The 57004-nt window shown below is 70.8% G+C and carries 46 protein-coding genes, 1 tRNA gene and 1 pseudogene; 21 read left to right on the forward strand and 27 right to left on the reverse strand.

Going from position 1 to position 57004, the window contains the following annotated elements; all coding sequences use genetic code 11:
• Window positions 1-244: 244 nt before the first annotated feature.
• Window positions 245-1354 (reverse strand): M23 family metallopeptidase, encoded by a 1110-nt coding sequence (locus tag GQQ95_RS05855; protein WP_170296982.1) that lies wholly within the window; start codon window positions 1352-1354, stop codon window positions 245-247.
• A 640-nt stretch (window positions 1355-1994) separates the two neighbouring features.
• Window positions 1995-2816: an inositol monophosphatase family protein gene (locus GQQ95_RS05860; RefSeq protein ID WP_157426737.1), complete on the reverse strand. Its 822-nt coding sequence runs from the start codon at window positions 2814-2816 to the stop codon at window positions 1995-1997.
• Between the two features lie 71 nt (window positions 2817-2887).
• Here GQQ95_RS05860 and GQQ95_RS05865 point away from each other — a divergent pair, with 71 nt between their 5' ends.
• On the forward strand, window positions 2888-3253 hold the full coding sequence (locus GQQ95_RS05865; protein WP_212275314.1) for a DUF7882 family protein: 366 nt from the start codon (window positions 2888-2890) through the stop codon (window positions 3251-3253).
• Here the strand turns inward: GQQ95_RS05865 and GQQ95_RS05870 are convergent.
• Window positions 3241-3567, reverse strand: a complete 327-nt coding sequence (locus tag GQQ95_RS05870; protein ID WP_157426738.1) for a DUF7882 family protein — start codon at window positions 3565-3567, stop codon at window positions 3241-3243. The two genes, GQQ95_RS05865 and GQQ95_RS05870, sit on opposite strands and share 13 nt — an antisense overlap.
• A 130-nt stretch (window positions 3568-3697) precedes the next feature.
• Here GQQ95_RS05870 and GQQ95_RS05875 point away from each other — a divergent pair, with 130 nt between their 5' ends.
• Complete coding sequence (locus GQQ95_RS05875; protein ID WP_170296983.1) at window positions 3698-4477, forward strand: EAL domain-containing protein; 780 nt, start codon at window positions 3698-3700, stop codon at window positions 4475-4477.
• A 115-nt stretch (window positions 4478-4592) separates the two neighbouring features.
• On the opposite strand, the gene GQQ95_RS05880 is transcribed toward GQQ95_RS05875, so the two are convergent.
• Window positions 4593-4859 (reverse strand): hypothetical protein, encoded by a 267-nt coding sequence (locus GQQ95_RS05880; protein ID WP_157426740.1) that lies wholly within the window; start codon window positions 4857-4859, stop codon window positions 4593-4595.
• 32 nt (window positions 4860-4891) lie between these two features.
• Between GQQ95_RS05880 and GQQ95_RS05885 the strand changes: the two genes are divergently transcribed.
• Entirely contained in the window at window positions 4892-5188 is a 297-nt protein-coding gene (locus GQQ95_RS05885; RefSeq protein ID WP_157426741.1) for a DUF7882 family protein, read from the forward strand.
• A gap of 52 nt (window positions 5189-5240) precedes the next feature.
• Here GQQ95_RS05885 and GQQ95_RS05890 read toward each other — a convergent pair whose 3' ends face one another.
• Window positions 5241-7184: a sensor domain-containing diguanylate cyclase gene (locus tag GQQ95_RS05890; RefSeq protein ID WP_157426742.1), complete on the reverse strand. Its 1944-nt coding sequence runs from the start codon at window positions 7182-7184 to the stop codon at window positions 5241-5243.
• 396 nt (window positions 7185-7580) lie between these two features.
• On the opposite strand from GQQ95_RS05890, the pseudogene GQQ95_RS19850 reads away from it, so the two are divergent.
• The 8 genes and pseudogenes from GQQ95_RS19850 to GQQ95_RS05925 form a co-directional block, all read left to right on the forward strand.
• Window positions 7581-7760 (forward strand): annotated as a pseudogene (locus GQQ95_RS19850) (hypothetical protein); the annotation flags it as partial.
• A gap of 15 nt (window positions 7761-7775) precedes the next feature.
• Window positions 7776-8783 carry a tyrosine-type recombinase/integrase gene (locus GQQ95_RS05895; protein ID WP_170296984.1) on the forward strand — a complete coding sequence of 336 codons (1008 nt, stop codon included), beginning with the start codon at window positions 7776-7778 and terminating at the stop codon, window positions 8781-8783.
• Between the two features lie 398 nt (window positions 8784-9181).
• Window positions 9182-9352 carry a helix-turn-helix domain-containing protein gene (locus GQQ95_RS19590; RefSeq protein ID WP_157426969.1) on the forward strand — a complete coding sequence of 57 codons (171 nt, stop codon included), beginning with the start codon at window positions 9182-9184 and terminating at the stop codon, window positions 9350-9352.
• A gap of 73 nt (window positions 9353-9425) precedes the next feature.
• Complete coding sequence (locus tag GQQ95_RS05905) at window positions 9426-10265, forward strand: hypothetical protein (RefSeq protein ID WP_157426744.1); 840 nt, start codon at window positions 9426-9428, stop codon at window positions 10263-10265.
• A gap of 33 nt (window positions 10266-10298) precedes the next feature.
• On the forward strand, window positions 10299-10940 hold the full coding sequence (locus tag GQQ95_RS05910) for a hypothetical protein (protein WP_157426745.1): 642 nt from the start codon (window positions 10299-10301) through the stop codon (window positions 10938-10940).
• Window positions 10941-11125: 185 nt separating this feature from the next.
• Entirely contained in the window at window positions 11126-11467 is a 342-nt protein-coding gene (locus GQQ95_RS19805; RefSeq protein ID WP_157426746.1) for a helix-turn-helix domain-containing protein, read from the forward strand.
• Between the two features lie 545 nt (window positions 11468-12012).
• Window positions 12013-12561, forward strand: a complete 549-nt coding sequence (locus GQQ95_RS05920) for a hypothetical protein (RefSeq protein ID WP_157426747.1) — start codon at window positions 12013-12015, stop codon at window positions 12559-12561.
• Between the two features lie 275 nt (window positions 12562-12836).
• Window positions 12837-13742 carry a DNA-processing protein DprA gene (locus GQQ95_RS05925; protein ID WP_157426748.1) on the forward strand — a complete coding sequence of 302 codons (906 nt, stop codon included), beginning with the start codon at window positions 12837-12839 and terminating at the stop codon, window positions 13740-13742.
• 1032 nt (window positions 13743-14774) lie between these two features.
• On the opposite strand, the gene GQQ95_RS05930 is transcribed toward GQQ95_RS05925, so the two are convergent.
• The 3 genes from GQQ95_RS05930 to GQQ95_RS19300 form a co-directional block, all read right to left on the reverse strand.
• A tRNA-Tyr gene (locus tag GQQ95_RS05930) sits at window positions 14775-14859 on the reverse strand.
• A 136-nt stretch (window positions 14860-14995) separates the two neighbouring features.
• Complete coding sequence (locus tag GQQ95_RS05935; protein WP_157426749.1) at window positions 14996-15712, reverse strand: PH domain-containing protein; 717 nt, start codon at window positions 15710-15712, stop codon at window positions 14996-14998.
• Window positions 15713-15716: 4 nt separating this feature from the next.
• Entirely contained in the window at window positions 15717-15881 is a 165-nt protein-coding gene (locus tag GQQ95_RS19300) for a hypothetical protein (RefSeq protein WP_170296985.1), read from the reverse strand.
• Between the two features lie 164 nt (window positions 15882-16045).
• On the opposite strand from GQQ95_RS19300, the gene GQQ95_RS05940 reads away from it, so the two are divergent.
• Together GQQ95_RS05940 and GQQ95_RS05945 are read left to right on the forward strand one after the other, a co-directional pair.
• Window positions 16046-17065, forward strand: a complete 1020-nt coding sequence (locus GQQ95_RS05940) for a LacI family DNA-binding transcriptional regulator (protein ID WP_157426750.1) — start codon at window positions 16046-16048, stop codon at window positions 17063-17065.
• A gap of 96 nt (window positions 17066-17161) precedes the next feature.
• The gene (locus tag GQQ95_RS05945; RefSeq protein WP_157426751.1) at window positions 17162-17650 is read left to right on the forward strand and encodes a YajQ family cyclic di-GMP-binding protein; all 489 of its coding nucleotides are present in this window, start codon (window positions 17162-17164) and stop codon (window positions 17648-17650) included.
• A gap of 222 nt (window positions 17651-17872) precedes the next feature.
• On the opposite strand, the gene GQQ95_RS05950 is transcribed toward GQQ95_RS05945, so the two are convergent.
• From GQQ95_RS05950 to GQQ95_RS05980, 7 genes are all read right to left on the reverse strand, one after another.
• Complete coding sequence (locus GQQ95_RS05950; RefSeq protein WP_157426752.1) at window positions 17873-18865, reverse strand: type IV toxin-antitoxin system AbiEi family antitoxin domain-containing protein; 993 nt, start codon at window positions 18863-18865, stop codon at window positions 17873-17875.
• Between the two features lie 182 nt (window positions 18866-19047).
• On the reverse strand, window positions 19048-20055 hold the full coding sequence (locus tag GQQ95_RS05955) for an alpha/beta hydrolase (RefSeq protein ID WP_157426753.1): 1008 nt from the start codon (window positions 20053-20055) through the stop codon (window positions 19048-19050).
• Window positions 20056-20182: 127 nt separating this feature from the next.
• Window positions 20183-20839, reverse strand: coding sequence for a prepilin peptidase (locus tag GQQ95_RS05960; protein ID WP_157426754.1), 657 nt, complete (start codon window positions 20837-20839; stop codon window positions 20183-20185).
• A 92-nt stretch (window positions 20840-20931) separates the two neighbouring features.
• Window positions 20932-22770 carry a thiamine pyrophosphate-requiring protein gene (locus GQQ95_RS05965; protein WP_157426755.1) on the reverse strand — a complete coding sequence of 613 codons (1839 nt, stop codon included), beginning with the start codon at window positions 22768-22770 and terminating at the stop codon, window positions 20932-20934.
• Window positions 22771-22893: 123 nt separating this feature from the next.
• A complete protein-coding gene (locus GQQ95_RS05970; RefSeq protein WP_157426756.1) occupies window positions 22894-24273 on the reverse strand; it encodes an FAD-dependent oxidoreductase in 1380 nt (459 codons plus the stop codon).
• A gap of 53 nt (window positions 24274-24326) precedes the next feature.
• On the reverse strand, window positions 24327-25442 hold the full coding sequence (locus GQQ95_RS05975) for a polyprenyl synthetase family protein (RefSeq protein WP_246205204.1): 1116 nt from the start codon (window positions 25440-25442) through the stop codon (window positions 24327-24329).
• A 100-nt stretch (window positions 25443-25542) separates the two neighbouring features.
• Window positions 25543-26250, reverse strand: a complete 708-nt coding sequence (locus GQQ95_RS05980) for a demethylmenaquinone methyltransferase (RefSeq protein ID WP_157426758.1) — start codon at window positions 26248-26250, stop codon at window positions 25543-25545.
• Between the two features lie 164 nt (window positions 26251-26414).
• On the opposite strand from GQQ95_RS05980, the gene GQQ95_RS05985 reads away from it, so the two are divergent.
• Both GQQ95_RS05985 and GQQ95_RS05990 read left to right on the forward strand, forming a co-directional pair.
• Complete coding sequence (locus GQQ95_RS05985; protein WP_425482557.1) at window positions 26415-26735, forward strand: DUF427 domain-containing protein; 321 nt, start codon at window positions 26415-26417, stop codon at window positions 26733-26735.
• Entirely contained in the window at window positions 26732-28024 is a 1293-nt protein-coding gene (locus GQQ95_RS05990; RefSeq protein WP_246205205.1) for an isochorismate synthase, read from the forward strand. The genes GQQ95_RS05985 and GQQ95_RS05990 overlap by 4 nt, the downstream gene beginning before the upstream one ends.
• Before the next feature lie 21 nt (window positions 28025-28045).
• Here GQQ95_RS05990 and GQQ95_RS05995 read toward each other — a convergent pair whose 3' ends face one another.
• The 3 genes from GQQ95_RS05995 to GQQ95_RS06005 form a co-directional block, all read right to left on the reverse strand.
• Complete coding sequence (locus GQQ95_RS05995) at window positions 28046-28903, reverse strand: PPK2 family polyphosphate kinase (protein WP_157426759.1); 858 nt, start codon at window positions 28901-28903, stop codon at window positions 28046-28048.
• 111 nt (window positions 28904-29014) lie between these two features.
• Window positions 29015-30790, reverse strand: a complete 1776-nt coding sequence (menD, locus tag GQQ95_RS06000) for a 2-succinyl-5-enolpyruvyl-6-hydroxy-3-cyclohexene-1-carboxylic-acid synthase (RefSeq protein ID WP_157426760.1) — start codon at window positions 30788-30790, stop codon at window positions 29015-29017.
• Window positions 30783-31205, reverse strand: a complete 423-nt coding sequence (locus tag GQQ95_RS06005) for a PLD nuclease N-terminal domain-containing protein (RefSeq protein WP_157426761.1) — start codon at window positions 31203-31205, stop codon at window positions 30783-30785. The genes menD and GQQ95_RS06005 overlap by 8 nt, the downstream gene beginning before the upstream one ends.
• 72 nt (window positions 31206-31277) lie before the next feature.
• On the opposite strand from GQQ95_RS06005, the gene GQQ95_RS06010 reads away from it, so the two are divergent.
• Window positions 31278-31604: a DUF4229 domain-containing protein gene (locus tag GQQ95_RS06010; protein ID WP_170296986.1), complete on the forward strand. Its 327-nt coding sequence runs from the start codon at window positions 31278-31280 to the stop codon at window positions 31602-31604.
• Window positions 31605-31683: 79 nt separating this feature from the next.
• Here GQQ95_RS06010 and GQQ95_RS06015 read toward each other — a convergent pair whose 3' ends face one another.
• From GQQ95_RS06015 to GQQ95_RS06025, 3 genes are read right to left on the reverse strand one after another with little or no spacing between them, the layout of a single operon-like run.
• Window positions 31684-32670: a 1,4-dihydroxy-2-naphthoate polyprenyltransferase gene (locus tag GQQ95_RS06015; protein WP_157426971.1), complete on the reverse strand. Its 987-nt coding sequence runs from the start codon at window positions 32668-32670 to the stop codon at window positions 31684-31686.
• Between the two features lie 47 nt (window positions 32671-32717).
• The gene (locus GQQ95_RS06020) at window positions 32718-33929 is read right to left on the reverse strand and encodes an AMP-binding protein (protein WP_157426763.1); all 1212 of its coding nucleotides are present in this window, start codon (window positions 33927-33929) and stop codon (window positions 32718-32720) included.
• A gap of 43 nt (window positions 33930-33972) precedes the next feature.
• Window positions 33973-34899: a 1,4-dihydroxy-2-naphthoyl-CoA synthase gene (locus GQQ95_RS06025; RefSeq protein ID WP_157426764.1), complete on the reverse strand. Its 927-nt coding sequence runs from the start codon at window positions 34897-34899 to the stop codon at window positions 33973-33975.
• An 82-nt stretch (window positions 34900-34981) separates the two neighbouring features.
• Between GQQ95_RS06025 and GQQ95_RS06030 the strand changes: the two genes are divergently transcribed.
• Both GQQ95_RS06030 and GQQ95_RS06035 read left to right on the forward strand, forming a co-directional pair.
• Window positions 34982-35530, forward strand: a complete 549-nt coding sequence (locus GQQ95_RS06030) for a hypothetical protein (RefSeq protein WP_157426765.1) — start codon at window positions 34982-34984, stop codon at window positions 35528-35530.
• 16 nt (window positions 35531-35546) lie between these two features.
• The gene (locus GQQ95_RS06035) at window positions 35547-38534 is read left to right on the forward strand and encodes an ATP-binding cassette domain-containing protein (protein ID WP_157426766.1); all 2988 of its coding nucleotides are present in this window, start codon (window positions 35547-35549) and stop codon (window positions 38532-38534) included.
• On the opposite strand, the gene metH is transcribed toward GQQ95_RS06035, so the two are convergent.
• Complete coding sequence (gene metH, locus GQQ95_RS06040) at window positions 38504-42175, reverse strand: methionine synthase (RefSeq protein WP_246205206.1); 3672 nt, start codon at window positions 42173-42175, stop codon at window positions 38504-38506. The genes GQQ95_RS06035 and metH overlap by 31 nt on opposite strands.
• 51 nt (window positions 42176-42226) lie before the next feature.
• Between metH and GQQ95_RS06045 the strand changes: the two genes are divergently transcribed.
• Both GQQ95_RS06045 and GQQ95_RS06050 read left to right on the forward strand, forming a co-directional pair.
• Window positions 42227-43246: an o-succinylbenzoate synthase gene (locus GQQ95_RS06045; RefSeq protein WP_157426972.1), complete on the forward strand. Its 1020-nt coding sequence runs from the start codon at window positions 42227-42229 to the stop codon at window positions 43244-43246.
• Between the two features lie 127 nt (window positions 43247-43373).
• Window positions 43374-44030, forward strand: coding sequence for a hypothetical protein (locus GQQ95_RS06050; protein WP_157426768.1), 657 nt, complete (start codon window positions 43374-43376; stop codon window positions 44028-44030).
• An 18-nt stretch (window positions 44031-44048) separates the two neighbouring features.
• Here the strand turns inward: GQQ95_RS06050 and GQQ95_RS06055 are convergent, their stop codons facing one another.
• Both GQQ95_RS06055 and pulA read right to left on the reverse strand, forming a co-directional pair.
• Entirely contained in the window at window positions 44049-44324 is a 276-nt protein-coding gene (locus GQQ95_RS06055) for a hypothetical protein (RefSeq protein WP_157426769.1), read from the reverse strand.
• 134 nt (window positions 44325-44458) lie between these two features.
• Window positions 44459-50524, reverse strand: a complete 6066-nt coding sequence (pulA, locus tag GQQ95_RS06060) for a pullulanase-type alpha-1,6-glucosidase (RefSeq protein WP_157426770.1) — start codon at window positions 50522-50524, stop codon at window positions 44459-44461.
• 242 nt (window positions 50525-50766) lie between these two features.
• On the opposite strand from pulA, the gene GQQ95_RS06065 reads away from it, so the two are divergent.
• Window positions 50767-52890, forward strand: coding sequence for a carbohydrate binding domain-containing protein (locus GQQ95_RS06065; protein WP_157426771.1), 2124 nt, complete (start codon window positions 50767-50769; stop codon window positions 52888-52890).
• 90 nt (window positions 52891-52980) lie between these two features.
• Here GQQ95_RS06065 and GQQ95_RS06070 read toward each other — a convergent pair whose 3' ends face one another.
• The 3 genes from GQQ95_RS06070 to ccsB form a co-directional block, all read right to left on the reverse strand.
• Window positions 52981-53217, reverse strand: coding sequence for a hypothetical protein (locus GQQ95_RS06070; RefSeq protein WP_157426772.1), 237 nt, complete (start codon window positions 53215-53217; stop codon window positions 52981-52983).
• A gap of 124 nt (window positions 53218-53341) precedes the next feature.
• Window positions 53342-55912, reverse strand: a complete 2571-nt coding sequence (locus GQQ95_RS06075; RefSeq protein WP_157426773.1) for an ATP-binding protein — start codon at window positions 55910-55912, stop codon at window positions 53342-53344.
• Window positions 55913-55986: 74 nt separating this feature from the next.
• Window positions 55987-56985, reverse strand: coding sequence for a c-type cytochrome biogenesis protein CcsB (gene ccsB, locus GQQ95_RS06080; RefSeq protein WP_157426973.1), 999 nt, complete (start codon window positions 56983-56985; stop codon window positions 55987-55989).
• Between the last annotated feature and the right edge of the window lie 19 nt (window positions 56986-57004).

Below are 57004 nucleotides of genomic sequence, written 5' to 3' on the forward strand. Positions count from 1 at the left end.
CGCCCCGCACGCGCGCCCCGCACACGCTCGCCCGCGCCGCGCACCCCGCGCCCACGCGCCCGCGCGCCCCGCACGCGCTCCGCCATCGCGCGCACGGGCGGGCTCCTGCCGTTCCCACGACGGTTTCCCGGTTCGAGGACGCCCGTCAGCTTCCTCCACACCGCAAACCGTCGCCGGAACGATCACGCTTCGGCAGCCGGCGGATGCGGCAGGCGGGACGAGAGGAGCCCGTCGCGCGGCGCGACTAGTTCGTGTTGGCGTAGAGCCAGTCGAGCGGGTCGACCCACTCGCCGTCGATGCCGCCGATGCGGATCTCGAAGTGCAGGTGCGGGCCCGTGGACATGCCCGTGTTGCCGGTCAGGCCGATGACGTCGCCGACCTTGATGACGTCGCCCACCTCCATGCGGCGCGAGTCGTACTGCATGTGCGCGTAGACGCTCGTGACGGTCTCGCCGTCGATCTGGTGGTCGATCATCGTGACGACGCCGAGCGAGCCGCCCTCGTCGGTCGACTCCGAGACGACGCCGTCGGCGATGGCCTGGATCTGCGCACCGAATCCGGGGTTGAAGTCCTGGCCGTGATGGTCCTCGGAGCAGCCGGCGCAGTCCCGGTACCCGAACCGGTCGCCGATGTGGACGCCGACCGCGAAGGGCCATTGGATGGTGCCGCTCGGATTGTTCGTGAAGGTCGCCTCCGCGCGGATGCCGGCGGCCTCGGCGTACTCCTCGATGGTCTGCGACGCATACCCCTCGCGACCCACCGAGGGCGCCGTGACGTCGCCGATGGCCAGCGACTGCCCGTCGATGGAGTCGCCGCCGCCCTGCGAGAAGGCAAGCGCCTGGACGTCGTCTTCGCTGAGCAGCGACAGCGCGGGAATCGTCGTCGTGACGGCGAGCATCGCGGCGAAGCTCATGGCGACGATGCTGGCGAGTCCGCGGGCCCGACGCCGAGCGCGCGGCGCCGCACCGGGACGCGGGTTGCCGGAACCGGCCGCGGGGGTCTGGCCGGCTGTCGCGCGGCTCCGGGTCGACGAGGCGGGCGTCGCTCGACGCGACGAGCGAGCGGATGCCGCGGGCTGGTCTCGCACGTCGCCGCGCTGCTCCCGCCGGCTGCGCAGCCCTGCGGTGGGTTCGTGCGCCGTGACCGAGTGACCCGCGCGGGCATCGGCCTCCTGCACGCCGAAGATGTCGAGTCCCTCTGCGCCGCCGAGGTTCAACTGCACCGGCGCGGCCGGGATCGAGAGCGGGCTTCCGGCGACCGGGACGACCGTGGGCTCGAACGACGAAGCGGCACGGCGTGCGCGGCGGCCGGGCACCTCGCCCGAGGGCTGTGGTGCTGCGGGCGACTCCGGCATCGGTGCCGGAATCGGAGGCAGGGCCGGCGTCGCGGCGGGGGAGGGCATCGAACGCATGACCGGCGAGGCGGCAGGTGCCGAGGGCTGCGACGGCGTGCGAGGCGCCGCGCCGGGCGCTGCCCTGGCCGAGGCGGAACCGAAGAGGTCGTCGAAACTCGGGCGAACCGGGCTCGAATCCGCCGCCGCCGTACCGCCGGCAACGCTCGTGCGAGGCGTCTCACCGGACTCCCGCTCGCGAAGCTCCCGACGGGTCAGGGGTCGCCCGGACCGCAGGGGATCCTGGGTGCCTGGCGTGGAATCGTCGGGCACGAGGGGGGACTCGAGCACGTAGTGAACCTTCGACGTACGGACGGGGGAGGGAGATGGCATCCCGACTTCACCGCCGGGATTACGGATTGGTAAAGCGTATATCGAACGCGCCATTCGTGCCACGTGTCCAGCGGGTGGATCCGTCGTCCGTGGGCGTCTCGGCGACGCGATCCGCACGTTTCCAGCGCCTGCCCGTGCCGAGCTCGCCCGACCTGAGAGACTTCTCCGAATCGGATGTCCCGAGCAGGCGCGGCCCGCACCGCCGAGCGCCTGCCGAGGGATGGCGCCTCCGGGCCGGTAACGCTCCTCCAGGCGCCCCGAGTGAGGCGCCTCAGGCGTCGACGCCGGACGCCCTGAGCAGGGCCGCGAATGCGTCGTAGAGGTCTGGGGCGGTGGCCACCAGGAGCTCGACGTCCTCGCGCCCGCCGCGGACACCACCGACCCGGGCACCGGCCTCGCGGGCGATGAGCCCGCCGGCGGCGTGGTCCCATGCGTTGAGCCCTCGCTCGTAGAGGGCGTCCACCCGGCCTCCGGCGAGGGAGGCGAGGTCGAGCGCGGCCGAGCCCATGCGCCGGATGTCGCGCACCTCGGGGAGCACGCCGAGCAGTACCTCGGCCTGCTCGCGCCGCACCTCGGACGCGTACCCGAAGCCCGTCGCGACGAGCGCCTGCCCGAGCGGGACGCCCGTGTTGACGGCGAGGGGCCGGCCCGACGACCGCGCTCCGCCGCCGAGGCTCGCCTCGAACAGCTCACCGGTGACGGGGTTCACGACCACCCCGGCGAGCGTCGAGCCCTCGATGCGCCGGGGCCCCGCCTGCTCGGCCACCGCGATGCTGACCGACCACGACGGGATCCCGTAGAGGAAGTTCACCGTGCCGTCGATCGGATCGACGACCCAGTCGAGCCCGGTCGTCCCGACCCGCGCCGCACCCTCCTCCCCCACGATGCCGTCGTCGGGGCGCGCCTCGAGGATCAGCGACCTGATGAACGCCTCGGTGTCACGATCGACCGCGGTCACGATGTCCGTCGGCGTCGACTTCGTCGCGGCGACGCTCACCCCGGCGCGACGCGCCTCGAGGGCGAACTCCGAGGCGCGCACGGCGATATCCCGTGCGATGGCGAGCAGCTGAGCGGATGCCGCGTTCGAGGTCATGCCCCCAACGCTAGCCCTGCCCGGTCCGCGACGATATGCACGCCCCCGTCCGGAACTGGCATGCTGATCCCGTGGGCATTCTGACCTGGAACTTCACGCGGACCATCGAGCTGGAAGACCGCGCGCTCGCGCACGTCCGAAGCGTCGTGTTCACGAAGCTGCGGCGCGGCGAGTCGTTCGCGTACTCGTGGGAGAACACCGTCGAACGCGGCAGCGGCCGCAACTCGGTCTGGTTCGGTCCCGACATCCCCGTGACGTTCGAGTTCTTCGGGGAGCGCGACATCCCGCTGAACCCCCGCTGGGTTCGCGCGCTCATGACGGCGGCGAACTCGCCAGGCGGCCTCGTGCTCGTCCCTGAGCCGGATCAGGAGCCATCCGATGCGCCGAGGGCGCCGGACGGACCCCAGGCTGCCGCACGCGGCCGTCAGGCCCCTTGAGCGGGTTGGCCGAGAGGATCGGCGGGTTCGGGCACCAGGATGAGGCCCGAAGCGGAGTTGGCCGCCTTGGTCAGCGCCTGCACCCACGCGCCGTTGAGGCGCGGCGGCCGCCCGCCGAAGTACTCGAAGGCGAGCGGAATGGACGGCGAGATCCAGACCGAGGTGCGCCCGAATCCGCTCGAGGAGGATTCGGTCCAGGTGAACGCGAAGTACTCGCCGCGGCGGAGCTTCGCCCAGATCACCGACTGCAGGTGTGCCAGGACGCGATCGTCGAACGAGACGACCAGCTTGGAATCGTAGGTGAGGGTGCCCATCATGGGCAGGATATCGGTCTCGGCCCCGTCGCGCAGCGACCCCACGAAACCGTCGATGGCGGAGTATAACCCCTCGGGGCCGATCGAGCGGTCTCTTGCCAGAGCAGGTATGGCGGGAGAGGCTGGTCGCGTGGCAACGAGTGAATGGACGCCCTCAGCCGCGGAGCTTTCCGCGGAACTTCGTCGAGCGCTCGCTGAGGAGGAACTGATCGCGTTCTTCCAGCCTCAGGTCGACCTGCGCTCGGGCCGCGTCGTCGCGGTCGAGGCACTCTGTCGTTGGAATCATCCGCAGTACGGGGTCCTGATGCCCGACCGGTTCATCCAGGAGGCTGAGCGGTCGGGGTACATCGCGCGGCTCGACCGGCTGATGCTCGAGGAGGCCGCGAGGCGGGCAGTCGAGTGGCACGGTCGGGGCATCGAGGTCTCCTTCGCGGTGAACGTCTCGCCCACGGAACTGCACCCGGAGTTCGCCGACTCGACCCTGGAGCACCTCCAGGAGCTCCACCTTCCGCCTCGTGCGGTGACGGTCGAGATCACCGAGTCACCCGCACTGCAGGAGTCGTGCGAGGAGTACCGCACCCTCCAGACTCTGCTCGAGGGCGGGGTGGGCGTCGCGGTCGACGACTTCGGCGCAGGGCACACGACGCTCGAGAGCCTCAGGCGGCTGCCCTTGAGCGAGATCAAGATCGACCGTTCGCTGATGCTCGACCAGCGCCCGGAGGCCGACTCTCTCGTCGCCGAGTGCATCGGCATCGCGCATGAGCGCGCCGCGATCGTGGTCGCCGAAGGCGTCGAGACCGACGAGCACCTCGCCCGCGCCGTGCGCTGGGGATGCGATCGCGCCCAGGGCTTCTACTTCGCACCCGCCCTGTCGGCGGAGGAGATCGAACCGCTGCTCGTCGTCGCCTGACGGCGAGGCGTCACCCACGACGTCGCCTGACGTGCGGCGTCACCGACGGCTGGGCGCGTGCCGCCCCGTCGGTCTCCCAGGCCTCGAGAAACAGCCCGGACGGGCCCGTGCGGCCCTAGAGGCCGAATTCGTCGTCGACGCCCGACCCGGAACGGTCGTCGGCACGGTCGGCCGTCTCGCCGCCCACGTCGATCTGCGACCAGGTCACGGGCATGCCGGGCGAGAAGAGGATGTCGATGCCGGGTCCCCCGCGCAGCGGTGGGATGTTCACGTACCCACCACCCGCCTTGATCGCCTCGAGGATGTTTCCCTTGAGGTCGGTCACGGGGTCGGGCAGGAAGTAGTCGCGTCCGTCAACGGTCAGGCGGTGCACAATGCTCACAGGATCAGGCTACTCCCAGTAGGATCACGTCGATGGGAAACCTGCACTACGGCTCGCCTCCGGCGTCCTTCGACATGCCCGACCGCACGCTCGCGCACGTGGAATTCGTCGTGCTCGCGAAACTCCGCCGCAAGGAGAGCTTCGCGCTCTCGATCGAGAGCCCGACCGGCGGGCGTCAGCAGATCTGGATCAACGGCGCCGCCACGCTGCGATTCGAGTTCGACACGAACGTGACCGACATCAATCGGGCATGGCTCGAAGTGCTCATCGACTCGGCGAACAGCGCCGGCGGCATGCGCCTGACCCCCGAGCCCGAGCGCGCCGGCTGACGCCGGGCGCCGCCCGGCGTCACGGCAGCCGACCGGGGTCGGCCGCCGCTCCTCAGAGCGAGACGCGGTTGCGCCCCGCCCGCTTCGCCCGGTACATCGCGGCGTCCGCGGCTTCGAGCAGGCCCGTCCGAGGCGTCCCGGGCTCGGCCACGACCACACCGCACGACGCCGTGACCGTGAGGGACACCCGTCCCCTGACGATGGGCGCCGCGATCGCCTCGACCATCCGGTCTGCGATGGCCTGCACGTCCTCGCCGATGACGCCGTCGAGGAGCACGACGAACTCGTCGCCGCCGAGGCGCACGACCTCGTCCTGCTCACGAGAGTTCGCAGCGAGCCGCTCGGCGACCTCGAGGATGACCGCATCGCCGACATCGTGGCCGTAGCGGTCGTTGATGGACTTGAACTCGTCGAGGTCGACGAAGAGCACGGCCTTGCCGTCTGCGCCCACGGGCCCTCGCGTCTCCAGGCGCTCGACGAGGTATCGCCGGTTGTAGAGGCCGGTCAGGGCGTCGCGCATCGCGAGCTCAGCGAGTTGCGCCTCGGCGCGCCGCTGCAGGGCGACCTGGAGTTCGCTCCCGAGGTCGGCCGCCTCGTCGACGACCGTGCCCCAGGGCTCCGAGCGGCCGACGATGGTGCGCTGCCACGCCGAGAAGGACGTGCGCGGCGACAACTCGTCGGGACGGTCGACACCGCCGGGGTCGCCGAGCCACGAGATCTCGCGAAGGACCTCGCCGCGGAAGAACACGAGCACGTCCCCGTCGCCGTCGAGCGACACGACGAGCATTCCCGCGACATCGGGCAGCAGGCTCGCGACATCCGGCCGGTCGTTGGCGAGCGCCTCGGAGACGAAGGACCCGCCCTCGAGCAGTTCGAGGGCCCTGGTGACGTCGGCGATGGGCGGGACGTCACCGCCCACCCGGACGATCCCGCCGATGCGCACGAAGACGCCGTCTGCGGGAACCAGGTCGAGGACGGTCTGCGAGCCGCCGAGCAGGGCCTTCCGGATGTCGTCCGAGGCGTACAGCGGGGCGAGCAGGGCCGCCCGACGCTCGCGGACCTCGACCATGTGGCGCAGGCGCGTGATCTCGCGCATCGACGCGAACTGCATCGCGAGCTGTCCCGCGAGCACCTCGAGCGAGCGCCGCAGCAGCACCGGGAGCCGGCGCTCGGTTCGGTGGGCGCAGGTGATCATGCCCACGAGACGGCCGTCCTCGACGAGCGAGAGCGAGAACGTCGACGCCTGCCCCATGTTGCGCATGTACTCCAGGTGGTGGGGCGAGACGCTGCGCAACTCGGCGTTCGAGAGGTCGATGCTTCGGGCGTCGCCGGCCACCGACAGGAGCGGGATGCCCGGGTCGGTGGTGCTGGCGATCGCCCGTCCGAGCTTCGCCAGGTACAGGGCGCGCGCCTGCGCCGGGATGTCGGATGCCGGGAAGTGCAGCCCGATGTACGGCTCGAGCTCGTCGACGTGGTCGTCGGCGACCACCTCGCCATGGCCGTCGTCGTGGAAGTGGTAGATCATCACCCGGTCGAAGCCGGTGATGCGTCGGATCGCCGCCGCAGCCTCCGCGCGCAACTCCTCGATCGAGGTGAGTCCGGAGAGGCGGGTGATCGCCTCCACGACGGCGGTGCGCGCGTATTCGTTGCCCGGCGGCACGGGCTCGAGCTCGACCAGGGTCAGGCCGTCGAGCCGGTGGACGATCGCATCGGTCGGCACCCCCTGCCACTCGACCCGCACGGGGTCGATCGCGCGGCCGGTGCGCATCGCGAACTCGAGGTCGGCGTCATCGATCTCCACGACCGGCCGTCCGAGCCATTCGCGGGCGTTCTCGCTCGCGACGACGATCACCTGGGTGGCGTCGTCGATGCCGAGCAGGGTGCCATGACCTTGGATCGTGCCTGGCGTGCGAATGGGCTCCTTCGCGCATTCTGCAAGCCGCCGCAGTTCGTCCGGATCGATGGCGAGTTCCGCCGGGTCCACAGGCGACTCCATCCGCCGGCCATAAGAAGGGGAGCCGGTCGCGCCAACTGTATTCAGGGATACTGCCCTCAGGCAAGCGCCCAGACCCCCTTGACAAGATCCGATTGCCATGCAATGTCCAGCCGCGGCGACTCCCGCGGATGGGGCATCCGGAGACGCGGAAGCCCCGGTCGGGATCTGGGGATCCGCCGGGGCTCAGGGTGGCGAGTGAGGGATTCGAACCCCCGAAGTCGATGACAGCTGATTTACAGTCAGATATTGCGTGGGCACACGTGTCGATCAATGTCCCTTCGTGCCCGCGTGTTTGCTGGGATTCGCACCGCCCGGTATCTGATTGTGTACCCTCAGAGAAACTCGATTCGACTTCGTGGATTGCCCACGGATTGCCCGAAAGGTCCTAGCGCCCGCATGTCAACACAGACCCGCCGAAAGTACGACGCCGCACGTGAAAGCTGGGGGGCAGTGCGTAAGCGGGCGAGTGGGCGCTACCAAGCGAGTTACGTCGGGCCCGATGGCACGCGTTATAACGCTCCGCACACGTTCGACACCCTCGAAGATGCCCGCGGATGGCTTGCGGGCCAGCGCGTCGATATCCAGCGGAGCATGTGGAAGAGTCCCGCGGCTCTGGCAGCCGAGGCAGAAGCAGAGGCGAAGCGAGCCGACTCGGAGCGGTTCGGCGCGTACGCCTCGACCTGGGTTGAGCAACGAGCCAACGGAAAGGGACAGCCGTTGAGGCCGAAAACGCGGACCGGGTATGAGCGCCAGCTCGAGCGAGGACTCGCCCTCTTCGCGAACGATCGGCTAACCCACATCACTCCCGCGCGGGTTCGTGCATGGCACTCAGAGCGTGCGAAGTCTGCGAAGACGGCCGCTGGCGCGGAGGCCCGACTGCTGCGCGCGATCCTGAACACCGCCGTCGTAGACGGCATCATCGAACGCAACCCAGTTCCGGCAAACCTCACGCGCAGCCTGACTGGAAAGTCGCACCGGCCGCCGACGATTGACGAGCTTGGCGTCCTTCTCGACACGATGCCCGACAATCTTCGGCTGGCCGTCCTGCTGGCCGCGTACGGCGGCCTCCGACTCGGGGAATGGCGGGCCCTGCGCCGTTCGGATGTCACGGTCGTGGACGGCCGAGTCGCAGTCAGGGTTGAGCGCGCAGCCCAGTATGTGAATGGTCACGGCTGGCACGTCGGCCCACCGAAGTCCGATGAGGGAGTGCGACTGGTCACGCTGCCGTCTGCCTTGTCTGAAGAAGTAGAGGCACATCTGTCCGAGCATGTCGGGCCGTTCGCTGAGTCGCTGATCTTCGCCCCGACAGGTTCGACTCCGTTTCTCACGGATAGCTCATGGAACCGGGCGTGGGATGTGGCACGAGATGCCGCGAGCATCCGGGGACAGGTACGAGAGCACGACCTCCGTGCGTTCGCTGCAACCATGCACGCACAGTCAGGTGCGACCCTCAGGGAGACAATGAAACTGCTCGGACACTCCACCACGATCGCTGCGATGGCGTACCAGCATGCCGCGGCCGACCGAATGGTGGAGCTCGCAGATCGGATGCCGATGCCGTCAGCCGCATCGAAGCGGGTCGCTCGCATAGGCGTCTGAGTCATCGGCAGGAATCCCAGCGACCTCTCCACAATTTCTCCACAGATTCCCGCACAAGGCAGAGCAGGATCGTCACGTGGCAGCAACGCGTGACCGCTCTGTGACTCACTCGTCAGTCACGCGTGGGTCACGCGTGACCTGCGCGAATCGGCCCCCGGATCGTGCGCTTTTGCTCGCATAACCTCATGTTGACCGAGTACAAACGCTCCGAATGCCGAGCACGAACCCGGCGAATATCGACCCGTGCTATCCACAGGCACCCTTCAAGAAATCCCGGCCAAGGGCACTTTCTTGTCCGCCAGCGGCCCCCATCCGTCTCCTAGCGTGGACACGTCGCCACTGAAAGCGACGCGAGATGACCGGGAGGTACAGAAATGACAGCGACCGTCACTGAGTGGATGACCATTGCGGAGGTGGCACACGTTCATGGCGTACATGCCAAGACCATTCGCCGGATGATCGCGCGAGGCGACCTGGAGGCAGTGCGTCTCGGCCCGCGCCTCATCCGCGTCAATCGAGCGAGTCTCGACGCCTCTGGTGGGCCATATCGGGCCCTCACGGGGCGCTGAGCTGTCCGCCTCACGGGAACCGAGACGCGCCTCCAGGCTCGTCGTCGACGGCCCGCGGCCCGCCGTAGAAGCGGTGGCAGCGCTTCCGCGATCGTACCGGCTCAATCCAGCGGACCGGCTCGTCCTCTTCGCTCTCGCGTGCGATTCGTTCGATGGCATCGAGAGCGCGCCCGGCGCTGACGCACTCGCCGCATGGGCAGGCATGTTCCCGAGTTCGGTCTATGAGATTCTGAGCCGCCTCAGCGCCGCGACAGCAGATCGTCCTGCACTCGTCGAACGCTCCGAGACGCGGCGAGGTAGGCATCGGACGGTATACCGCCTGCTCGTCGATCAGTCCGGTATCGCCGGAGAGTTCGAAGAGCCGGCAGCCAGCGTGGTCGCGCAAGTGCGCGGCGCGAAGGCCGACGAACGCTCCGCCCATCCGACCGGCGAACCATCTGGGGAACGCTCCGGCGTGGCCGGAGAACTCCCTTCCCTTTCCCTTCCCTCTATCCCCCCTACCCCCCTGACTGAACCGATCGCCAGGGTGCTAACTCCGCAAAGCGAGGAGGGTTCGAGCCTCGAACAGGCCAGAGCCACCGACTACGACGCTGATGCACGAGATCGACTCAAAGACATCCCCCTCCACCTTTGGGCATGGGCGGAATCGCGTCGACCCATCGCCCACGAGCATGAAGGATTCGCGCGGCGGAAGCTCGCTCGAATGGGCCTCCCGCTCCCGCTGAACGAACTGCTCGAGCACGCGTATCGGCTTGGGGCAGGCAATCCCTGGCCGGGCGCACAGATCATCGCCGCCCGCGCGGACAGGCGTCCACTCACTGGGGCGAGCGATCCGACCGCCGTACTTCGTTCACGACTGGCGCAGCCAGTTGAACGGAACGAACGCCCGGCCAGCATGGCCGGGCGTCAGTGACCACACTGCAACACCCAACCCGAAAGGAAACACATGACCCTCGAACACACCATTTCCCAGCTGCGAGCACAGGCATCACAGCGCATCGTTACGTTCGCCCAGACCCTCGATAGCGTCCGTACGGACCGCATGCTGTCCGACGATGGCAAGCGCGACCGAATCGCGCGCGAGTACGTCGCTACGCGCATCCACATCGACAAGCTGCGCACGCGCGAGGCGGATGCCTTGCTTTCGCGCCGCGTCGAACTGGAGCGCCTGCTCTTCGGCTGGGAGCCCACCGACGATGCTGCGGTGCTCAGCGCACGTAGGGAATCCAACGAGCTGGCTGATGCTCTCGATGATCCGCGAGACGCGCTCCTGGCGTATCAGCGAGCCAAGCGACGCAGTGACGAGATGCATGTCCATGCGATCTTCGCGCGTGCTCTCGAGCTCGGATGGTCGTCAATCATCGATGACTACCTCGTCGAACACCCAGAGCGTGCCGCTGGCTCAACCGAACTCGCCGCGATCCTCCGCGCGAACGATGACGTCGAGCTGCTGACCGCCGTGATGCACTATGCGATGAGTCAGCCGAGCGAGCTGTCTCACGTCGACCTCGCGCCGTACGAACACGAAGCGCGGGCGGGCGCAGCAGATGTCGAAGCTGCGTTCGCGCGGCAGCTGAGCGCGGTGTAGCGAAAGGTGGAACGAGTCGTCCCGCGGCTCGTTCCACCCTCTCCATCAACGAATGAGACGCTCCTCGAGACGGGCAGTCTCAACCTTCGAGGCCGAGCGTCCCGCGCCTGGGCTGTCCCGTGCGGATGCTGGGACAGTGCGCGTGTCCGCTCCTACGGCCCGCAGCCCATCGATAGCTTCACCGGATGAGTCTCGACATTGAGCCCACTCTCCGGAGAATTGTCCGTGAAGAGATCGCCTCGGTAGTCGACGAGTTGGTCCGTGCGTCCGCTCCCACGGCTTCACCAAGCGAGCCAACGCCCAGCGATCACCCGGCAGCCTGGCTCACCGTTCATCAAGCTGCCGAGCTGGCACAAGTCTCAACTCGGACAGTCATGCGCGCGACGAGGGCGGGTGAGCTCCACGGGGTTCAGCGGAAGCCCGGCTCCATGTGGCGCGTCCAAAAGCATTGCGCCGACGCCTGGTTAGCGAACGAGCCGTGCGATCACCGATCCGCGAAGGTCACCCAGTTTCCACGGCAGAGGTGACTGTCTCAGCACGGCCAATTCTGGCCACTCGGCCCAACGCGATCCTGTCCAGCATGCTGACGTGTGTGCCACGTCCTGCGGCCAGACACATGCGAGTCGTCTCGCGCGTCCCAACCCACCCGGCATACCCCTCCCCCGCGCATCGCCGCCCGCTACGCGTATAGCGGCTGACAATCTGTACGGGTTTCCAGGCTTTCGGAGCCGGCGAGTACAGAGCCTTCGACCATGAAGCGCCGAGCTGGGACCAACCGACCGACACCCCACCGCGTAAGCCCGCTGACTCCGCAGCATCATGATGGCCCCGCACGGATCGACCCGCACAAGCCGGTTGGTAGCGACTCCAACCTCACATCAGGTAATGGCGTCGGCAGCGGAGCAGTCGCCCGGAGATTACTGCGACCGGCGCGCGCTCTTGGCCAGAACCAGAATCCCCTCGTGGGCGGTCTCGGTCCGACGCAGTTGAAGGTTCAGGCTAGTCCCCCGGGGCGGCTGCGAAAGAAGGGTGCCGACACACGAGCACCCGACAGACGGATAGTCTCGCCACCATGGAATGGTGGGCGGAGGCATGGAACTCAGTCGCCCAGTTCTTTGGATATGACGAATGGGTATGGGGTAGCGCTGCTGACTGGTTCGCAGCGATCGGCACGATTGCGGCGGTCGGCGTCACCATCGCGGTGGTCTTCCGAGAGGCGAACCTTCGGAAACGGTCTCAAACAGATCAGGTGACGGTCCGGCTTGAGTATGCCGTGACCTGGTACTACGTCGTCGTGTCGAACCGAAGCAGCCATCCTTTCCCGTACGTGGAGGTGTATTGGCGAAAAAAGGGGGACCGCGGTCGGCCCAAATCGGCTGCGACCTATCCAGACACGAACGGCGATGACATCGACGCGGGGGAAACGATTCTGCTCGACGCGAGCATGCCACAGGGCATCGAATACACCGGCACGGTAATTGCCGTCATGTGCGACGCCCAAGGGCGCATGTGGCACCGCGTCGTAACGGGCGATAAGTACGTCTCTGCACGCCGCTCAGCGCAGTTCACGCGCGGAATCAAGTTCCCGTTCATCGAGAGGCGCTGGTTTCGCACTCCATAATCAGGCGTTCCTCTTTAGCGGTGGCATCTGCGAACTCAGCAGCGATAAGTGTGCGGCCCCGACGAGTGAATTGCGGAATGATGCCTGGGTCCCATCACAGCAAGCTTCTGGACGGGACCCTGGTGCCGGGTGTGTTCACGCTGGTCCGAGTGCGGACGGATAGGGATTGAAATATCTGCTGCCAAGGAGTCACGAAGTGGCGGGCAGAGCCCGTCAATCCGCCGACCGACGCATCACGATCCGCACTGTCGGGGGGTTGGAAGTAGACTTGTTGCATGTCCGACAGTGCCGAGCTCGAGCAGATCGCAGCACTCGTCGCACTGCGATTCCGAGCAGAGAACGCTCTGGTTCCGTCTGTCCTTCGACGTGAGTTTGAGGATGGCCGGCTGCCACTGGAAATTTTGGAGCGCGCCGATCCCAGCGCACTCGTCGCTGAAGATCGCACGACCGAGCTCGAATGGGCGATGGCCCAGATACGACAATGGTCAGAACAGAACATCGAAGTTCTGACTCCCTTCAGCGACCAGTACCCTGCACAGCTTCGGACCGTGTACGACTACCCCGTGATCCTGTTCGCTCGAGGTAGCGTTCGGCATGACACTCGGTCGGCAGCAATAGTCGGAAGCCGAGAAGTGAGTGATTGGGGACTCCGTTTCGCCGCAAACCTTGGGGCTGCCCTCGCGGAAGACGGGGTGACGGTCGTGTCAGGGCTTGCCCGGGGCGTGGACGGCGCTGCCCATACTGCCGCGCTGCAGGCCGGAGGGCGCACAGTTGCAGTGCTCGGCAATGGCCTCAACTACGTGTACCCGCGGGAGCATCGATCTCTACAGGGCGAAATCGAGCGAACTGGACTCGTGCTCTCGCAGTTCCTTCCTGATGAACGCCCTACTCGGCGGTCCTTCCCGGCGAGGAACATCACGATGAGTGCCTACAGCAGCATCACAGTAATCGCGGAAGCCGCGGAGAAGTCGGGCACGAGGATTCAGGCGGATGCGGCCGTAAAGCACGCCCGCCCCCTGGTAATAACAACCCAGGTAGCTGCAGAGACTTCGTGGGGTCACCACTACGCTTCCGGACAATTCGATGTGACCGTTGTCGCCACTGCCGCTGAAGGTCGTCTGGCGATTCAACGCATCCTCAGTCGCCTACACAATCATGCCCCGATGGCGTTCCCCGCGTGACGGCCGCCGGAGTGCCGCCTGCACTGCAGCCGGTGGACGATCTTGCCACCCGAACACTGACGCCGCTCCTCGTTACGCCCGTTCGATTGCCGCTCATCACATGTGCTGTCTGTACAGAACCCACAGGGGGATCCGAGTACTGCGCGGCATGCCGCGCCGCACGCAACAGTTGGCCGACCAGCCTTGCGGACTGGGTGGTACCGCTAACGTATGCGTCGGACACTGCGACGCCGCAGATCCGGAACGCTCTACGGCAATACAAGGACGGGTGGGATGAACCAACCCGTGGAGCTGCGTTCTCGCCCCTGACATATCTTTTGTGGCAGTTCCTAACCCGACATAGCCACTGCCTCGAAGCTGCGGCCGGCGGTTCCATAGATGGCTACGTCATCGTTCCGTCTGGGCGCGCCACACCTCGTCAGGGCGGTCATCCAATCGAGGGCTTTGCCCCTTACTTCCCTTGGCCCCGAATGAATATTCAGCGCGTCACTGACGCGCCCTCGCGCTCGATCGCTCCGCTTTCTCTGTACGTGCCGGACGACGTCAGCGGCAAGCGAATTCTGATCTTCGATGACACGTGGACAACCGGAGCGTCAGCCCAGGGTGTTAGCGCTGCGCTAAAGCGCGAGGGTGCGGCCAGCACGGTGATCCTCGTGCTTGGTAGATGGGTCAATTCCGGTTGGACCCCGACGCAAGCCTTTTTCTCGCAAAGGCCGCCTCGGACCTGGAGCCCTGCCACATGTCCGGTCACGGGCGGTATCTGTCCTGGCGCATAAAACGATGGGGCAGAGAGAGCGTGTCTGCCCAATTCGCCCGAGCCATCGCGAGTGGTCTACGCCTTCACGCCGTCTAACGGATGACAGCGACCCGTGCTCGGCGGGGTCTCCCGATGGAGTCGGATTCCCAAATCCGCGGAAATGACGGCGTCGATTGCCCATGGATTGCCCGCGCTGAGGTTGGGCAATCCATGAACCAACAGTCGAACGGCCCAGTTCGACGCAATTAACGCGTCTGACCGGGCCGTTTCTATCCTGGTGGCGAGTGAGGGATTCGAACCCCCGAAGTCGATGACAGCTGATTTACAGTCAGATCCCTTTGGCCGCTTGGGTAACTCGCCAGTCGCACCCGACCGCGTTCTGCACACGACCGGGGGCCTGTCAAGGATACCCGCCGGGTGGCGAGTCGTGAAATCGAGGCCGAGAGCGGATGCCGCGGCATCCGTCGACACGTCTCCGAGCCGACCGGAGCGGCCGCTACGACGAGCGCCACCACGGCATCTCGGCCGTGGCGTTGTGATCCTCGAGCGGGAACTCGGCGGTGTCGCCGGTCTCGAACCGAGGGCCGGGAGGCGGCTGCATCGCGGCGGTCTGCGCGGACTGCGCGGCCTGGGCTGCGGCCTGCGACTCCGCGGAACGGGCGATCGCCTCGCGCTCGCGGCGCTCGTCCTCCTGCCGCCACGCCTGCGACGAGCCGCGGAGGCCGGCGCGCTGGATCACGCGCTGGATCGTGAGCCCGCGCTCGTTCGGCCTCGGCACGAAGCGGATGTCGCGCAGCCCCTGCTCCTGCGCCGCGGACTCGAACACGAAGTGCCCGTACCCGAGCACCCGGCCGATGAGGGGCCGGTGCACCGAGATGTCGAGGATTCGGGCGAGCGGCATCGTCGCGATGTTCTGCGTGAGGATGCCGTGCACCCGGAACACGCGCATGTTCGTGATCACGAACCGGTCCATGCGCGCCCCGAGGATGCGCCACGACGCGTGCACCACGAGCCCGAGCGCGAGCAGGAGCGGCACCCAGTACATCTGGGACGGGATCCACGCGATGAGCAGGAGCACCGGGATGGCGGCGAGCGCCTCGAGGATCGCGCCGGCGACGGCCGCCCAGTGCTTGCGGACCTCATCGACGACGAACTCGCCCTCGTCGGAGATCAGGTGTCGCTCGACGCGAGGGTCGAGGCCGGGCACGGCCATGGCCTTACGAGGCGAGGGAACTGAAGAACTGACCGATGGACTCGGTCGCGGTGAACACGGCGCCGAACGCGCCCTGCACGACGTTCGCGGCATCCTCGGGACGGGTGATCACGTAGAACGCGGCGAACACGACGACCAGGGCGAGGAGGATTCGTTTGACCCACTTCACGTGCGTGTATCCCTTCGAGAGCGGCGGCTGACGGACACCGCCCCTTCCCCCGAACGTGGGCCCGACCGTGCTTGTCTACCCTACGAAGGCGCGTCGGGCAACGCGCCACGCGCTGGCACGCCGATAGGATGACCAGGTTCAGCGAAGCCCGGAAGGCAGGCGCGATGGCCGGCATCGAAGAGGTCGCACGCCTTGCGGGCGTGTCCACCGCCACCGTTTCGCGCGCCCTGAGCGGTCGCGGGCACGTCTCCCCCGCGTCCAAGTCGAAGGTGCTCGAGGCCGCCGCGCAGCTCGGCTACGTCGTCAGCTCGAACGCATCGAGCCTCGCCTCCGGACGCACGCGCAACATCGGCGTCGTGATCCCGTTCCTCAACCGCTGGTTCTTCTCCTCGGTGCTCGAGGGGGCCCAGGGCGCGCTGCTCCGCAAGGGCTACGACCTCACGCTCTACAACCTGTCGGGCGACAGCGGCGAGCGCGCGAGCGTGTTCGAGCACTTCCTCCTCCGGCAGCGCGTCGACGCGGTCATCGCCGTGTCGCTCGAGCTCACCGGTTCCGAGGTCACGCGCCTGCACGAGCTCGGCAAGCCGCTCGTGGGCGTCGGCGGCCCCATCGAGGGCGTGCGCACCCTCACCATCGACGACGTCGCGGTCGCGCGGCTCGCCACCGAGCACCTCCTCGCGCTCGGACACCGACGTATCGCGCACATCGGCGGCGACGTCGAGAACGACCTCGACTTCCACCTCCCGACGAACCGCCGGCACGGCTACGAGAACGCGTTGACCGACGCCGGCATCGACGTCGACCCCCGCCTGTTCGCCCCGGCGGACTTCACCATCCGCGGCGGCTTCCATGCGGCGAAGCAACTGCTGGGCGTGCCGCACGACCGGCCGACCGCGATCTTCGCGGCCTCCGACGAGATGGCCATCGGCTCGATCCTGGCGGCGCGCGAACTCGGCATGGTCGTGCCGCGCGACGTCTCGATCATCGGCATCGACGACCACGACCTCGCCGACTTCTTCGGCCTGTCGACGGTGTCGCAGTTCCCCCGCCTGCAGGGCGAGAAGGCGGTCGAGATCCTGATGGAGCAGCTCGAGCCCGGAACGGATGCCCCGGCTCCCGCCGCGACGCCCCTGCCGTTCGAGCTCCGCGTGCGCTCGAGCACGGCTCGGCCCGCCGAGGGGTAGGGGCGGCTCCGCCGAGCCGGGCGGCTCCCTGTTGCTTCCGCTCGGCTGCGGGATATCCCCTGCTGCGGCATCCGCTCGCTCGGTAGACTTGCGGACATGGCTGATTCCACGTTTGACATCGTCTCCAAGGTCGACAAGATGGAGGCGGAGAACGCCGTCAACCAGGCGCGCAAAGAGGTCGAGCAGCGCTACGACTTCAAGAACGTCGGCGCCTCGGTCGAATGGAGCGGCGAGAAGGTCCTGCTGAAGGCCGCGACCGACGAGCGCGTCAAGGCCGTGCTCGAGGTCGTCGAGTCGAAGTTCATCAAGCGCGGCATCACCCTGCGCTCGCTCGACACCGGAGAGCCCTACCCGTCGGGCAAGGAGTTCCGCATCGAGATCGCGCTGAAGAACGGCATCGACAGCGAGAACGCGAAGAAGGTCTCGAAGATCATCCGCGACGAGGCGCCGAAGTCGGTGAAGAGCCAGATCCAGGGCGACGAGCTGCGCGTCTCCTCCAAGAGCCGCGACGACCTGCAGGCCACCATGGCGCTGCTCAAGGGCAAGGACCTCGACGTCGCCCTGCAGTTCGTCAACTTCCGCTGACGGGCGGGGGCGCCTGCCGCCCATCGGCATGCTTCCGCGCCCGGCCGCTTCCGTCCGCGCCCGGCCGCTTCCGTCCGCGCCCGGCCGCTTCCGTCTGCGCTCCATCCCGCGACGCTTCACGTCTTGGAGGATGGCCTGCCGCATCCTCCAAGCGGCAAACCATCGCCGGAGCGAAGCTATGGCCGGCACGCGGTTGCTGCACCGCGCGCCACGCACGAGCCGTCAGAGGAGCCTCATCGGCCTCCTGACCTGCGGTAGGCCCGCCGCGACGAGACGGTCACGGACGGGGCGCCGAGCCCACATCTCCGACCAGTCCCACCTGTCGAATCCCCTGAGCCGGCGCCGAAGCCCGTTCTCACGTTCCTTCTCGCGGACGACGATCGATGCCGACGCGGTGGCCCCCTCGTTGCCGAGGTACTTGCCGTTGCCGTCCGCTTCTGCGCCGATGCCGTACTCCTCCCAGTAGAAGTCCAGGTACGCGTTCCGCCCGAGCTCGGGCAGCCAGATGGCCTGCTGCTGGGTCGGAGCGGGGAAGCCCCACTCCTCGATGACCAGGCGACTGCAGGTCTCGAGTGGAGTGTCCGAAAGCGATGACGCACGCTGGAGGGCGGCGAGCGTCTTGCGACTCCCGGTGTAGCGCCCCATCATGCGGTGTTCGGCCCAGAGCCGGTCGAGCGTCGTCAACGGAGGATTCCTGCTCGCGGGCGTGGCCTGAAGGGCGGCGTCGATGGCGGTCAGGGCAGCTGCGAGGGACCCGTGGCGACAGACCTGGATCAGCGAATACTCGATCGACGTCACCTGGAACCCGTCGATGAATTCGAGGGCGGGGCTGTCGCCCGCCGACCTGCCGACCGAGATGACGCCGAGACGCCGGTGCCCGTGCCGGTCCGGCGAGAGGACGATGACGTCTTCTGGCCATGACCCCACGATCGGTAGCCTCTGCAGGGCGATCGCGGAGAACGACGTGAACACCGGCACCTGCAACGTCTGGGCAGCAGCGGCGACTCCGCGACGGTACGTCATGGCCGCCTGTTCCGGCCGACTCTTCTGCTGGAAGGCCGGGTCGTGGTGCAGGGGAACGGCATAGACGCCCCGGCGGACACGCTCGATCTCTCCGGCCTCCACCGCCGCTTCGAGCGCGCTTGCGCGCCCCGCGGCTCGCATGCCACGCGCGAGGATGAATCCGTCGTCACCCTCCAGCAGCCGTCCGCTCATCCTCCGAGCATGTCTTCCGCGGCGGGCACGGATGCCCGCGCACGGGCGGAGCCGCTCGCACTGACGCCGGCTTCGCCCGTGGAGGACGAGTCGCTCGGTTCCCGCGATGCTTCGCGGGCTGGAGGGAGGTTCTCGAATGTCCTCCAGGCCGCGAACGGTCGCACGAGCGGCGCGGGCAGCGCTCAGCGGCGGGGGGCGTAGCCCCGAAGCCAGCGCGTGATCGCCGCGTAGGCGGCGGCCCGTGCGGGCGCGCGCGAGAGGAACACGTCGTGCAACGCCCGGTCGATGCGCGACACCGCGACATCCGGCCCGAGCCTCGTGGCACGCTCGGCGATCTCGTCGACGACGAGCACGCTGTCGCTCTCGCGCATCGCCTCGTCCCACCTGGGCAGCAGCGTCGAGCGGGTGGAGAGCAGTGTGAGCGCGGGCGCCCCGACGTCGATGCCCGCGGCGACCGCGGCGTGGCCGGCGAGCACGCCCGTCAGCCAGGCCGGGTGGGTCGTGAAGCCGCGCTCGGGCCGCCAGTCGAAGGAGTAGTCCCATTCGCCGCCGAACGACCTCGAGACCGATCGGGTGTAGAAGCCGAGGTCGACGTTCGGCATCGGCCCGAGCGGGTTGACGCGCGCGCCCCAGCCGATCACGGGCGCGAGGGCCTGGCGCCCGGCACGGCTCAGCTGGAACTCCAGCCACGGGCTGTTGAGGATCAGCGCGGCAGCCCGTCCCGGGTGCCGTGAAGCCCAGAGGCTCAGCGTGAGGCCGCCCGTCGAGTGCCCCATCAGGATCAGCGGGCGAGCGGATGCGGCATCCGTCGCCTCGCCGTGGCCCATGGCCTCGAGCGCCGCCGCGAGGTCGCCGTCGTAGGTGGCGAGGTCGGTGACGTATCCCGGTGTCTGGCCGGGCCGGAGGCTGCGCCCGTACTTGCGCAGGTCGAGCGCGAAGAACCGCGCGCCGGCATCGGCCCAGAATCGAGCGAGCTCGGTGTTGAAGAAGTAGTCGCTCCAACCGTGCACGTAGAGCACGTCGGCCCCGGATGCCGCGCCACGGCGTCTCGGCCACCGGAATCCGGGCGTGTACCGCACGAGCGTTGCGACGACCTCGCCCTCATCGTCGGTGCCGAGCGGCAGCGTGCGCTGCTCGAAGCCCTCGCCGAGGACGTCGGGCCGCCACTCCCCTGACTGCTGGTCGGACACGGAACCTCCCCAGGGTCGCGTCCGCCCAGCCTATCGGCGACGATCGGAACTGGCAGAGACCCGCTCCGATGCCGCATCCGGGCGGATTGAGCGCCCCCATCGTCTTCGGTGTCGGGCGGCGCCTCGACTATCCGGCGAGGAGCGCCGCGAGCAGGGCCCCGGCGAGCATCGAGGGCCCGAACGGGATCGATCCGCGCAGCGTCACGCGGCGAAGCGCGAGCGCGATCACGGCCACGACGCCGCCGATCACGAAGGCCGCGAGCAACCCGATGAGCCAGGCGTTCACCCCGAACCACCCGAGCAGCAGTCCGAGCGGCAGCGCGAGCTTCACGTCGCCCATGCCCATCGAGGACGGCGAGATGAGCGCGAGGAGGAAGTACACGGCGAACATCGCGACGGCGCCGAGGGCCGCCCACGCGAGCGCGATCCACTCGCCCGTCGCCCACGTCGGCGGCACGAGCAGCAGCGCGATCGTGCCCGTGGCCGGGAAGATCACGGCGTTCGGCAGCCGCTTCTCGGCGAGGTCGACGAGGGTCAGCACGGTGGCGGATGCCGCGAACACGAGCAGCGCCGGCACGATCCACGCGAGCCCGAACCGCAGCACGACGGCGGCGAACGTCACCGCCGTGATGACCGCGGCCGCGACGCGCAAGGTGCGCACCGGCACGCGGGCACCCTCGCGTGAGCGCAGGGACCGCACCGTCCAGGCGGCGAGCGGCCACCAACCGAGCCCAGCCCCGACGAGGAACGCCGCGATGGCGGCGGTCACGGTCGCGGGCGGCATGTGGTGAAGCGTAGCGTCAGCCGAGGCATCCGCTCATCGCCACTGCACAGGCCGAACCGGCCGGTGTCGGCGAAGGGCGGGGCAGGGTCCGGTCAGCCCTCCTCGAGCCGCGCGTACGCCTCGAGCAGCCCCTGCGCGTGCGCGGATCCCTCGGCCTCGAGCGCCGAGCGCATCTGCTCCAGCGCCTGCTCGCCCTGCGGGAACGGTGGCAGCATCGGCACGTCGCGGTCGCTGATCAACTGGATGACGGTCGGCCGATCGGCGGCGAGCGCCCGGGTCCACGCCTCGTCGACGTCGTCGGGCGTGTCCACGATGACACCCGACAGGCCGAGCAGTTCGGCGTAGCGCGCGAACGGGAACCCGGGCAGCGCCTGGCTGGTCTCGAAGCGCGGTGCGCCCTCGACCTCGCGCTGCTCCCAGCTCACCTCGGCGAGGTCGCCGTTGTCGAGCACGAGCACGACGAAGCGCGGGTCGGCCCACGAGCGCCAGCGGTCGGCGACCGTCACGAGCTCCGCGATGCCGGCCATCTGCATCCCGCCGTCGCCCGCGAGCACGACGACGGGCCGGTCGGGCGCGTGCAGCTTGGCGGCCAGTCCGTACGGGATGCCGCAGCCCATGCTCGCGAGCGTGCTCGAGAAGTGCACGTCGACGCCCGCCGGGACCCGCAGCTGCCTCGCGTACCAGTAGACGACGCTGCCGACGTCGAGGGCGACGAGCGCATCCTCGGGAAGATGCGCGTTCAGCGCGCGCACGGCGAACTCCGGGTTCACCGGGTCGGCCGCGGTGTCGGCCCGGGCGTCGCTGATGCGGTGCCAGTCGGCGACGACCTCCCGCACGCGCTCGCGCCACGGGGCGAGGTCGGCGCGGGGCATCCGCTCGCGCAGCATCCGCAGCGTCTCGCCCGCGTCGCCGACCAGCCCGACCTCGATCGGATAGCGGCGCCCGACGGCGCGGCCGTCGAGATCGACCTGCACGGCCCTGGCCTGCCCGGGCTTCGGGTAGAACTCCGTCCACGGGTCGCTCGACCCGACGATGAGCAGCGTGTCGCACTCGTCCATGACCCGCGCGCTGGCGGTCGTGCCGAGATGCCCCATCGTGCCCGCCGCGAACGGCAGCGACTCGTCGACGTACGGCTTGCCGAGCAGGCTCGTGACGACCGCCGCGCCGAGGTGCTCGGCGAAGGCGACGACCTCGTCGGCGCAGCCGCGCGCGCCCTGGCCCATCAGCAGCACGGGCCTCGAACCGGCCCCCAGCACGGATGCCGCGGCGTCGACGTCCTCGGCCGCCGGAAGGACGCGCGGCGGCCGATACTCCGCCGCCGTGGAGACGTGTCCGTGCTCGCCGCTCGGCGCCGCCGCGGGCGCGGTCTGCACGTCGTGCGGCACGATGACGACCGTCGGCGTGCGCGTCGCGAGGGCCGTGCGGAAGGCCTGGTCGATCGCCGAGGGCACCTGCTCGGGCGCGACGACCGTGGTGGCGTACTGCGCCGCGACGTCGGCGAAGAGCCGCTCGAGGTTGACCTCCTGCTGGTACTCCGAGCCGAGCACCGAGCGCATCTGCTGGCCGACCAGGGCGACGACGGGCGCGCCGTCGAGCTTCGCGTCGTACAGGCCGTTCAACAGGTGGATCCCGCCGGGCCCCTGGGTCGCCGTGACGACGCCGACTCGGCCGGTGTACTTGGCATGGGCGACGGCCATGAAGGCGGCGTTCTCCTCGTGACGCGCCTGCACGAACGCCGGTGCATCGTCCGCCCGCCGCAGGGCGTCCATGACGCCGTTGATGCCGTCACCGCTGTAGCCGAAGACCCGGTCGACGCCCCACTCGCGCATGCGCGCGACGATGACGTCGGCGACGGTCTGCTGCCGGCCCTCGGATTCGCGGCCTTCGGATTCGCGGCTCTCGGACTCCTGGCCCTCGGATGATTCGCTCATCCGGCCACGCTAGATGCGGGCCCCCGGTCGACTGAAGGGCCTTGACAGGGCTCCCCGCCGGCACGAGCGTGTGCCCCGGGAGCGGATGCCGCGCCCGCGACATCCGCATCGTCGAACGACCGGCTACACCTCGCCGCGCGAGATCTGCACCATGTCGTCGCGGGGCACGACCTTGACGCGCACGCGCCCCTCGGCCTCGCCGAGCGCGAGCTCGTGCTGGTCGAGGCGGTGCCAACCGTCGAGGTCGGTGTAGGCGATGCCGCGGGATTCGAGCATCTCGACCACCGATTCCTCGGAGGGCGACTCGGGGGTCCACCAGTTGCCGAGGTCGTTGATGACGTGCTTGATCGTCTCCATCGCGTCGGACTTCGTGTGGCCGATGAGGCCGACCGGGCCGCGCTTGATCCAGCCCGTGGCGTAGACGCCGTACATCTGGCGGGCCTCGCCGGTCGCCTTGTCGCGCGTGAGCACCTGGCCCTCGTGGTTCGGGATCACGCCGAAGCGCTTGTCGAACGGGATGCCGGGCAGCGGCGACCCGAAGTAGCCCACGGCGCGGTAGACGGCCTGGACCTCGATCTCGCGGATCTCGCCCGTGCCGACCACGCCGCCCTCGCCGTCGGGCGCGGTGCGCTCGTAGCGGATGGCGCCCACCCGCCCGGTGCCGTCGTCGACGATCTCGAGCGGCTTGGCGAAGAAGTGCAGGTGCAGCCGCCGCGAGGCCTGCCCGACCTCGCGCGCACGCCACTGCTGGAGCACCTTGTCGATGACGAAGACCTGCTTGTTGCCGGCGACCGCGGCGCGCGCCGCATCGTCGTAGTCGAAGTCCTCGTCGGAGACGATCATGTCGACGTCGCGCAGCTCGCCGAGCTCGCGCAGCTCGAGCGGCGTGAACTTCACGGAGGTCGGTCCGCGGCGCCCGAAGACGTGCACGTCGGTCACGGGCGACTCGGCGAGTCCGGCCGCGACGTTCGCGGGGATCTCGGTCACCATCAGGTCTTCGACGTGCTTGGCGAGGATGCGCGACACGTCGAGCGCCACGTTGCCGTTGCCGATGACCGCGACCGACTTCGCCTCGAGCGGCCAGGTGCGCGGCACGTCGGGGTGCCCGTCGAACCAGCTCACGAACTCGGCCGCGCCGTAGGAGCCCTCGAGCTCGATGCCCGGCAGGTTGAGCGAGGCGTCGCGCACCGCGCCCGTGGCGAAGATGACGGCGTTGTAGTGGTGCTTGAGGTCGTCGAGCGTGATGTCCTCGCCGAACCGCACGTTGCCGAAGATGCGGATGTCGCCCCGGTCGAGCACCTCGCGGAGCGCCGTGATGATGCCCTTGATGCGCGGGTGGTCGGGCGCGACGCCGTAGCGCACGAGCCCGTACGGTGCCGGGAGCTGGTCGAACAGGTCGATCGACACGTCGAAGTTGCGCTCGGACTTCAGCAGGATGTCGGCGGCGTAGATGCCGGCGGGGCCGGCTCCGACGATCGCGAGCCGCAACTTGTTCCTGGTCACCGTCGGTCCTCCATCGTTGGGTTCGGGAATGCTCCGGATGCCGCGAGCCGCCGTCAGCTCGCGCGATCGACGACCGACTCGGCGAACCGGGTCAGCGCCTTCTTCACGGTGCCGTCGGGCAGCGGGTCGAGTGCGGCGACGGCCTCGCTCGCCCAGCGGCGCGCCTCGTCGTGCGTCGCGGTGGTGGCCTCGTGCTCGCGGAGCTCGGCGACGATGGCGTCGACCGTCTCGTTCGAGGGCACGATGCGCGAGGCGAGCGTGTTGGTGTCATGCGGATCGCCGGCATCGGCGAGCGACATGACGTCGCGCTCGATGCGGAGCAGCAGGTCGGCGGACGCCGGATCGGTCTTCGCGAGCTGCTGCAGTCGCAGCACGGGCAGGGTCACGACGCCCGCCCGCAGGTCGGTGCCAGGCACCTTGCCGGTCGTCTCGGGCTGGGGCGACAGGTCGATCACGTCGTCGATGAGCTGGAAGGCGATGCCGATCTTCTCGCCGAACTCGACGACCGGCGCCTCGTACGCGGGGTCGGCTCCGGAGAAGATGAGGCCCGACTGGGCGGCGGCGGCGATGAGCGAACCCGTCTTGTCGGCGAGCACCTGGATGTAGTGCTCGATCGGGTCGTCGCCCTCGACGGGCCCGACGGTCTCGTGCAACTGGCCGAGCACGAGGCGCTCGAACGTGCCCGCCTGCATGCGGATGGCGCGCTCGCCGAGCGTGGCCATGAGCTGGCTGGCCCGGGCGAACAGCAGGTCGCCGGTGAGGATCGCGACCGAGTTGCCCCACACCGTCTGCGCGCTCGGCACGCCGCGCCGACGCTCCGATTCGTCCATGACGTCGTCGTGGTAGAGGGACCCGAGGTGCGTGATCTCGATGGCCTCGGCCGCGGTCACGACGTCGTCGGTGATGCCCGCGCCGAGCTGCGCCGTGAGCAGCGTCAGCATGGGCCGCACGCGCTTGCCGCCCGCCTGGAGCAGGTACCGCGTCGAGGCGTCGGCGACGGTGTCGGCGAAGGTGACCTCTCGGATGAGGCCGGCCTCGACGCGCTCGATGCCGTCGTCGATGGCCTTCGCCATGGCCTTGTCGGCGGATGACGCGAAGAGGCGCTCGCTCAGACCGAGGTTCGCAGCGAGCGCTGAGCCGCGACGGGCGACCGGATGGCTCGGATTCACGTCTTCGAGTCTATCGGGGCGAACCTGCGAGCCACTCGCCGGACGGGCGTCGGCGCGCCCCGCCGATCGACACGGGGTCCATGGCGGCGCGCCCGCCGGCTCAGTCGAGGGGCTTTCGCCCCCGGTGCAGGGCGACGATGCCGCCGGTGAGGTTGCGCCACGCGACATCCGTGTAGCCGACCTCGCGGATCTTCGCGGCGAGCGTCGCCTGGTCGGGCCACGCGTCGATCGACTCGTTGAGGTACTCGTAGGCGTCGTCGTTCGAGCTCGAGAGGCGCACGAGCGTCGGCATCACGTAGCGCTGGTAGGCGTGGTAGCCCGTGCGGATGATCGGTGCCGGCGGCTCGGAGAACTCGCAGACCACGAGGCGCCCGCCGGGCCGGGTGACGCGCAGGAACTCGGCGAGTGCCCGCTCGGGCTGGTTGACGTTGCGCAGGCCGAACGAGATCGTGACGGCGTCGAACTCGTCGTCGCCGAACGGCAGCGCCGTGGCGTCGGCCTCGACGAAGACGATGTTCGGCACGTGGGCCTGACGACGTCGGCCGACCTCGATCATGCCGGGTGAGAAGTCGGCCGCGACGACCGAGGCGCCGGATGCCGCGAGGCTGGCGCTCGAGGTGCCGGTGCCCGCCGCGACGTCGAGGATGCGCTCCCCCGGCTTCGGGGCGACGGCCCGCGTCGTGGCCACCCGCCACAGCGGCGCGTTGCCCATCGAGAGCACGGTGTTGGTGCGGTCGTAGCGGGCGGCGACCCGGTCGAACATCGCCGACACCTGGCTGGGATCCTTGCCGAGGTCTGCTCGCGTCATCCTCCGATTCTAGGACGCCGATGCCGCGTATGCGCTGGGAAGCATGCGGTCGGGGCGCCTGCCCGAGCGTTGCCTGGGCATGGCCACGGGCGTGGAATGCCGCGGTGGGGCATCGCGTTGGGTCGTGTGGGCCGGCACCTGGCCGCCCACGAAGGAGAGCACGCATGAAGGCCATCTGGAACGGCACGGTCATCGCCGAGTCCGACGACACCGTCATCGTCGAGGGCAACCACTACTTCCCGCGCGAGTCGATCGTCGACTCGCACTTCGCACCGAGCGACAACCGCAGCGTCTCACTGGAAGGGCACCGCGAGCTACTTCCACGTCGAGGTCGACGGGTCCCGCAACCCGAACGCGGCGTGGACCTACCCCACCCCGTCGGATGCCGCATCCGAGATCGCCGGGCACGTCGCGTTCTGGCACGGCGTCGAGGTCGTCGCGGCCTGACCGCACGCGCAGGCGCGAGACGTAGGCTGAACCGGTGACTGAGACGGATGCCGCCACCGCGCGCCCCAGCCCGCGCCTCGTGGTGCGGACCGAACCGGTCGACGAGCTCGCGCCGCTGATCCCGCGCGCCGACCCGCGGCATCCGCTGCTCTGGATGCGACGCGGCGAGGGAATCGTCGGGCTCGGCGAGACGCTGCGCATCGAGACGTCCGGCGCCGACCGCGTCGAGGACGCGGCGGCCATCTGGACCGAGCTGTCGTCCGATGCCGACGTCGACGACCGGGTCGGGCTCCCCGGCACCGGCCTCGTCGCGTTCGGCGCGTTCGCCTTCGCCGACGAGTCGGCGTCGACGAGCGTGCTCGTGGTGCCCGAGCTCGTGCTCGGTCGCCGCGACGGTCGCGCCTGGGTCACCCGCATCGCACTCGCGGACCCCGACGCCTCGGATGCGGCGGATGCCGCGGCATCCGACCTGCTCGCGATCCCCGAGCCCGCGCCCCGCCGACGCATCCCCCGGGTGACCTTCGAGCCCGGAGCCGTGACGCCCGGGCAGTACGAGGAGGCCGTCGCGGAGGCCGTGCGGCGCATCGACGGCGGCGAGCTCGCCAAGGTCGTGCTCGCACGCGAGCTCGTCGGCGAACTCCACGAGGAGGACGGGCTCCGAGCGACCATCGGGCGACTCGCCGAGGACTATCCCGACACGTGGGTCTTCGCCGTCGACGGCCTCATCGGCGCGAGCCCCGAGACCCTGGTGCGCGTCGACCACGGCACCGTGTCCGCCCGAGTCCTCGCGGGCACCTCCGCGCGCGGCGCGGGCGAGGCATCCGACCGCGAGCGAGCGACCGCGCTGACCGAGTCCGCGAAGGATCGAGCCGAGCACGCCCTCGCCGTCGCGAGCGCGGTGAAGCGCCTCGAGCCGCACACCGCACGCCTCGATGCGAGCCCCGAGCCGTTCACCCTCCAGCTGCCGAACCTCTGGCACCTCGCGACCGACCTCAAGGGCACCCTCGGCGACGGGTCGACGGCCCTCGACCTCGTGCGCGCCGTGCACCCGACGGCCGCGGTCGCCGGGACCCCGCGCCGGGTCGCGCTCCCCGTGCTCGCCGAGCTCGAGGGGTTCGATCGCGGACGCTACGCGGGCCCGGTGGGCTGGGTCGACGGCCACGGCGACGGCGAATGGGCGATCGCGCTGCGCTGCGCGCAGGTCGAGCCCGACGGCACGGTGCGGGCCTACGCGGGCTGCGGCATCGTGCACGACTCGGTGCCGGCCGACGAGCTCGCCGAGACCGTCATGAAGTTCCGGCCGATCGTCGAGGCGTTCGGCGGCTGAGCCCGCGCCGCGTCGGCGCACTCAACTCTTCGCGAGCCGCTTCCGCTGCTCCTCGACGTCGTAGTCGGCCTTGGGCCAGTCGAGCTCCATGCGCTCGAGCACGTCGAGCAGCAGGTGCTGCACCGCGAGCCGCGCGTACCACTTGTGGTCCGCGGGGATCACGAACCACGGGGCATCCGGCGTCGTCGTGCGTTCGAAGACGCGCTGGTACGCCTCCTGGTACTTCGGCCGCAGTAGACGCTCGTCGATGTCGCCGGGGTTGAACTTCCAGTGCTTGTCGGCCCGCTCGAGACGTTTCTGCAGGCGCTCGCGCTGCTCCTCGCCCGAGATGTGCAGCATGACCTTGACGATCGTCGTGTTGCTCGCGACCTGGGCGCGCTCGAAGTCGTTGATCGCGTCGTAGCGGCGCTCGATCTCGGCGGGCGGGGCGAGTTCGCGAACCCTGGCGATGAGCACGTCCTCGTAGTGGGACCGGTCGAAGACGCCGATCATGCCGGGCCCCGGCACCTCCTTGTGGATGCGCCAGAGGAAGTCGTGCGAGAGCTCCGCCTCGGTCGGCTTCTTGAACGCCGCGAGCTGCACGCCCTGCGGATCGACCGAGCCCATGACGTGCTTGACGATGCCGCCCTTGCCCGCCGTGTCCATGGCCTGCAGCACGAGCAGGATGCGCCGCTGGTCGCCGCCCATGCGACTGCCGGCGAACAGCTGCTCCTGCAGGTCGGCGAGCCGGTCGGCGCCCTCGGCCAGCGCGAGCTCGCCGGCCTTCTTGTCGCCGTCGAAGCCCGGCGTGGACGCCGGATCGATGTCGGAGAGCCGGAACTGCTCACCCACCCGCAGCAGCTCGATCGGATCGGCGGTCCAGTGCGACGCGTGCTTCATGGGGCTCCCCTCGCGCGACGCGGCGTCGCGCAGGGTTCCATCCTGTCGAGCGAGCGGATGCCGCGGCAAGGGCTCGCCGCCCACCGGATGGGTCGTGTATGCAGACGCGGTTCAGCGCGGCAGCGGCACCTCGAGCAGGGTCGGCCCGTCGACGGGCGCACCCAGCGCGTCGCTGAGCTCGCCGCGGGTCGTGGCCCGCGTGTACGCCCAGCCGTAGGCGGTCGCCAGGGCCTGCAGGTCGACCGACTGCGGCGTGTACTGCACCCGGTCGAACGCCGTCTCCGCGGCAGAGCCGGCGACCTCGAGGGCGTCGAAGATCGTGCCGCCGCCGTCATTGCCGACGACGAGCTGCAGGCGCGGGCGCGTCTCTCCCGCACCGAGCAGGAGCGATCCGACGTCGTGCAGCAGGGTGAGGTCGCCGATGACGGCGCGGGTCACGGCGCCGCTCGCGACGGCCACGCCGAGCGCGGTCGCCACGGTCCCGTCGATGCCGGCGAGGCCGCGATTGGCATGCACGGTGATGCGCCGACCTGGCACGGCGCGGTCGGCGTCGCGGATGAGCCGCGACGCGCCGAACACCAGTCGGTCGTGGGGCCAGGTCGCCGCCCACACCGCGTCGACGAGCATGCGACGGGTGATCGGCGCGCGCACGGCGGCCAGCTGCGCGCGCATGTACTCGCGCTGGGCGGCGTAGTCGGAGACGTGCCCGGTCTCGTCGACCCCGCTCTGCAGTCCGACGGCCTGCGGCAGCCCGGCATCGACGAGCGATCGGCTCGCGTGCACCCATCGTCCGAGCCACTCCCGGGACTCGGACGTCGGCGGCTGCGGCTCGGCGCGGACCGCGCGCTCGAAGCGACGCACCCGCCGTCCCGGGTTGAACCACTCGATGCCCCACGGGGCGACGACGATGGCCTCGACGCCGGAGCGCTGGACGAGTTCGGGCACCTCGCGGGACAGGGTCGGATGCCCGAAGACGACGACCCGCTCGACCCGGCCGCCGAAGTCGGGATCGCGGAGCAGCTCGCGGTACGCGACGACGAGGTTGGGCCCGAAGTGCGCGCCGCTCGTGACCTCGGCGATGAGCGGCCAGCCGCCGTCGCGCGCGAACTGCTCGGCGCCCGGGCCCGCTCCGGCCCCGGCGACGACGACGGTGCGCGGCCCACGCGCGATGACGGCGCCGTGCGGCGCTTCGGTCGTCGCAGTGCTCGTGCCGAGCATCGCCGCCACGACCGGATCGGCCCCGTCGACGACGGGCGCCTCCTCGAGCACGACCGCGGCGGAGAGGGGCTCCGTGAACTGCAGGTTCAGGTGCACCGGTCCGGGGCCTGGATGCGCGGCGGCCTCGCCGCGGTCGTCGCGCCCCAGCGACACGGCGACGGCCGTGCGGGCGAGTCGCGCCGCGGCATCCGTCTCGGCCGGGTCGCCGACGGGCGCCGGCACGTCGCGTTCCATGCGCACCGCGCCGGCGAAGATGCCGGGCTGCAGGGTCGTCTGGTTCGCGCGGATGCCCCGCATCGTCGCGGGCCGATCGGCCGCGCACACGATGAGCGGGACACCGGAGTGGTGGGCCTCGAGCACCGCGGGATGGAGGTTGGCGACGGCCGTGCCGGAGGTGACGACGACGACCGCTGGTCGCCCGGACTCGGCCGCGAGGCCGAGCGCGAGGAAGGCGGCACCGCGCTCGTCGATGCGCACGTGCAGGCGGATCGCGCCGACCCGCTCGAGCTCGGCGGCTGCGAGCGCGAGCGCCTGCGAGCGGGACCCGGGGGCGACGATGACGTCACGGACGCCGGCGCGCACGAACCCGCTGAGGAGCGCGAGTGCCGCCTCGGACGCAGGGCTGCGCCCCTCGAGCGACTCGGACGGGAGTCGGCCCGGGTCAGCCATTCGGCCGGCCGGATGCTCCAGCCTCGCCGGTGGCGTCGGGGCCGTCGTGGCGCTTCGAGTCGGGATGCGGCACATCGCCCTCTTCGGGCTCGGGCGCGGCGGAGTCGAGGTCGGCCAGCTCCTGCTCGAGGCGGCGGATGCGCTCGTCCTGCTCGGCGTCGTTGCGAAGGCCCCGGAGGAACTCGACGTCGTCGTCGGGTGCGATCGGCCCCTTGCCGCCCGCGCGGTACGCGCGACCACGGCCGATGAGGAACCAGAGGATGCCGCCGATGACCGGCAGCAGCACGACGATCGCCACCCACCAGCCGCGGCTCACTCCGCGGATGCGAGATCGATCGAAGAACGCGCAATCGGCGATCGCGTAGATCCAGAAGATCACGGCCGCGATGCCGATGACGAACCACACCCGTACCATTCGCCCAGTCTAGGCGCGTCGGCCGTATTCCGGCTGAGAGAGCCCACAGGCTGTCCGACCTACACTTGCATGGTGAAATCCGTGCCCGTCTGGATCTGGTTCACCGCGTTGCGCATCCTGATGTTCGCGGTCCCGCTCGCCGTACTGCTCATCGCCGGCGTCCCCGGCTGGGTCGCGGCGCTGGTCGCCGCCGTGTTCGGCCTCAGCGCGTCGCTGATCTTCCTCCGCCGCCCCCGCGAGTCCATGGCCACCGACCTCTACGAGGCCCGCCACCGCGAGACGCCCGTGGTGCACGAGGACGACGCCGACGAGGACGCCGCCGTCGAGGCGGGCACCGCGCGCACGAACGGTGCGGCCAAGGGCACGTCGACCGTCGCGGACGACGCCGCACGCGACTGACCCCCGCCACCGCGCGCACGACGGCCGCGCATCCGCGCATCCGCGCATCCGCCCCGAGCCGGCTCGTGGCATCCGCCCGTCAGAGTGCGATCGCGAGCCCCAGGCCGATGCCGTAGGCCAGCGCCGTGAAGCTCGTGAGCTGCAGGGCGAGGATGAGCTCGCGCGGCGTCTTCGCCGTGAGCACGATCACGCAAGCGGGCAGCGCGAGGAGCAGCGCGAAGAAGACGAGCACCGCGGTCGGGTAGAAGAGCGCGATCACGCCGACGAGCGCGAACGGCGCCAGCGCGAACGCGACGAAGAGGATGCGGCCGACCAGCGGCCCGACGAGCACCGCGAGCGTGCGCTTGCCCGCGGCGCGATCCTGCACGACGTCGCGGAGGTTGTTGGCCATGAGCACCGCACAGGCCAGCAGGCCGACCCCGATGCCGCCGAGCCACGCCTCGAGGTTCACGGTGAGCGCCTGCACGAATGCCGATCCCGCCGTGGCCACGAGCCCGAAGAACACGAACACGAAGACCTCGCCGAGGCCGTAATACCCGTACGGGTGCCGGCCGCCCGTGTAGAACCAGGCCGCGACGATCGCGACGGCGCCCACCGCGAGGAGCCACCACTGCTGCGTGATGATCGTGAGCGCGAGGCCCGCGAGCGCGGCGACGGCGAAGAAGGCGAGGGCCACGACGAGCACCGTGCGGGGCTTCACGAGCCCGGAGGCGGTGAGGCGGGCCGGGCCCACCCGGTGGTCGTCCGTGCCGCGGATGCCGTCGGAGTAGTCGTTGGCGTAGTTCACGCCGATCTGCAGGGCGAGCGCGACGATGAGCGCCAGTGCGAAGCGGGTCGGATGCCACGGGCCGTCGGCGATCGCGACGACGCCGGCGCCCGTGCCGAGCGCCACGGGGGCGATCGCGAGCGGGAGCGTGCGCAGGCGCGCACCGGAGATCCAGTCGGCGGCGGTGACGCGGGTGCGCGCGGCTTGCTGCGGTCCGGACTTCGCGGCCGCGGCCGCCTTCGCCGGGTTGCCGGATCGCCCGACCGGGGTCGGACGTCGCTTGGGGTCGGCCGGGTTCATGCGCTGGGGTCTCGGGCGTGCCACAGGAACATGGTAGTTCGCACCGCCTATGACCCCGCTCCGCGTTCGGCCGGTCGGCCCTCGTTCGCGAGCAGCGCGGCGAGGGCGCGACGGTCGGGCTTGCCCGACGCGAGGTGCGGCATCCGCTCGATGACGACCAGGCGCACCGGGCGCCCGGCGGGCGGAAGTCCCGCGCCGTCCGTCGCGGCGGCGAGGTCGTCGCGGATGACGGATGCCGCGGCATCCGTTCGCTCGACGACGACGACCGCGCGTTCGCCCCACTCGGCGTCGGCGACGGGCAGCACGACCGCCTCCGCGAACCCGGCGACCGCGCGCACCGCGCGCTCGACCTCGCCGAGGGAGACCTTGACGCCGCCCGAGATGATGACGTCGTCGGCCCGGCCCGTGATGCGCAGGACGCCATCGGGCGAGAGGTCGCCCAGGTCGCCGGTGCGGTACCAGCGCCGTCCGCGCGCGTCGGTCGTGAAGGCGGCGGCCGTGCGCGCGGGGTCGTCGAGGTACCCGCTCGCGAGCATCGGCCCGGCGAGCTGCACCTCCCCGCGGCCGGTCTCGGGCGACGGGTCGACGATGCGCACGGCGACGCCGTCGAGGGGGCGGCCGTCGTAGACGCATCCGCCGGCCGTCTCGCTCGAGCCGTAGGTGCGCACGATCGCGAGCCCCGCGTCGGCGGCGCGCGCGGCGAGCGCTGGCGCGAGCGCCTGCCCGCCGACGAGGATCGCGTCGAACGAGCGTGCCGCCGCTCCCACGAAGGCATCGCGCTCGGCGGCGTCGAGCAGGCGGGCGAGCTGGGCGGGCACGAGCGAGGTGTACCTCGGCACCCGCGCATCGAGCCGGGCGGATGCCGCGGCGAATGCGGCCGGGTCGAACGAACCGGGCGACAGCACGACCGTCTCGGTGCCTGCGAGGATGCCGCGCACGAGCACCTGCGCCCCCGCGATGTAGTGGCCGGGCAGGGCGAGCAGCCATTGGCCGGTGCTGCCGAGCGCGTCGTGCGTGGCGTCGGCGCTCGCCTCGAGCGCATCGGCGGCGAGCAGCACGCGCTTCGGGGCATCCGTCGATCCGCTCGTCTCGACGACGAGCGCGATGTCGTCCTCGACCTCGCGCGCGACGGCCGCCTCGGCCGTCGCCGGTTCGCCGTCGGGCACGGGCCAGACCGCGGGCCCTCCGGCCAGCGCGTCGGCGAGCGCCGGGCGCAGCGCCGCGGCATCCGTTGCTGAAACCCGGATGAGCGGTTTCATCGCGAGGTCGGCAACCGGCCGAGCCGGTTTCGCGTAACCGGCATCAGTAGTGCCAGGGGTACGGGCCCCAGTCGGGGTCGCGCTTCTCGAGGAACGCGTCGCGGCCCTCGACGGCCTCGTCGGTGCCGTAGGCCAGTCGCGTCGCCTCCCCCGCGAACACCTGCTGGCCGACCATGCCGTCGTCGACCGCGTTGAAGGCGAACTTCAGCATGCGGACCGCGGTCGGCGACTTCGTGAGGATCGTGCGGGCCATCGCGATCGCCTCGCGCTCGAGCTCCGCGTGCGGCACGACGCGGTTGACCGCGCCCATCTCGTAGGCGCGCTCGGCCGAGTACTCCTCGGCCAGGAAGAACACCTCGCGGGCGAACTTCTGCCCGATCTGCCTGGCGAAGTACGCCGACCCGTAGCCGGCGTCGAAGCTGCCGACGTCGGCGTCGGTCTGCTTGAACCGGCCGTGCTCGCGCGAGGCGATCGTGAGGTCGCAGACCACGTGCAGCGAGTGCCCGCCGCCGGCCGCCCAGCCGGGCACGACCGCGATGACGACCTTGGGCATGAAGCGGATGAGCCGCTGCACCTCGAGGATGTGCAGGCGCCCCGTGCTCGCCGAGGCCGCCGGATCGCGCACGACCTCGGCCTCGTCGGCCGAGTACTGGTAGCCGTCCCGGCCGCGGATGCGCTGGTCGCCGCCCGAGCAGAACGCCCAGCCGCCGTCCTTCGCGCTCGGCCCGTTGCCGGTCAGCAGAACCACGCCGATGCGCGGGTTCGTGCGCGCGTCCTCGAGGGCGCGGTAGAGCTCGTCGACGGTGTGCGGCCGGAAGGCGTTGCGCACCTCGGGCCGGTCGAACGCGATGCGCGCGATGCGGCCGTCGGTCGAGTGGTGGTAGGTGATGTCGGTGAGCCCCGCAGTGCCTGCGACGGCGGATGCCGCGTCGACCCACTCGCTCGCATCGAACACTTCGGAAACGCTCACCGTTCCAGACTACGGCCCGCTCCCCCGTACCCGCGGCGACACATGCGAGGCCGCGTGAGAGGCGGACGCCTACCCTTGGACGGTGACCACGACTCTGCGGACCTTCGCCGCCACTGCCGCCGCCGCCCTCCTGCTGACCCTGACCGCCTGTACGAGCTCCGACCCGGCGCCGACCGAGCAGGCCTCCGCCTCGCCGTCGGCCGAGGCGGAAGCCGACTCCGGCCCCTGCGCCGGAGTCGAGGTCGTCGTCGAGCTCCCCGACCTCGACCTTCCCGAGTCCCCCGCGGGCGCCACCTGCGTCGAGGCCGACGGCCCGATCGCCGCGACGGACGCGCTCGCCGAGGCGGGCCTGACCACCGAGGGCACCGAGGAGTACGGCGACCAGGTCGTCTGCCGGGTCAACGGCGTGCCCGCCGAGGACTTCGCCCTCACCGCCGAGGACGGTTCCGAGTACTTCGAGACCTGCGCCTCGATGCCCGCGGCGTTCGCCTACTGGTCGCTGTGGACGCAGCCCGCCGGCGGCGAGTGGGGCTACGCCGAGGAGGGCCTCGCGACCCTCGAGCTCGAGCCCGGCGAGCGCCTCGCGCTGCTCTTCACGGTGAACGGCGAGCCCGCCGCCCCGACCGCGTGACCCGCGCCCCCGGCCGATGAGCATCCGACCCGCACCACTTCGCGCCGCGGCACTGGTCGCCGCGGGCTTCGTCGTGGTGCGGGTCCTCTACCGCGTCCTCTTCAACGGGGCGGATGCCGCGGGGCCGGTCGTGCTGCCCTTGCCCGAGTTCCCGCTCCCGCCGCCGTTCGCGCACGTCGTGCTGCTGGGGCCGGCGACCGCGGGCGGCCTGTGGGATGCCGCGGTCAGCGCGCTGCCCATCGCGCTCACGATCCTCGCGTTCGGCCTGCTCAACGCAGTGCTCGACGTGCCGCGGATCCTCGCACGCGGGGCACGTCGCGGCCCGCTGCGCGGCGTCGCCCGCACCCTCGCCGTCGCGTGGGCCGGGCTCCCGGCCCTCGCCGACGCCGTGCGCCGCGTGCGCTTCGCGCAGCGCCTGCGAGGTGAACGCGGCGGCCCGCGCCTGCTGGCCCCCGTGCTCGAGCGCACCCTCGAACGCGCGACCGCCGTCGCCGCCGCCTTCGAGCTGCGCGGCCTCGCCGGGCACCCGGTCGACGGGGCGTGCGAGCGGCCCGTCGAGCTCCGCGACCTCGCGCTCGGGCATCGCGGCGACGCGGCATCCGTGGTGCTGGTGGACGCGCTGGACCTCGGTCCGGGAACGCTCACCCTCCTGACGGGCGCCACCGGCAGCGGCAAGTCCACGCTGCTCCGCGCGCTCGCGGGGCTGCACACGCATCTCGACGGGGGCACCCTCTCGGGCCGGCTGTCCGTGGTCGGGCACGATCGCGTGGGCACGCCGCCGCGCGACACGGCGCGGCTCGTCGGCGTCGTACTCCAGGACCCGCGCGAGGGCTTCGCGACCGAGCGCGTGCGCGACGAGATCGGGCTCACGCTGGAACTCCGGGGGGTCGATGCGACCATCGTGCGCGCGCGCGTCGAGGAGATCGCGCGCCGCATCGGCATCGAGGCGCTGCTCGGTCGCGAGCTCCAGGGGCTCTCGGCGGGCGAGGCGACGCTCGTCGCGATCGCCGCGGCGATCGCCGAGCACCCGATCGTGCTCCTCGTCGACGAGCCGCTCGCCGACCTCGACACCGCGTTCAGGGCCCGCATCGTGGACCTGCTCGACGCGCTCGCGCACGACGCCGGCATCTGCGTGATCGTGGCCGAGCACCGCCGCGCCGAGTTCGCCGGCGTCGCCGACGCCCGCCTCGACCTCGTCGGCGGGGTCGCGCGGCCGGCCGACGTCGGCGCGGACGCGGGAGCGGTCACTACGGCCTCGGGCGCGGGCTCGGGCTCCGGCGCCGGCGCGGGCCCGGGCCCGGAGGAACTCATCGCGGATGCCGCAGCGGCTCCGACTCGCCCGCGCGCCTCGACGAAGCGCGACGAACCGGCCCTCCTGGCCGTCGACGTGACCGTCCGCCACGGCGACACGATCGCCGTCGACGGCGCGAGCCTCACGGTGCACGCCGGGGAGGTCGTGGCGCTCACCGGCCCGAACGGCGCCGGCAAGTCCAGCCTCCTGGTCGCGCTCGCCACGCGCGGCGACGACGGCGTCGCCCTCGTGCCCGATGCCTCCGACGACCTGTTCACGTGCACGAGCGTGGCGGCCGAATGCGCCCGCACCGACCGCCGGGCCCGGGTCGCCCACGGGGCCACCGCGGCGCGGTTGGCCGAGTTCCTCTCCCTCGACCCGGCGTCGCCCGCGTTCGGGGAACGGCTGCTGCGGCATCCGCGGGACCTCTCGCTCGGCGAGCGTCGGTGCCTCGCGATCGCGATCCAGTCGGCACGGGAGCCGCGCGTGCTCCTCGTGGACGAGCCGACCAGGGGCCTCGACCCGGCCGCCTGGGCGCTCGTCGCCTCGGCCATCGCCCGGACGGCCGAACGGGGTGCGGCGGTGCTCGTCGCGACGCACGACGCCGGCTTCGTGGCGGCCCTCGCCGACCGGGTCCTGCCGATGCGCGCCGGCGTCCTGGGCGAGCCGTTCGCGCCGGCGAGCACGGCCACCGACCCGACGGCCACGGCCGCGTTCGGTGCCGAAGGACGCGACCTGCACGTACCGGCGCCAGCACCGGCCCCGGCGGCGTCGTCGAGGCCGCAATCGGCTCCCGTGCAGCCCCCCACCGCCGATGGGGACGCAGCGGGCCCGCCGAAGCGTTCCACGCAGCCCGCCCGATCCGCCCGCGGCATCCGCCTCGGCCTGCTCGCCCTGGTCGTCGCCAACCTCGCCGCCCTCGCGGCCTTCACCTGGCCGCTCACGGCCCCGGCCCTGCCCGCGCAGGCCACGGCCGCCGCACCCGTGGCGGCGCTCGCCCTGGCCCCGCTGGCCGCACTCCTGGTGCTCGCCGCGCTCGACGGCACCGTGCGGAGCGCGCACACCCTCGCCCTGCTCGGCACGCTGGCCGCGATCGGCGCGGCCGTGCGCATCGTCGGCACGGGTGTCGGCGGGGTGGAGGCGGTCTTCATCCTCCTGATCCTCGCGGGGCGTGCGTTCGGCGCCCGCTTCGGGCTGCTGCTCGGCCTGCTCACGATCGCGCTCTCGACCATCGTGACGGGCACGTTCGGCCCGTGGACGCCGTTCCAGATGTTCGCCTGCGCGTGGGTCGGCGCTGGCGCCGGACTCCTCCCCCGCCGCTCACGACGGGTGCCGCGCTGGGGCGAGGCCGCGATGCTCAGCGTCTACGGCGTGCTCGCGTCGTACGCCTTCGGCCTCATCATGAACCTCTGGTTCTGGCCCTTCGCGATCGGGACCGGGTCGGGCATCTCCTACGAGCCCGGCGCGCCGATCGGGCAGAACCTCGCGAGCTTCCTGCTGTACTCCCTCGTGACGTCCTCGCTCACGTGGGACACCCTCCGTGCGATCACCACGGTGATCGGGGTGCTCACGGTGGGCACCGCCGTGCTCGCCGCGTTCCGGCGCGCGAAGCCCGTGCCGGCGGGAGGGACGGACAACGGCGCACCGAACGGCGGCGCCGGCGGCGGCATCCGAACCCGACGTCAGACCGAGAAGTACTTCGCCTCGGGGTGATGGAACACGAACGCGTCGGTCGACTGCTCGGGGTGCAGCTGCAGCTCCTCGCTGAGCTCGACGCCCATGCGCTCGGGGCGGAGGAGCTCGACCACCTTGCGGCGGTCCTCCATGTCGGGACAGGCCGGGTAGCCGAGTGAGAAGCGCGCGCCGCGGTACTCGAGCTTGAAGAGCCCAGCCGTGTCGGTCGGGTCCTCGGCCGCGAAGCCGAGCTCGGCGCGGATGCGCGCGTGCCAGTACTCGGCGAGCGACTCGGTGAGCTGCATGACGAGCCCGTTGAGCTCGTAGTAGTCGCGGTACCTGTCGGCGGCGAAGAGCTTCGCCGTGACCTGGTCGATGTGGGCTCCGGCGGTCACGAGCTGCACGGGCAGCACGTCGACCCGCCCGGACTCCCTCGAGGCGACGAAGTCCGCGAGGCAGAGGTGCCGGTCGCGACGCTGACGCGGGAAGTGGAAGCGCAGGCGCTCCTCGCCGACCACGCCGCCCGAGCCGCCGTCGGGTGCGAGCAGCCCGGCCCGCCCGAGCACGCCCGACGGGTCGTCACCGTGGTGCAGGACGATGAGGTCGTCGCCCTCGCTCACGACCGGGAAGTAGCCGTACGCGACGGAGGCGTCGAGCATCTGCTCGGCCAGGATGCGATCGAGCCAGTAGCGCAGGCGCGGCCGTCCCTCGGCCTCGACCAGCTGCTCGTACGAGAGTCCGTCATCGCCCCGGCCGGGCTTCAGCCCCCACTGCCCCATGAACGTCGCCCGCTCGTCGAGGAACGCCGCGTAGTCGGCGAGCGCGATGCCCTTGACGATGCGCGTGCCCCAGAACGGCGGCGCCGGGATCGGGTTGTCGGATGCCACGTCGGAGCGTCCGGGCATCTCCTCGGGCTCGGTCAGGGTGAGCTTCGAGCCCGCGCTGTGGATGCGCTTCTTCAACGGCGGGAGCCCGACCGTGGCGGGGTCCTCGCCGCGTGCGACCTTGACGAGCGGCTCCATGAGGGTGAGCCCCTCGAACGCGTCCCTGGCGTAGCGCACCTCGCCGTCGAAGAGGCTCGCCAGGTCGTCCTCGACATAGGCGCGCGTGAGCGCCGCCCCGCCCAGGATGATCGGCCACTTCTTCGCGAGTCCACGCGCCTGCAGCTCCTGCAGGTTCTCCTTCATCACGACGGTGGACTTCACGAGCAGGCCCGACATGCCGATGACGTCGGCGTCGTGCTCCTCGGCCGCCGCGATGATGTCGGCGATCGGCTGCTTGATGCCGAGGTTGATCACCTCGTACCCGTTGTTGGACAGGATGATGTCGACGAGGTTCTTGCCGATGTCGTGCACGTCGCCGCGCACCGTGGCGATGACCATCTTGCCCTTGCCGCCCGACGAGGACTTCTCCATGTGCGGCTCGAGCAGCGCGACGGCGCTCTTCATCACCTCGGCCGACTGGAGCACGAACGGCAGCTGCATCTCACCGGACCCGAAGCGCTCGCCGACGACCTTCATGCCCTCGAGGAGGTGGTCGTTGATGATCTGGAGCGCCGTGAGCCCGCCCGCGCGGGCGAGGTCGAGGTCGGCCTCGAGCCCCTTCGACGCCCCGTCGATGATGCGCCGCTCGAGTCGTTCGCCGACCGGGAGCGCCTCGAGCTCGGCTGCGCGCTGGTCGCGGAGTGCCGCGGTGTCGACGCCCGCGAAGAGGTCGAGCATGCTCGCGAGCGGGTCGTACGTGGTGTTGCCCTCGGCGTCGTACTCGCGACGGTCCCACACGAGGTCGAGCGCGACCTTGCGCTGCTCCTCCGAGAGCGAGGCGAGCGGCACGATCTTCGCCGCGTCGATGATGCCGGAGTCGAGGCCCGCCTCGACGGCCTCGTGCAGGAACACCGAGTTGAGCACGCTGCGCGCCGCCGGGTTGAGCCCGAACGAGACGTTCGAGACGCCGAGCGTCGTGTGGATCCCGGGGTACTTCTCGTTCAGGCGACGGATCGCCTCGATCGTCTCGATCGCGTCGCGCCTGGTCTCCTCCTGGCCCGTGGCGATCGGGAAGGTCAGGCAGTCGACGATGAGGTCCTCGACCCGCATGCCCCAGTCGGCGACGAGGGCGTCGACCAGGCGCGAGGCGATGCGCAGCTTGTGCTCGGCCGTGCGAGCCTGTCCTTCCTCGTCGATCGTGAGGGCGATGACCGCCGTGCCGTGTTCCTTCACGAGCGGCATGATGCGCCCGAACCGGCTCGTCGGGCCGTCGCCGTCCTCGTAGTTGACCGAGTTCACGACGGGGCGGCCGCCGATGAGCTCGAGCCCGGCCGCGATGACCGCCGGCTCCGTCGAGTCGATCACGAGCGGCAGGGTCGAGGCGCTCGCGAAGCGCGAGACCACCTCGCGGATGTCGGCGACGCCGTCGCGCCCGACGTAGTCGACGCACACGTCGAGCAGGTGCGCGCCGACGCGGATCTGGTTGCGCGCGATCTCGACGCACTCGTCCCAGTTGCCGTCGAGCATGGCCTCGCGGAAGGCCTTGGATCCATTGGCGTTGGTGCGCTCGCCGATCGCGAGGTACGAGGCGTCCTGGTCGAACGACACGTGCTGGTAGAGGCTCGCGACGCCGGCCTCGGGCTGCGGATGCCGCACACCCGCGGCGCCCGCCGCCGCGCCGGCCTGAGATGGCGCGGCGAGCGACGCGCGCAGCGGACGCAGGCGCTCGACGACGGCCGACATGTGCTCGGGCGTCGTGCCGCAGCATCCGCCGATGAGGCCGAGTCCGAACTCGCGCACGAACTGCTCGTGCGCGGTCGCGAGCTCGACGGGCGAGAGGGGGTAGTGCGCGCCGTCCGCCCCGAGCACGGGCAGCCCGGCGTTCGGCATGCACGCGACGGGTACCCGCGAGTGCTTCGAGAGGTGGCGGAGGTGTTCGCTCATCTCGGTCGGGCCGGTGGCGCAGTTGAGGCCGATCGCGTCGACGCCGAGCGGTTCGAGCGCCGTGAGCGCGGCGCCGATCTCGCTGCCCATGAGCATCGTGCCGGTGGTCTCGACCGTGACCTCGACGAAGATCGGCAGGCGGATGCCGCGACTGACGATCGCCTGCTTGCAGCCGTTGACGGCGGCCTTGGTCTGCAGCAGGTCCTGCGAGGTCTCGATGAGGAACGCATCCGCACCGCCGTCGATGAGGCCCTCGGCCTGCAGCGCGAACGTCTGCTTGAGGTGGTCGTACGTGGTGTGCAGCAGGCTCGGCAGCTTCGTGCCCGGCCCCATCGACCCGAGCACCCAGCGCAGGCGGCCGTCGGATGCCTCGGCCGCCTCGACCCGCTCGCGCGCGATGCGCGCCCCCGCCTCGGCGAGCTCGTGGATGCGGTCGTCGATGCCGTAGTCGGACAGGTTCGACCAGTTCGCGCCGAACGTGTTCGTCTCGACGGCGTCGATGCCGACGGCGAGGTACTCGTCGTGGATGTCGGCGATCATGTCGGGACGGCTGACGTTGAGGATCTCGTTGCAGCCCTCGAGCTGGCGGTAGTCGTCGAGGGTCGGCTCGTGCCGCTGGAGCATCGTGCCCATGGCACCGTCGGCGATGACCACGCCGGCGTTCACGGCATCGAGCAGCGCCTGCGAACGCGACGGCCGCGCGACGCCCTCGATGTCGAGGGGGAAGCGGGTTTCGTTCGACAGACCGGTCACTCGCGCGAGTCTAATCAGTGGCCGGGCGTCGTTTGCCATGATGAGCACATGATGACGCTGCCCCCGCTCGACGACCTGCTCGCGACGGCCCGCGTCGTCGCCCTCCCCCTGGTGACGCGGTTCCGCGGCATCGACGTGCGCGAGGCGCTCCTGCTCCGGGGGCCGGAGGGCTGGACGGAGTTCTCGCCGTTCGTCGAGTACGACGACCACGAGGCATCCGCGTGGCTCGCCGCAGCCGTCGACTACGGCTGGACGCCGACGCCGGCCGCCCTGCGCACCTCGATCCCGGTGAACGCGACCGTGCCCGCGGTCGACCCCGACAGCGTCGCCGCCGTGCTCGACCGCTTCCCCGGCTGCCGCACCGCGAAGGTCAAGGTCGCCGCGGGCGATCAGGACCTGGCCCAGGATGTCGCACGCGTGCGCGCCGTGCGCGCCGTGCTCGGCCCCGAGGGCCGCATCCGCCTCGACGCGAACGCCGGCTGGAACGTGGACGAAGCCGAGCATGCCATCCACGCCCTCGCGGAGTTCGACCTCGAGTACGTGGAGCAGCCGTGCGCCACGATCGAGGAGCTCGCGGAGATCCGGCGCCGCACGGCGTACATGGGCATCCCGATCGCCGCCGACGAGAGCGTGCGGCGGGCCGAGGATCCCCTCGCGGTCGCCCAGGCGGAGGCGGCCGACCTCCTCGTGATCAAGGCGCAGCCGCTCGGCGGCATCCGCCGGGCCCTCGCCGTCATCGAGGAGGCGGGCCTGCCCGTCGTGGTCTCGAGCGCCCTCGACACGAGCGTCGGCATCGCGATGGGTGCTGCGCTCGCGGCATCCGTCGCCGATCTCGAGTTCGACTGCGGGCTCGGCACGGCCTCGCTGCTCGCAGCGGATGTCACGGCGGCGCCGCTCCTGCCCGTCGACGGGGCGATCCCCGTCGGTCGCGTGGAGGTCGACCCCGACCTGCTCGACCGGTTCGCGGCATCCGAGGATCGCGTCGACTGGTGGCTCGAGCGCCTCGCGCGCTGCCATGCCGTCCTGGAGCGGGGCGCGAGTGCCGATCTCGCCGGGCCGGGCGAGGCCTGAGCGCCCTCCCGGAGCGGGTCCGATGCGGGCACCGATCTGATTCGGGGTCGCGGATGCGAGAATGCTCGCATCGTCCAGCGCGACCCGGCCCGTCGGGGCGCCGCCCTACGTCCACCTGGAGGGTTCCATGCAGCCTCGCGCTCGCCTCGCACTGACCGGCTCGATCCTGGCGCTCGCCGCGCTGACCCTCGCGGGATGCAGCGCCTCGCCCGAGGGCGGGTCCGCGAGCGACGCGGCGAGTTCGAGCCCGAGGCCGAGCGCCGACGCGAGCGCACCGGCGACCGACGCGGACGCGACCGCCGACCCCGACGCCGACGACGACGCAGCGTCGCCGTCGAACTGCCTCGTGGGCGACTGGGTGCTCACCGACGAGCAGATGCAGCGCTACTACGACCAGATGAACGCCGACCTCGCCGAGTACGCCATCGTCTACGACCCGAGCGGCAGCTCGGGCCTGTCGTTCGCCGAGGACGGCACCTACGCGTACACGCCCGACCTCTCGATGAGCGTCGACATCGCCGGTCTTCCCGCGGAGGCGACGCTCGGCGGCACGCTATCGGGCCAGTACGCGGTCGACGGGTCGACGGTCAGCACGAGCAACGACACGAACGAGCTGTCGATGGACGTCACGGTCGACGGCGAGGCGATGGACGGCACGGCCGTGACCGAGCAGATCCTCGCGTCGCCGATCACCTCGGCGCCCTACGACTGCTCGGGCGAGACGCCGGTGATCCACTTCTCGACGGGCGCGAGCACGGTGCCGCTGACCCTCTCGCGAGGCTAGCGGCGGCCGGGGCGGGCTTCAGGCGAGTTCGCCCTGCTCCGACGAGATGAGCTCGTCGATCGCGGCGAAGAAGCGCTCGATGCCCGGCAGGTTCGCGCCCTTGTCGCGGGATGCCGCGAAGTCGGCGTCACTCGCCCACTCGACGATGTCGAGCCACTCCCCGTCGGCGAGCTGCACGAGGCGCGCTCCGACGAAGCCGTCGCGGTCGGCCCGGAAGTCGGCCAGCATGCCGGGTCGAGCCGACAACAGCGCGAGCGCGTCGTTCGCCCGGAACCTGGTGAGTTCGATGGTCATGTCGCCCCTCTCGATCTGATCGCGACGCTACCGCCACCCACCGACGCGCGGAGGGACGGAGAGCGCCGCATCGGGGCCGGCCCGCAAGCCGGCCCCGATGCGGCGACGCCCGGCCTCCGCGGCCGGACCCGACGTCACCAGACGATCAGCGGGACCGGCACCGACCGGGAGTCGGCGAAGCCCTCGGCGCCGTCGAACGTCGTGCTAATCAGGTGCACGCCACGGCTCAACTTCGGCAGCTTCACCTGGAAGCGGCCGCGGTCCGAGGCGTCGACCTCGACCGTGGCGATCGCCTTCCCACCGTCGAGCACCGTGATGGTGCCCTCGGGCCGGTCGCCGTCCACGGCGAACGTCTGCCCGAAGACCTTCACCGCGGACCCTGCCTTCGCGATCAGCTTGTTCGGCGCAGCCACGGTGAACGTCGCCACGGCCGGCGGAGGCTGCTCGTCCACGAGCACGGCGACGGACCGGGCGGGAACGGTGACCGTGCCGCTCGCGGCATCCCACGCCGTGGCCTTCACGACCGCGTCGGAGCCGTTCGCCTGCGCGTCGGTGAGCGCGAAGTCCCGGCCGGCGAGCCCGTCGACCTGCTCGGTGATCGCCTCGGGCGAGGCGTTGAACACCACGAGGGCGCCGTCGAGCTCGGGATCCGCGTCCTCGCCCACCAGGTCGTCGATCTCCATGACGATGAGGCCGGGCGTGGCGTCGGAGCCGCTGTTCGGGAAGCTCACCTTCTGGTCGATGAGCTCCGCCGAGCCGAGCTGCAGCAGGTCGACCTCGTTCCGCACGCGCAGGAGGTCGAGCGCGGATGCCTCGGCCGCCGCGATGTCGGCCGCTCCGGGCTTGAGCGCCGGGTTCTCGAGCAGCGGCCGCATGACCGCCCAGTTGTCGCCGTTGTCGGCCTCGCCAGGCAGGCCGGACCCGAAGGTCGACCCCTGGCCGGTCCAGTCGATCCGGTTGAACCAGTCACCCGAGTTGTAGCTGTTGCGATCGAGAGACTTCGAACGCAGGAGCTCGGTGCCGGCGTGCCAGAACGAGGGCGTCTGCGAGAGGGTCACGGTCGCGAGCGACAGGGTGTTCATCCGCACGCGGTCGGCCATCGGCAGGTCGACGGGCAGCTTCAGCACGCCGAGGTCGTACAGCGTCTCGTTGTCGTGGGCGTCGACGTAGTTGATCACCTCGTCGGGCTGGTCGGCGTAGCCCGCCGGCGCTCCGTTGTAGTCCACCTCCGCACCGCGCTTCACGACGCCGTCGTACCCCGTGAACTCGAAGTCGCGGAGGTTGCCGGCGAGGCCGACCTTGACGAGGTCGGTCTGCTGCCCGAGGGTGCGGATCTCGGACTCGTCGCGGGTGAGCGGCCGTCCGTTCGGGTCGCCCGCGAGCCCGGTGCCGAAGCCCTGCTCGAAGAGCGACTCGCCCACCACCGGGCTGCCGCCGTGCACGCCGTCGCGGAGCCGGTCGTTGAACGAGCCGATGCCGGTGCCGCCGAGCTGGCCCTGCGTGGCCTGCTCGAACAGCGCGTTGTCAGCGACCTCGCCGAAGTTCCAGCCCTCGCCGTAGAGGTACACGGCCTTGCCGTCGATGCCGTCCTCCGCGAGCGTGAGCTCGTCGAGGGAGGCCCGAACGGCGAGCATGTTCGCCTTGGAGTGGTGGCCCATCAGGTCGAAGCGGAATCCGTCGACCTTGTACTCCTTGGCCCAGAGGACGACGGAGTCGACCATGAGCTTCTCGGCGACCTCGTGCTCGGTGGCGACGTTCTGGCAGCAGGTCGAGGTCTCGACGTTGCCGGCCGCGTTGAGCCGCTGGTAGTAGCCGGGCACGATCCGGTCGAGCACCGACTTCGCGCCCTGGCCGGATGCCGCGGTGTGGTTGTAGACCTCGTCGAGCACGACCTGCAGGCCCATGCCGTGCAGCGCCCCGACCATCTCGCGGAACTCGCCGACGCGCGCGCCGCCGTTCGGGTCCACCGCGTAGGAGCCCTCGGGCGCCTGGAAGTGGAACGGGTCGTACCCCCAGTTGAAGCCGTCGAGGTCGCGGACGTCGTCGATGCAGGCCTGCTGCTCCTCCGACGCGGGACCGTAGGCGGCGAGGTCGCAGGCCGGGGTCGCCTGCGCTGCGCGGTCCTCCTCGATCGTCGCGATGTCGAAGGTCGGCAGCAGGTGCACGGTGTTGATGCCGGCGTCGGCGAGCTGCTCCAGCTGCGCCGTGCCCGCCGAGTCGCGCGTGAAGGCCCGGTAGGTGCCCCGTTCGGCCTCGGGCACGGTCTCGTCGGTGATCGAGAAGTCGCGCACGTGCAGCTCGTAGATCGCCCGGTCGACGGGTCGCTCGACCACGGGAGCGGGCGTCTCGGCCCACTGCTCGGGCGCGAGCGACGCGTCGTCGAGGTCGACGACGACCGTCCTGGTCGAGTTCGTGGTGAGCGCGACGGAGTACGGATCGGTCACCGAGTTGGTCTCGATGGCGCCCGTCGTCGGTGCGTACACCCGCACCGACCAGCGGTACTCGTCGCCGGCGGCGAGGCCGTCGACGCTCCAGGTGCCGTTCGCATCGTCGAAGCTCGCCTCGACGACCTCCGGGTCGGCGGATGCCCCGGCATCCCAGCGCTCGAGCGACACCGCCTGCGCGGTGGGCGCCCAGAGGGTCGCGGTCGCCTCGTCGCCGCTCCATCCGACGCCGAGCGGCACGGAGGCCACGGCGTCGGCGTAGAGGTCGTCGAGCACGCCGGGGACCTGCACGCCCGTGAGCGCGGTCAGGCTGCCGTCGAGTCGCTGCGCGACCTGCAGCTGCTGGGTGAGCAGGTCCGCCACCTCGGCGCGGTCGAGTCCTTCGGGTCGCAGCACGGTGTACTCGGCCAGATGCGGGAACTTCGCCGCCTGGGCCTCGCTGAGGCCGGACGGGTCGAAGGCGAGCTCGACCGCGTCGCCGCCGCCGGTCACCTCGCCGTCCTCGACGCCGAGCGTCGCCTCGGGCGAGTGCTCCAGCGTGTACGCCAGGTCGCTCGGGTCCTCGGCGCCCGCGAACGTCGGCGGCACGGCGAGGGTGTCCTCGCCCAGCCAGTAGGCGTTGGACTGGCCGGCACCGGGCAGCGGCGGGTTCGAGACCTCGATCACGAGCACGTGCGTGTCGATCGTGTACCGGAAGGTGACGAGCTCGCCGTCCTTCGTGGTGAAGGCGTAGTTCGCGCCACCGGGAGCCCCGCCGACGCCGTAGTTCTCGTCCCAGCTGCGGCCGTGCGCGACCTTCCCCTCGTAGGAGCCGGCGGGGATCGCCGCGGTCGAGAACTCGTACACGCCGTCCTTGTCGCCGTCCTGCATGAGGGAGGCGAGGCACTCGGGCTGCCAGTCCCCGGAGCATCCGATCTCGGACTGGAAGCTGCCGGGCACGGTGACGACGGGCCCTTCGGCCGTCGAGGAGACGACCTTGGTGTCGGGGTTCCAGAAGAAGGTGATCGATCCGCCCTCGTGCGTGTACAGGACGTTGCCGCCGCCGGGCTCGCCGTTCGCGCCGTAGTTCAGGTCCCAGCTGCCATTGAGCGCGACCTTGTACTCGTGGTCGCCGGCGGGCAGGTCGAACGTGCCCTCGTAGATGCCGTCGGCGCGCAGCGTGAGCTTCGCGGCCTCGCAGCCGGGGGCCCAGTCGCCCGCGCAGCCCATCTCGGAGTTGTGGCTGCCCGGCACGGTCACGAGGTCGATCGGCTGCTCGGGCTCCTCCTCCTCGACGAGGTTGACGGCGTTGCCCACGCTCGCGTAGGTGCTCGCCGCGGCGCGATTGCCCGCGGCATCCGTGGACACCGCCCGGTACTCGACGAGCGTGCCCTCCTCGAGGCCCGCGGTGTCGTGGAAGACGCGCGGACTCGTGTCCTCGGCGGTGCCGAGGGCGTGCCAGGCATCGTCGCCGGTCGCGCCCGCGACGCGCCAGGCGAAGCTCGTCTCCTGCCAGGTGGCGTCGTCGACGTCGGCGACCACCGGGGTGATGCCCGTGACGCCCGCGCCGGCCGCAGGAGTCGACACGCTGATGGCGGATGCCGCGTCGCCGGCGCTGACCGTGCGGTCGGCCTTCCAGACCACGGTGCCGAGCGCCGGCACGCTGACGGATGCCACGCCGTCGGCGTCGGCCGTCACGGCCTGGCCGTCGCCCGAGAGCACCGAGAACGCGCCGTCCTTCGTGAGCGTCGGCACCTGCACGGTGCGCTCCTCGTTCGCGTTGTTCGCTGCGACGAGGTATTCGACCTTCTCGGTGCGGTCGACGCGGCTGAAGGCGTACACGCCGGCGCCGTTGTCGACGTAGCGCTCGACCTGCGCTCCGGTGGCGAGCGCCGGATGCGCCTGCCGCAGTTCGGAGAGCGCGGCGATGTGCTCGTAGAGCGGCGCATCCGTGGCGTAGCGGTCGACGCTGCCGGCGGTCTCGCCCGTGACGAGCTCCTGGTTCTCGTACTCGTCGACCTGGCTCGCGAAGAGCGTCTGCCTCGCGCTCTGGTCGCCGCCGATGCCGGCGAAGCCCTGCTCGTCGCCGTAGTAGACGACCGGCTGGCCGCGCGTGAGGAAGAGCAGCTCGTGCGCGAGCTCGTCACGCTGGAGCGGGGCATCCGTCGACTGCAGGAACATGCCGACACGGCCCATGTCGTGGTTGCCGAGGAAGGTCGGCAGGGCCGTCGCCGAGGAGTCGGGGGTCGTGTAGTAGTCGTCGCCCGCGAAGAGGGACTGCAGGTTCTTCGCCGAGTTGCCCGCCGCGAAGCTCACCGCCTGCGACTGGAACGTGAAGTCGAGCACCGAGTTCATGTCGGTCCTGCGCACGTACGGCGAGAGCTTCTGCGGGTCGGCGTCGTAGACCTCGCCGAACATGAAGAAGTCGGGCTTGCCCTGCTCGTGCGCGTAGTCGAGCACCTGCGTGGACCACTGCTCCCAGAACTCGAAGTTCACGTGCTTGGCCGTGTCGATGCGGAACCCGTCGATGCCGAGGTCGATCCACTGGTCGTACACGTCGACGAAGCCGTTCACCACGGTCGGGTGCTCGGTCATGAGGTCGTCGAGGCCGACGAAGTCGCCGTACGTGACCGACTCGCCCTCCCACGTGGAGTCGCCGCGGTTGTGGTAGATCGTCGGGTCGTTGAGCCAGGCCGGCACCTTCAGGTCGGCGTCCTCGGGGCGCACGACCGGCGTGTACGGGAAGCTCGTCGCGGCGTCGAGCGTCGGGAACGGCGTCTGCCCGTCGGCGTAGTCGCCGAGGTCGATCTCGTTGCCCTCGGCGTCGAGGTAGGGGCTCGCCGCCTGGTCGATGTACGAGTACTGCTGCTCCTCGTAGTCGATGACGTCGGCCGTGTGGTTGGTGATGATGTCGAAGTAGACCTTGATGCCGCGGTCGTGCGCGTCGGCGATGAGGGCCTCGAGCTCGGCGTTCGTGCCGAGGTGCGGGTCGATCTGGGTGAAGTCGGTGACCCAGTACCCGTGGTAGCCGGCGCTCGCCTCGGCGCCCTCGCCCTGCACGGGGCGGTTCTTGAAGCTCGGCGTGAGCCAGATGGCCGTCGTGCCGAGTCCGTCGATGTAGTCCAGGCGGTCGCGCAGGCCCTGCAGGTCGCCGCCGTTGTAGAAGCCCTTGTGGGTCGGGTCGAACCCGGTGGCGAGCGCGTCGCCGGTGAGGCCGCCCTGGTCGTTGGCCGGGTCGCCGTTCGCGAAGCGGTCGGTCATGACGAAGTAGAAGGTCTCGTCGCTGCCCGGCTGGCGCACGGGAGCCGACGCCAGCGCCGCGTCATCCGCCTCGGTGTAGGCGCCGCGGAGACCGGTCGCCTCGAGGCCCACGCGCTTCAGCGTGTCGTCGAAGACCACGCGCACGGGGGTGTCGCCCGCGACGGTCAACGGGATGTTGTCGCCGCCGCCGTTCACGCCGTAGGACTCGTCCCAGGCGTCGTTCACGGCGACCTTGTACTCGTACGTGCCCGCGGGGATCGTGAAGTCCGCGGCATACACGCCGGGCGTGTCGGTGGCGAGCAGTTCGGTCTCGGGGCACGCGGGCTCCCAGTCGCCGCCGGCGCCGGCACCGAGGTCGGCGCAGCCGAGCTCGGACTGCAGCGAGCCGACGAGGGCGAACGTGCGGGGTTCCTCCGCCGATGCCGCGAGGCCCGGGACGACGGCCAGCGCGGATGCCGCGAGCCCTCCGGCGACCACGAGGGCGAACCAACTGCGAGCGCGAGCGCGTTGCGTCATCCTTGACTCCTGTTTTCCCGGCACGACGACGTGCCACCGACTTGGAGCGAAGCTAGCAGCGCGGAGCCGGTTAATGCAAGCGCTTACAGATTTGCGGTCCGATCGCTTGCGGCCTCGTCGCCCCTGTGCCTATCTTTGGGGACAGTCGTCGTCGTGACGCGGCTGCCGCAGTGACGCGGCAGCGGCGCGATCACCCGGACTCCCGGCCGGAGAATCGCCGATCTGCAAAGGATCTCGTTCCCATGTCAGACCATCCGCCCGTCATCGCCCCTGCCGGCGACGCCATTCGCAAGCGCTTGCGGTTCACGGCGACATTTCTCCTCGGAGCGCTCCTCGCCACGCTCCTGGCAGCGACCCCGTTGCCAACCGCCGACCGGGCCGACGCAGCCGCGCCGGGTCCGAAGGACACCACCGCCGTCCTCTTCTCGTGGACCTGGAACGCCATCGCCCGGGAGTGCACCGGGAACCTCGGACCTGCCGGCTACGGCTTCGTCCAGACCTCGCCGCCGCAGGAGCACGTGCAGGGCCCCGAGTGGTGGACGTACTACCAACCCGTGAGCTACAAGGTCGAGTCGCGGCTCGGCACGCGCGCCGAGTTCAAGGCCATGGTGGACACCTGCCACGCGGCCGGCGTCAAGGTCATCGCCGACGCCGTCATCAACCACATGAGCGGCAAGAGCGCCGGCGGCGTCGGCTGGGCCGGCTCGTCGTTCGCGCACTACGACTACCCGGGCATCTACCAGTCCCAGGACTTCCACTCGTGCCGGCGCGACATCGCGAACTACCAGAACCGCACCGAGGTGCAGGAGTGCAACCTCGTGAACCTCTCCGACCTGAACACGTCGTCCTCGTACGTGCAGGGCCGCATCGCCGGCTACCTGAACGACCTCGCTTCGCTCGGCGTCGACGGATTCCGCATCGACGCGGTCAAGCACATCTCGGCGGCCGACATGCAGGGCATCCTCGGCAAGGTGAACGACCGGGCCCGGCTCTACCTCGTGCAGGAGGTCATCCGCGCGAACGAGCCGATCCAGCCCGAGGAGTACCTCGCCAACGGCGACATCCACGAGTTCGCCTTCGCACGCAAGCTGAAGGAGGCCTTCGGCGGCGGCACGATCAACTGGCTCACCACGGGCACCGGCATCGGCTCGAGCTGGGCGGGGTTCCTGCAGAACGCCAACGCGGCCGTCTTCGTCGACAACCACGACACCGAACGGAACGGCGAGACGCTGAGCTACAGGGACGGGGCCGCCTACGACCTCGCGCAGGTCTTCACGCTCGCCTGGAACTACGGCTCGCCCTCGATCCACTCGGGGTACGAGTTCTCGAACAAGGAGGCCGGCCCGGCCCTCGCCGGGAACGGCGAGGTGATCGACCCGGTCTGCGGGCAGAACGGCTGGACGTGCAAGCACGCCCAGACCTCGATCGAGAACATGGTCGGCTTCCGCACGGCCACCTACGGCACCGCGATCACGAACCGGTGGGACAACGGCTCGAACGCGATCGCGTTCGGTCGCGGCGACAAGGGCTTCGTGGCCATCAACCGCGGCGGCGGCTCGGTCGATCGCACCTGGCAGACCTCGCTGCCGGCCGGGCAGTACTGCAACGTGATCGTCGGGCAGCCCACGAGCGGCGGATGCAGCGCCGGCGGCGTCATCACCGTCGGCGGCGACGGTCGCTTCACGGCGCCCGTCGGCGGCAACGCGGCCCTCGCGCTGCATGTCGGCGCGAAGGCCGGCGGTTCGGGCGGCAACCCCGACCCCGAGCCGCAGCCCGGCTCGTCGATGACGGTCTACTACTCGACCTCGAAGGGATGGACGAACCACAACATCCACTACCGGGTGGGCACCGGGTCATGGACGACGGCGCCGGGCGTCGGCATGGCGCCGGCCTGCGCCGGCTGGGTGTCGAAGACGGTCGAGCTCGGCTCCGCGACCTCCGTCACCGCCGCCTTCAACAACGGCTCGGGCACGTGGGACAACAACGGCGGCCGCGACTACGCGCTGACCGGGAGCGTGGCCGCCGTCGCGAACGGAGCCGTGACCTCGGCGAACCCGTGCAGCACGACGCCGACGAACCCGGCGACGTCGACCACCGTCTACTACGCGACCGGCTGGGCCACGGCGAACATCCACTACCGGGTCGGCACCGGTTCGTGGACGGCCGCTCCCGGCGTTGGCATGGCGCCCGCCTGCGCCGGCTGGAAGGTGAAGACGATCGAGCTCGGCGGCGCGAGCGGCATCACGGCCGCCTTCAACAACGGGTCCGGCTCGTGGGACAGCAACGGCGGCGCCGACTACGCGATCGCGTCCGGCCCGGTGAAGGTGTCCAACGGCACCGTCACCGCGGGCGACCCGTGTAGCTGAGAGACCTCACGGCTGCCGAGACCTTCGGCGCCGTGAGCCGGGAACGGGGCGGCATCGGAGCGATCCGGTGCCGCCCTGTGCTCGTTCGCATCACATCAGGCGACCGACGGCGACCGCCTGGAAGCGCTCCTCGCGCAGCCGCTCCGCCACCAGGCGGTACTCGTGCAGTTCGGCGAGTTCGTCGCGGCTCGGGGCCCGGCGGCGGCCGGCCACCCCCGCCCACGCCATCAGGGCGAGCCAGGTGCGCCGCGGCATCCGCCGGAGCGCGCTGCGGAGGCCGATGCTGCCGACGGGCGCCTGCCCGGTTCCGACGAGTGCGGTGTGCATGATGTCCTCGATTCCTCGGTGCGCCCGTTCGATGGGCGCATTCCAGTTCTACGGCGCAGCGCAGGAGCCCTCATCGGGGACGGCTACCGAGATCTCGCGCCGGACTACCGAGATCTCCCGGCGCTCACGCCGAGAACACGCCGCGGCGCTGCGCCTCGCGCACTGCGTCCTGCCGCGACGCGGCACCGAGCTTCGCGAGGATCGCGGCGACGTGGCTGTCCACCGTGCGCACCGAGACCACGAGCCGGGCGGCGATCTCGGCGTTGGTCATGCCGGTGGCCAGCAGTTCGAGCACGCCGACCTGGCGGTCGGTGAGCCCCTCCGGGTTGGCGCGGGTCGGCCGCGACGGCCCACGCGGCACAGCGCGCACACCACTGGCACGCAGGCCCGCCCGCACCGACCGGGCGAGCGGCACGGCCCCGATGCGGTCGAGGATCGCGAGCGCCTCGAGCCGGTCGGCGTCGTGCGGACTCCCGGCGAGCGCGGCCGCCTGGTGGTACGGCGCGCCGGCGGCGCGCCATGCCGCGGCGGCACGTCGCCAGTCGCCGCTCGCCTCGACGGCGAAGGGATGCTCGACCTCGGGCACCGCGACCTCGGCCCCCGCGCGCCGCAGCAGCGCCGCGAACTCGGCGAGCTGGTTTCGGGCGTCCCGACGCACGGCCTCGTCGTACGCCGGGGCGAGGATGGCGACCGCCTCGTCCCGGGCACCGCGGAGCAGGGCGGCCTCGCCCCGGGCGGCCGCGACCGGACCGGTCCGCTGGAGCTCTCCTAGCCGGGTCGCCACGGCGGCGGCCTCGACGAGCGTCTCCTCCCCTTCGGGATCGCCCCGCCGGACCTGGACGAGGCCGATGACCGTCAGCGCGACGCAGTGCGCGTGCGGAAGCGCCTCGCGGCCGTGGGAGGCCGCAGCGAGCGCGTCGTCCCACTCCGCCCTGGCGAGGTGGAGTCGGGCGCGCTCGACCTGCTGGTAGGTCCAGAGGCCCATCACCTCCGCGCGCGAGGAGAACTCCAGCGCGGCGCCGAGATGTCGCTCGGCCAGCTCCAGCCGGTACTGGTCGAGCAGGCTCCACACCAGGTTCACGTGCGCGCGGGCCGCGTCGTCCATCAGGTTGCCCGCGGCCGCCACCTCGGCGGCCTCGGTGAGTTCCGCGATGCCCTCGTCGCGGTTCAGGAGCAGGTGCGCCGTGCCGAGGTTGTTGAGCGCGTGCGAGAGCGCCCGGCGATCGCCCGTCTCACGCGCGATCGCGACCGCGCGAGGCGCGAGCTCGAGCGTGCGGGACAGGTCGTGCGCGAGCATGGCGAGCTGGGCCTCATTGCTGAGCGCGAGCGCGTACAGCGCACGATCCGTCGAGGTCGAGAGGCGGTCGGATGCCTCGCGCGCGGCGATCTCCGCCTCGCGCCGCTGCCCGGCGAGCCAATGGAACCGCGACGACCAGCGCAGGCTCGCTCCGAGTGCGGTGGAATCTCCCGCCTCCCGTCGAGAACGCAGGACGTCCTCCTGCACCGCCACCGCCTCGCGGTCGGATCCCAGCGTGTAGAGCTCGATCGCGTAGGCCTGCATGAGGTCGATGCGTTCGCCCGGATCGATCGTCGCGGCTCGCTCGAGTGCCGACCGGTAGTGCTCGGCGGCCTGTCGATGGGCACCGCTCACGGCGGCGTCACGTGCTGCACGCGGCGCCCAGGCGGCGACGATTCCGTCCCGACCCGCTTCGAGTGCGTGCGACACGATGCGGGCGGGGTCCGCGTCGAGGTCGAGCAGCACGGCGAGGACCCGGGCGTTCAGGTCGATGCGCCGCGCAGTCGGCATCGCGTCCACGATCGCCCGCCGGGTGAGCTCGTGCCGGAACGCCACCCCCTCCGGCCGGACGACGAGCAGGCCGCGCTCCTCGGCCTCGCCGAGGGCGACAGCCCCGCCGGGCACGAGACGGCCCAGCTCGACCGACGGGACCGCCGACGGGATGACGGCGAGCTGCTCGACCTGATGCCGCGCCTCGCCGGCGAGCCGGTGCAGCCGTCCCGTGACGGCGTCCACGACGGTCCGCGGCACCTGCGTCGAATCAGCGGATGCCACCAGCTCGCCGACGAAGTACGGATTGCCCTGGGTCAGGTCGAACACCTGCTGCGGGTCGAGCCCGCGTTCATCCGCGATCGCCGCCACCGCCGGCAACGACAGATGCGGCACCGCGAGGTGCCGCACGTTCGCGTGCAGGTCGCCGAGCACCCTCGCGAGCGGATGGCTCCCGTCCACCTCGTCGTCTCGGTACGTGAGCACGAGCAGGACCGGCAGGGTCGCGATGCGGCGGGCCAGGAAGCTCAGCGCGTCGAGCGTGGCCTCATCGGCCCAGTGCACGTCCTCGATGACGAGCACGGTGCCCGGCGAACCACCGAGCTCGTCCAGCAGCCCGTCGAACACCTCCTCGCGGTCACCGGCACGAAGGGCGGAGGCGAGACGCGGACCGACGAACGAGGTCAGGTCGCGCAGCGGGCCCAGGGTGCGAGGCGTGGTCAGTGCGTCGCACGCGCCGACCAGCACGCGGCATCCGCCGGGCGGATGCTCCCGCAGCGCTGACACGAGCGAGGACTTGCCGATGCCGGCCTCGCCGTGCACGAGCAGCACCTCGCCCCGGCCCTCGGCCCCGGCGAGCGCAGCGGACGCGAGTTCCTCGAGTTGAGGACCGCGCTCGAGCAGCTGCATACAGCGATCGTGCTCCCGGGGCGCCGAACCCGCAATGCCCCGACGGCACTCCGGGGACGAGCTGACCGCCGGGGTCAGAGCCCCGAGTACGCGTGCAGCCCCTTGAAGAACAGGTTGACGACGGTGAAGTTGAAGAGCACGGTCGAGAAGCCGATGATGGCGAGCCATGCCGACCGCGAGCCGCGCCAGCCGCGCGTTGCGCGAGCGTGGATGTACCCGGCGTAGACCACCCAGATGATGAAGGTCCACACCTCCTTGGTGTCCCAGCCCCAGTAGCGACCCCAGGCCGCCTCGGCCCAGATCGCGCCGGCCATGAGCGTGAAGGTCCAGAGGATGAACCCGATGATGATGACCCGGTAGGCCAGGTTCTCGAGCGTCGCCGAGTCGGGCAGCGTCGCCAGGAACGACCGCTTCACGGCCTTGGCGCTCGCGACCATGGACTCGCGGCGGGCCTGCATGAGCTGCACGACCGACAGGGCGAAGCCCAGTGCGAGGAAGCCCGTGGCCGAGGTCGCGACGAACACGTGGATGATGAGCCAGGCCGACTGCAGCGCCGGCGGCAGCGGCACGACGCTGACGTAGAAGTTCACGGTCGCGATGCCGAGCAGCACGAGCACGAGGCCCGTGATGAACGTGCCGAGGAAGCGCAGGTCGTGCTTGGAGACCACGAGCACGAGCAGGTACACGGTCGTGATGACGAGCGTGCCCGTGAGCGCGAACTCGTACATGTTGGCCCACGGCACCCGGCCGGCGGCGAGTCCACGGGTGATGTCGGCCGCGAGGTGCAGCGCCCAGGCGATCACCGTCATGGCGACGCCGACCCGCAGCGAGGGCGAGCGCCCGTAGGCGACCGCGGCACCGTCGTTGCCGCGAGCGAAGGCCGCGACCGGCGGCATGACCCCGGCCGACGTCGTCGACGCCGAGGCGCCGCGCGTCGACGCGGCGACCGGCACCGCCGAGGCGCCGACGGTCGCCGGCACGGCTGCTGCGGCATCCGCTGCCGCAGTCGCGGCCGCCGAGCGACGCGCGAGGTCGATCGCGTAGGCGATGAACGCGATCGCGTAGACGGCCATGGCCGAGTACACGAGCGTG

Origin of the sequence: Agromyces salentinus, assembly GCF_009749395.1 — a bacterium.
GTDB classification, from domain to species: Bacteria; Actinomycetota; Actinomycetes; order Actinomycetales; family Microbacteriaceae; genus Agromyces; species Agromyces salentinus.

Excerpts from the sequence above, each read along its gene's own strand:
- GQQ95_RS06045 (WP_157426972.1), top strand. The coding sequence starts at position 42,227 with ATGACGCTGCCCCCGCTCGACGACCTGCTCGCGACGGCCCGCGTCGTC.
- GQQ95_RS05925 (WP_157426748.1), top strand. The coding sequence starts at position 12,837 with ATGTCCGACAGTGCCGAGCTCGAGCAGATCGCAGCACTCGTCGCACTG.
- GQQ95_RS05965 (WP_157426755.1), bottom strand. The coding sequence starts at position 22,770 with ATGAGCGAATCATCCGAGGGCCAGGAGTCCGAGAGCCGCGAATCCGAA.
- GQQ95_RS19590 (WP_157426969.1), top strand. The coding sequence starts at position 9,182 with ATGACCATTGCGGAGGTGGCACACGTTCATGGCGTACATGCCAAGACC.
- GQQ95_RS05950 (WP_157426752.1), bottom strand. The coding sequence starts at position 18,865 with ATGAGCGGACGGCTGCTGGAGGGTGACGACGGATTCATCCTCGCGCGT.
- GQQ95_RS06050 (WP_157426768.1), top strand. The coding sequence starts at position 43,374 with ATGCAGCCTCGCGCTCGCCTCGCACTGACCGGCTCGATCCTGGCGCTC.
- GQQ95_RS05890 (WP_157426742.1), bottom strand. The coding sequence starts at position 7,184 with ATGGAGTCGCCTGTGGACCCGGCGGAACTCGCCATCGATCCGGACGAA.
- menD (WP_157426760.1), bottom strand. The coding sequence starts at position 30,790 with ATGGCTGACCCGGGCCGACTCCCGTCCGAGTCGCTCGAGGGGCGCAGC.
- GQQ95_RS06075 (WP_157426773.1), bottom strand. The coding sequence starts at position 55,912 with ATGCAGCTGCTCGAGCGCGGTCCTCAACTCGAGGAACTCGCGTCCGCT.
- GQQ95_RS06020 (WP_157426763.1), bottom strand. The coding sequence starts at position 33,929 with ATGAAACCGCTCATCCGGGTTTCAGCAACGGATGCCGCGGCGCTGCGC.
- GQQ95_RS05980 (WP_157426758.1), bottom strand. The coding sequence starts at position 26,250 with ATGACGCGAGCAGACCTCGGCAAGGATCCCAGCCAGGTGTCGGCGATG.
- GQQ95_RS05960 (WP_157426754.1), bottom strand. The coding sequence starts at position 20,839 with ATGCCGCCCGCGACCGTGACCGCCGCCATCGCGGCGTTCCTCGTCGGG.
- GQQ95_RS06035 (WP_157426766.1), top strand. The coding sequence starts at position 35,547 with ATGAGCATCCGACCCGCACCACTTCGCGCCGCGGCACTGGTCGCCGCG.
- GQQ95_RS05885 (WP_157426741.1), top strand. The coding sequence starts at position 4,892 with ATGGGAAACCTGCACTACGGCTCGCCTCCGGCGTCCTTCGACATGCCC.
- GQQ95_RS06015 (WP_157426971.1), bottom strand. The coding sequence starts at position 32,670 with ATGAACCCGGCCGACCCCAAGCGACGTCCGACCCCGGTCGGGCGATCC.
- GQQ95_RS05940 (WP_157426750.1), top strand. The coding sequence starts at position 16,046 with ATGGCCGGCATCGAAGAGGTCGCACGCCTTGCGGGCGTGTCCACCGCC.
- GQQ95_RS06070 (WP_157426772.1), bottom strand. The coding sequence starts at position 53,217 with ATGCACACCGCACTCGTCGGAACCGGGCAGGCGCCCGTCGGCAGCATC.
- GQQ95_RS05935 (WP_157426749.1), bottom strand. The coding sequence starts at position 15,712 with ATGGCCGTGCCCGGCCTCGACCCTCGCGTCGAGCGACACCTGATCTCC.
- GQQ95_RS05870 (WP_157426738.1), bottom strand. The coding sequence starts at position 3,567 with ATGGGCACCCTCACCTACGATTCCAAGCTGGTCGTCTCGTTCGACGAT.
- GQQ95_RS06055 (WP_157426769.1), bottom strand. The coding sequence starts at position 44,324 with ATGACCATCGAACTCACCAGGTTCCGGGCGAACGACGCGCTCGCGCTG.
- GQQ95_RS05910 (WP_157426745.1), top strand. The coding sequence starts at position 10,299 with ATGACCCTCGAACACACCATTTCCCAGCTGCGAGCACAGGCATCACAG.
- GQQ95_RS05855 (WP_170296982.1), bottom strand. The coding sequence starts at position 1,354 with ATGCCGGAGTCGCCCGCAGCACCACAGCCCTCGGGCGAGGTGCCCGGC.
- GQQ95_RS05920 (WP_157426747.1), top strand. The coding sequence starts at position 12,013 with ATGGAATGGTGGGCGGAGGCATGGAACTCAGTCGCCCAGTTCTTTGGA.
- GQQ95_RS05995 (WP_157426759.1), bottom strand. The coding sequence starts at position 28,903 with ATGAAGCACGCGTCGCACTGGACCGCCGATCCGATCGAGCTGCTGCGG.
- GQQ95_RS06065 (WP_157426771.1), top strand. The coding sequence starts at position 50,767 with ATGTCAGACCATCCGCCCGTCATCGCCCCTGCCGGCGACGCCATTCGC.
- GQQ95_RS06005 (WP_157426761.1), bottom strand. The coding sequence starts at position 31,205 with ATGGTACGGGTGTGGTTCGTCATCGGCATCGCGGCCGTGATCTTCTGG.
- GQQ95_RS05985 (WP_425482557.1), top strand. The coding sequence starts at position 26,415 with ATGAAGGCCATCTGGAACGGCACGGTCATCGCCGAGTCCGACGACACC.
- GQQ95_RS05895 (WP_170296984.1), top strand. The coding sequence starts at position 7,776 with ATGTGGAAGAGTCCCGCGGCTCTGGCAGCCGAGGCAGAAGCAGAGGCG.
- pulA (WP_157426770.1), bottom strand. The coding sequence starts at position 50,524 with ATGACGCAACGCGCTCGCGCTCGCAGTTGGTTCGCCCTCGTGGTCGCC.
- GQQ95_RS05945 (WP_157426751.1), top strand. The coding sequence starts at position 17,162 with ATGGCTGATTCCACGTTTGACATCGTCTCCAAGGTCGACAAGATGGAG.
- GQQ95_RS05860 (WP_157426737.1), bottom strand. The coding sequence starts at position 2,816 with ATGACCTCGAACGCGGCATCCGCTCAGCTGCTCGCCATCGCACGGGAT.
- ccsB (WP_157426973.1), bottom strand. The coding sequence starts at position 56,985 with ATGGCCGTCTACGCGATCGCGTTCATCGCCTACGCGATCGACCTCGCG.
- GQQ95_RS19805 (WP_157426746.1), top strand. The coding sequence starts at position 11,126 with ATGAGTCTCGACATTGAGCCCACTCTCCGGAGAATTGTCCGTGAAGAG.